Genomic DNA, 57,588 nt, shown 5'->3' with positions numbered 1-57,588 from the left:
CTCAATTTCTCCTTTACAATTTTCGTCGCTGAAAACATTGTAACCAGAAATTGATATGGCTCATTCTCTTTTTACACAATTATATGGACTTAATCCTTATTTGGGCTATTCTTATTAATAATTTCAAAATAAGCGGAATTTTTCCGTCTATTTCTCCGTTCGGGTGCTCACCGATACTAAACGAGGGATTCAGCATCTTTCCATCTCTGTCCAAGAATGAATGGATGACCTCATTTGACCAGTGACCAATAGCGGGTTAAAACTTACCTCTATCTATTTTCGCTAGAATTAAGTAATCCTTATATACAATTGGAAATATATGCTCATTAATTTGCTGCTTCCTTTTTATACCTCTGAACCGAACTACGGTTAATCCTTTTTTTCTGGCATTTTCCATAAAAAAGCAACGATAATAATAGTTGCAGCTAATAACAGGATCGTTTTTAATGAAAAGCCTTCAAAGATGATTTCTGCAAGGCTTGCTAATAAGACAATGACAAAAACAAGAGCTAAAACGACACGATTCATTTAGTTTCTTCCCACCTCAAAGTATACTTATTTTATTTTAGCGAAAGAAACTAAGCGTTGTCCATTAAAAAAGTGCTTGGAAATAATTCCCCATAGAAAATATGTAGGTGGACAGACAAAAACAACTCCCTTGTTACATAGGAATTATGTATAGGCAAAAGGCCGAAAAAGCGGGGGTGGAAAAATGTCTGGGATTTTAACAGCACTCGGGTTTTTAGTTAAGGAGATTGTCTTTCTTGTTTCTTATGTAAAGAATAATGCATTTCCTCAACCGTTATCATCTGCTGATGAAAAAAAATATTTGAAGTTAATGGCTGCTGGTGATTCACATGCCCGCAACAAGCTGATTGAACACAATTTGAGGTTGGTTGCGCATATCGTCAAGACAATATGAATATGAAGCAATGTCAAAACCACATTAATATATCCTATGTTATTAATGCATCCTTTGAACTGATTAGAAAGGGTAAATCTAAGTTTCTTGTTGTAAAGGACAAGCCTGTATTGTCATTAATATAATTTTTGTTTATGTAGAAGAGTTGTCTAAATTATCATCTAATAACCTTCAATAAAAATCATCCTATATTGTATATGTTTTCCAATCAGGGGTCATATTATATATATGATGACATTACGGTCAAGAAAGGAGAAAAATACATGGAAGAATTAGTTAAAGAAGATAGGTTTGGTCTGACCCCTAAATTACCAAAAACATTAGAAGAAATTGAAGATGGCTGTATTTTAACTCCTGAAGATTTGGCAAATTATATGGGCTTATCTGTAAGGCAAGTAAGAAGGTATTGTGAGCAAGGAAAAATTAGATCTCTTTGTTTCGGAAGGAAATATGTAGTATACGGTTCTGACTTCAAAGAATTTTTGAGAAAATCATTAATACGACCTTCTTCAATCAGGGAGTTGGCAAATTGAGAAAGAACAGTCTCAAATTAATAGTGCTTTCTTTTTTCAAAGAAAATGAGATTGATTATGTTTTTCATAAACATGATTTGATTTTTAGTTGTTTTCAGTGTAATAAAGAAGCCAACATGGATGTTGCTACATCCTATTGGCATTGCATCAATTGTCATTCAAAGGGAAACTTAAAGGAATTAATCGAGAACAAAGAACTTTTCAAACGGGGTATAAACTTATACAACCCTAAAAAAGAAAAAAACGAATTACTAGGAAAATTAAAACAGCTTATTAGTAAACAGGATGATGACAAGTTAAAAAAACAACTTGAATCTGTATATGAAAAAACATATACTTTAACAAATTATTTGCTAAACGAAAAAGAGTCAATCTAAATAATAACTGATTAGGTTGGAAAGAGGATAATGGAAAAGTTAAAACAAAAATCAAACAAAAAGGGCAGCTATTCCCGCAATTGTTCAAATACCGAAATTCTTTTCCCTTAACAAGCAAAAATATTTTTTTTATACCAGGTGATGTAAATAAGGATTCATGGCAAGAGGCAACGCTTCTGTAGCTTTATAAAAAAGATTGATTATTTATAATAAAGTTTGATTATAATCATCTCATCTCTATAAATTTCTAGAGGTGAGATGATTTTTTGTTGGATATTAATGTTACTTTCATTGTAAAGATTGTGAAGAAATATACTTAAACTAATGGCGCAGGTTAGTGGAAGAAGGATTTTCACTTTTGATAGAAAATTTATAAAAAAAGAGTGGCTATTGCTATGCAGCTAAAGGAGCAGAATAGTTGAAGAAGGAAAATTTGCTATGTATAACAATTTAAAGAATTTAACATTGGATTCATTTTCTAAAGAAGAATCCATTTTGAAAAACAATTATTCAAAATGGATTCTTTGACTCTTTTATATATTTTTTCTTGAGTGTTTATATATATTCATAGTAACCAGCCAGCTAATGACGATGATTCCCGCAAAAAGAAGTAGCATATTACTGTACAAATGAGTGGATGGATCAGCGTTTATAAGTAGTAATTTTCGATCTAGCAAACGTATCGATAATAACCCACCTACAATTGCAATACCCATTCCTTCTGATAAAAAGCTTGTGAAATTAAGCAAACTCATTCCAGCACCAGCTTCCTTTTGTTCCAAACTACTTGAAACAATTGTGGATATAACTGTTTTCGTAAAAGAAAGCCCCCCAAAAACAAAAATTAATATAATTGTCATGAGCCATGGTGTTGTCTCTATAAAAAGGGCAGCTACTAAAAAGCTGATAGAAAGAAATGCAACTCCAATTGTTAACACAAATAAAGAACCTTTCTTATCAACAAGCAATCCACCAATATAACCGAAAATAATAACACTCATTGCCCCAGGAAAAATAATCCCATTTCCAATTGCGACAGTACTTAATTGATACACATCTTTCATCATATAAGGGACCATAGAAATAAATCCTGCTACAGTTCCAAATATAAGTCCTCCACAAATGATTCCAATCATAAATGAGACATTTCTTCCTAGCGCAGGATCAACAAAAGGATTAGATACTTTCCTAATATGTTTAACAAACATCATAAAAAATATTATGCTAACGATTAGGAAGAAAATTATATAAGATGTCGTAAACATCATAAAAAATACAATACCTACAGACATGAATATTATTCCTACAGTATCAAAAGAGCCTTTTATTACATCTTCCTGTTTTAATAATTTTGCAAGGAATGGAACAGTGATAATCGTCACAACTGGCAAAAGCAATAAATAAGACCAATGGATATATTCGGCAATCACTCCGCCAATAGATGGTCCCACACCTTCTCCCATTGCTACAATGGACCCAATAAGGCCAAATGCTTTACCCCTATTTTCTTTTGGAATATAGCGCGCGACAACAACCATTACAAGTGCTGGAAATGCAGCTGCACCCGCACCCTGAATAAACCGAGCCAAAATAAGTACGGGAAAGAAAGAATGTCCAACAAACCCGATAACTGATCCGATGCAGTTCACTATAATCCCAAATAGGAGTAGCTTTTTGATGCCTAGCTGGTCCGATAGCTTACCATATACAGCTGTTCCTATGGAAAAAGTTAATATGAACGCTGTGTTTATCCAATTTATACTTGCTGGTTCCTTATCAAAATAACTGGCGATATCAGGTAATGAAACATTCAAAACCATTTCATTTAAAACGCTGAAAAAAGAAAGAACACAGAGCCATAATAAAATTTGATTATGGCGCAAATTTGACTGTGAATGAGATATATTCACATTTTACCCTCCAATAATGAGGGTCTACGTAGTTTATAGGGTTATTGATACGTTCTCCCTCTTTAAATGTACCCAATTATATTTATTGCACTTCATAAATAACTCCTCCTAAAATATGATTCATATATTTTATCACATATAGCATAGGATACAAAACTATTCCTCGTTCTTTGAGAAGCTGTGATTACAGCTTCTTTTTAATGATTGTAATGAAGCAACATTCCTGTTATGAAAAGAGATTTAGAAATATCATTTTTTATTACAAGCCATTAAGTTTGTGAAGAAATACACTTAAAGTAAAGGGTGCTTTTATCCCAGAAGGATTAAGGCACTTTTTTGTTGAAGTTATTAAACTAAAGGAGCAGGTTAGTTCAATAACAAAACTTGATTTTTCTATGTATAACAGTGAAAATATTGTAAGAAATCACGAGTAACAAAGAGGACTGATTTAACTTGAAAAGTAGATTCTCAATCGCAAAAGCAGAATGGTCGGATGAAAGAGAAAACCAATATAAAAAGGACTGTTTTAACATTGTTTTTAATTTTGGAGATAAGATAAAAGCTAACGATAATACCGTGTATCTAATAAAAAATGGAGAGGAAATAGAAATAGAAAAACCATTAAAACAAAAAACATTTTGGTATGAAACATGGTTGAAATTGAAGGATTTTTACCAGATGGATTGAACGCATCTTTTTCACTAACAGGTGCGTTAGTTTAATAGCGATATTCAATAATCGGGAGCTATTCTTCAATAAGGAGAATAGCTCTTTCTTATTGAAGTAAAGGTGCAGGACAGTTCAATAGAGGGGTGGATTTTTATAGTAAAATCTTAGAAGGAGGGGGGAGAGAAAATTGAGCAAAAAGAAAAAAGTGCTGTTTTGTATTTCAATAGGTTTAAACATATTATTTATCGCAATTGTAGCTTGGGGAATTATTAAGATGAATTTTGTTAAAGAACAAGTTCTTGTCACAGAGGTTCAGCATAATTTAGTGGAATTGGAAGGTTTGATTGCACATCAGATTAATAATAATTGGTCAGAACCGAATTTGGTGACAGCTGAATTAGGAGATGTATTAAATGGGATTTGGCTCGGCATGACTACTGGGGAACAATTAGGAACACTTTCTAAAAGGGATAAAAAAACTTTGGAGCATTTGTATTATAAATTAAGCCAATATCCAAATGATGAATTATATAGCTTTGTTGATTTGACAGAAGAGGATAAAAAGAATTTTGAAGACCTACGGGAAACACTTCGTAAGGTAGGATTAGGATTAAATATCACTATAAGTGCTTATAAAAACATTCACTAAATCCCCTCATTTCATTATTTATTTTTCCAAATCTCTAAGAAAAAATTCGTGGTAAAAGATGGATGTTTTTTTGTTATGTATAGATATAACAAGACATTTATATAAACGGACATATCGGACATAAAACATACTTTTATGTTGATATTTCGAAGTTTATATCGACAAAAAAGTATGAATAATGTCCCTTGTGTCTGAACATACTATATATAGAGGTGATAAGTATGGAAATTGATAAAGTTGGATTTAATCACAGATTAGTCTCAATGCTAAACGATCTCGGATTTCATACTGTCGAAGAATTGGTTGAATTGTTCAATAAGATGGGATATGAAGGAATAAACAAAGACCTTCCACTTCCTTCGACAGATGACCCCGATTATATGCACATCAAAAACAGAAGGAGAGACCGTTTAGCTAGCTTTAAAAAGCGGGTTGTCCCAAGGTTAATTGAATTAGGCTATATTGAGGATTTACCAAGCCCCGAGCAAATTGAACAAGAAACAGGCAGAAAATTACTTGGAATCGTTGATGCGGCAAAAATCATAAAATGCGATCCAGGTACCCTTGAACAAAATTACTTGGGGACTATTATTAAAGAAACTTCATATATTGTCGCTTATGAAGATTTTTTACCCCACAAGGTTCAGCAAAAATACCTCTTCTTTGAAGATGATTTAAAAGAAATTTCTTCAAGGTACGCATTTAATCTTACAGAAATCGCTAGTGAATTAAACATTAATTCTAAGAACCTGGCCCAAACATTAAAAAGAAAATTATCCGATGAAGAAATGAAATTTGCTCAGCTTAACATGAGACATTGGAACAAAGAATGGATTGTGAATAATATTGAGGAAATTATATCCAGGAAAAATAAGTCATATTTAGAAGGTGTAGATTATACGATTTACTTTAGTAATCAATTGAACAGTTTAATCGATTCTTATTTCAAGGATCGTTTAAAAGGCGTTGAAATTGAATTTGATGGAAAGACATATTTTCCTGAACCAATAAAAAAAGAGACAGCTGCTAAACGATATAGAGGTGCACTTGAGAGATACTTTTATAAAGTTCTTTGCGGAAGAGCAGGAATTGAAAATTATTGGGGAATGGTAACAAAAAATTCATTTAGGGAATTAATGCCAGAAGAAGAGGCTCGGATTCGTGAATTGAATTTTGACCTTTCACAATTTGAATCGAATGACCTCCTTTCAATTTATAAAGGGTTAAAATCGGATGGTTCTAAAAAGGCTTGTACCAATGTATTAAAGCCATTTCTCTATTATTATCTTATGAAAAGGGAAGAAGAATATTATGAAAAACTAGAAAGAAGTTATAATGAAAGCTTCGTATTTGACAGTAAAATGGAGCGTGACAAACTATTCTTAATGAAAAGGCGCTTTGATAAAGCCCTTAAAAACGAAACACCAACAAAAGCTTCTAAGCCACTTAATCCAAGAGTAAAGTTTTACGGTACTAGAAAAGACATAGTTGAATGTTTTAAGACTTTGCTTCGGAACGAAGTTGGTGCGATTAATGGAGGTTTACGGTTTCCGATTAAGAGTGCTGCTGTAATGTTAACTGGATTTTTAACAGGTATTCGTCCACTTGAAATGATTGAAATTGATATTGACAAGCATTTAGATATTGAAAAAGATCCAAATCACCCAGACTTTGGATTTCTAAAAAAGTATCTCTTTTCTGAAACTGAAAATGATTTTGTGCGAACAAACATTAATGACCCTGAAGGTTGGTCTAGACTTTGGATTGATGAGGAAATAAGTAAAGGGACATATTCTCCATCCCCTGAATATGGGACTATAATTGTTCCAAGACTTGCTGATTTCTTAAATTACTATCTACGTTGGTTGTATGGAAGACAATTAAGCAAATTCGATAAAGGAAAAGGTTACCTCTTCCGTTCCGATGAACGTATTCCAAGTATGCAGTACCGTAATCCGAATTCACTAACTACGTTCATTAGAAGATGGAGGCACGAATTTCCTTTTCTTGATCCAGAAGAGGTATCAAATTTTGCTTATTATGAAACACGTCATACAGTCAACAATTTAATTATCAACAAGACCTTGATTCGCGATCCCCAGATTAACGAATGGAAGGTAAGGGTAGCCGAGATTCATTGTCGTCACAGTATAGGAAATGATCAAGGATTTACTCACAGCCTAAGTTCAATAAACAAAGAGCACTATCAAGAAGCTGTCCCATTGAAAATTTATTATAGTGTTCTTAAAAATGCACTGGACTTTCCTTTCGAACATTCTAAATTAATAAAATGGGAAAAAGTGAATAATCCATTGGGTGTTGCCGAATATAAGGGGAAAGATTTATCAGATGGCGAGGTTATGAATGAGGTTCAAATCGAAACGGAAGAACCAATTCAAACTATAAATGAAGTTGATTTTGAAGCATTTGAAGCACTGAACTTAGAATTACAAAAGAACAAAGAAATGCTTCAAACACTTGGAATTCCGCGTCTCGCTAAGAAAGAATATGGTTTAGAGAAAAAAGATCGATTAAGCAAGATTGAGGAAGTTAAGAAGATTATCGCCAATTTAGAGAATGACATGGATAAATTAAAGGAGCGGTCATTAACATGATGAGTTACACCGATTTTATGGATTATTGTCAGAGGATGGGGTTAGACCCATTCTCTTACTTAATGCCAACCAATGTTTTTAAAAAAGTAGACGATAATGCTCAATATGAAACAAGTGACATTGCAGAGTATATGGAATTAAGCGATCGCCAAGTAAGACGCATTTTGTTAAAGGGTAAAGCTAAACTGATTCGCATGAAGCCTTTTACATGTACAGGGCTTGAGGTTAAACAGGCAGTTTTTCAAAATTATTATAAATACATAATGAATAATTTTCCGTTAAAAAAATGAAATTGATTAAAAAAACCACCAGACAGTATAGGTGGTCTACGAATTTGATAAATTCTCTCTATATGGTTTATATTCTATTGAAATGTGTGAATGTCATGAATGAGGAAATTTCGTTCAATTGAGCAGTTTGGCGTGTATAAAAATTCAAATGAAGAGAAGTTATTTTTGAATATTTTTCCTTTGGAAAAAGCCAACAAGCTTTTCTTTTTGATTGTCAATTTGGCATGCTCTTTCTCTTTGCCAAATAATTCAAGGCGAAACCATTTGATAGAAGGAGAATAAAAAATCGGTTTGGGATTTCCAATTCCAAAAGGTTCTAAAGCAGCTAAATCATCAAAAAGTGTGTCAGGAAATTGTTTAATATCCATTTGATCTGCGTAGTGAATGATTGATTCAATCTTTGCCCCATTTCCCGTTGTAAGCTGTATGTCTCTTCTAAATGCGTCTATTTTCTCTAAATCAATCGTTAGACCAGCTGCCCCTTGATGGCCTCCGTACCTTTTTAAGTGTACTGAGCAGTCATTAATCGGCTTTATAATAGAAAAATTTGAACCCTGTAAGGTTCTTGCGGAACCAATGCCTGATTCTGAAATCACAATTGCGGGTTTTTTGAAATTCTCCGTTATTCTTGCCGCGATAATCCCAATAATCCCATTGTGAAAATCTCCATCTATCACAATAATCCTATCTTGGTTCCATCCTTTCCTGATAATTTCTTGTTCCGCTTGCTTGTATTGCTCGCTCGTTAACGCTTGTCGCAAACGATTAATGGCGATTAAACTTTTCAGCTCTTGTTGGCTTGCAAAAGGATTCGTTAATAACTGAACAGCGATATTTGGATCATCAATACGACCAACAGCGTTAAAAATGGGGGCGATTTGAAATCCTATTTTGCTGCTGTCAATATGAGAAATATGCAACAAATCAAATAAATTTTCTAAAATTGGATTGGGATTATTATTCATCTTTTGAATCCCAAGCCAACAGATGGCTCTGTTTTCTCCATTAAGAGGCATTAAATCAGCAATGGTTCCAAGTGTTGCCCATTCAATGTAATCCCAACAATATTTTTCCCAAGAGAAATTGGATGTTGCTTGAAAGAGTGCTTGTACTAATTTGAAAGCAACTCCTGCTCCAGAAAGATTAGGGTAGGGGTATTTATTATCAAAGCGCTTTGGATTAATAAAGGCATAAGAGTTGGGAAACTCGCCTAGAATTTCATGGTGATCAGTGACAATCACGTCAATTCCTTTTTCTTTCGCCACTTTCATAGCGTCATACGCACTCGAACCATTATCAACGGTAATGATTAGCGAAACGCCCCGATGAGATATTTCCTCGATTGCTTTTGGAGAAATTCCATATCCCTCATGTCTAATCGGTAAACGAAAGGATACATTTGCTCCAAAGAATTTGAGACCTTTATAGAGTAATGTTGACGAACTAATGCCATCCACATCGTAATCTCCAAAAATCATGATGGGTTCCTTTTGCTTCAGAGCTTGTATAATTCGTATGACTGCTTTTTTCATATCATTTAATAAAAAAGGGTCATGTAAATCACGAATGGAGGGATATAAGAATTTCCAAATTTGGTCTTCGGTTTGGATTCCGTTCTTAACTAGCCCAAACATTAAGATTGGATTGATTGATGTTTGTCTTGCTAAATAATGAATCAAATCTTTTTTTGAATGAGTATCTAGCGATGGGATAAAGGGTTGCCAGATAGTATGATTACTAATCGTCACATGAACAACTCCAAAAATAATTGTTATCACAATTATTTCCAAAATTAGTCAACTTTATACCTTCAGTTTTGATTTTGGAAAAATATGAAATTTAATAAGATTCTTGCTATAATTATATTATACAAAGAATGGAAAGTAGGTTAACGATATTGGGGGATATTGCAACTAAAAAAACACTTACACTAGAAAATTTAGAAGTGGCATGTGACAAGTTTGATCCATACATAAAATCTATTAGAGAGTCTATACCAAAAGTTGGTGAGGACGATGTACATTTTGAACATGATTTGAATAAGAAAAAGTGGAAGAAGGCTTATGTCATTGCTAAAGAAGTGTTCAGCTGGAGATCACTCATTATCTTTCCTGTTACTGGTTTAATCTGGTGGTTTTTCAGCATAGATATTTTGTTTGGATTTATTATATTATCGTTTGTACTTACAGTTATTGTGCTTTTTTTAATAAATTATGTATTAAAAATAAAAACATTGTTTGATATGACTGATGAAAGTAAAAAGGATTTCTTCCATTTTCGTGCCTATGCAAATCACCGAAGAGAATATGATGTGTTTGCACATTTTTTAATTAATGGCAATGTATTTCGGTTCAAACAAGCGCTTGAGTTATTTAAAGATTGGGATAAAGAAATTGAAAAGAAAGACGAAATGATATTAAAATTTGAAAAAGATTTGAAAAAGATGGCGAATGATTCTGTAAGATTACCTGCTGAAGCAGAGCAAGAAATAGAATTTGTAAATTCCTTGTCTGAAAAATTATTAGAAAAGATTCGTCGAAAAACAGAAGGCGTATTGTCTTTTAGTACGATGGAATTAGTGGGGAAATATGCTATCTATCGATTAGAACAAGAGCAACTTATCATTGAGTATGCCTCTGTTGTAAGTAAAAGCATCCCTAAAACAGTGGATTTGGATGATAAAGAAATGAAAAATCGTTCATTCATTAAGATTTTAGAGTCAATCTATGATTGGGAAACGGACAATCATTCAACCATTTCGTTTGTTGTTGAATTGAATGGTGTAATTTATGTCTATACTGTAATTATTAATGAACGGAATAAGCATGCATTGAATCCTCAATCATCTTCAGGTAAAATGAATATAGATAGACTTGCGGATGTAGTTTCAACAGCCTTTAAGTTGTACGAGTATAACACTAGTAAAAAGAAAAGGGGCTGATTCGTATGGGTAATGTAATTGTTAAGGTTAGTGGACGCAAAAAACGATCAAGCAACGCTGGAAAAAATATCAGTGCTTTCGAAAGAATCAGACGGGAAAGACAAGAGGAAAATAAAAAATTACTAGAACAATACGATAAAGAAATCAGAAGAGTCGTAAATACTCGATAAATATAGCAAAGAAAAAGACGAAGGATTATGTTCTCCTTGCGTCTTTTTTTGTGTACTTATTATCGATGTATTCTATATGATTTTTTAATGCTTCCAAGTCTTTAAATAGGTTAGAAAACTCTTCATTAAGTTTAGCCATTTCTTGTTGTAGATATGAAGGTTCGTTATAATTGCCTCTTTTTTTTCTTAAGTGTAATGGGTAGACTTTCATCTTAAAACTCCCCTTCGATATTTCCATTTATATTTATATTTACCCTACTACCTAACATAATATGTTAGTTTTTGAAAATATCCTTCGCTTTCTGATTTAAAATCAATCCCCAAAAAACATTAAAATAGGGGGGCTGACACTATGGTAGTTAAATCATTTAAAATGAAGAAAAAATGAGATTGAAATTTTAGGGGGAGACGAGAGTGTTCACCGACTCATTATCGATATTTTTTGAAAGTAGTGGACTAGGAAGTTATTTGGAAAAATAGGAATTACCTTTCGGAGGTTTGAAATGGCACTGCTTCATTATGTTTTTTTTATTGACGTATAAAATTAATGAATTTGTGTTGATATAAGGAACCGATAAAAATCCAATCAGGACAATAGGAGTTATGAAAAGGAGCGCAAGCTCCTTTTTTTTAAAACTTCTAATCATAAAAACTTGCATTTTTGATTACAATTTAACAATTAAGGCAGCTTAAATTAAAGAATTCAGGCAATTCCCTATTATTAGCCGATATGTCATAATAGTAAAATAGACATAGGAATAATATGGCATTCTTTTATCGAGAAGAAAGGAGAATTTTTCCGTGAATGATGTGAAATTGGACAAGAAAATTGAAATGTGGAAATCACGACTTTTAGATTTCTCTAAAAGAAATCGATTAATAAATTTTAAAACTACTAAATCAACGATAAGAGTTGATGCTAAAACTTGCGAGGTATTTGATCTTTTAAATAATGAAAAAGAATTAATGGTGAATGCTCACATTGATTTAGAGAGAGAGGCAAGGAAACAAATCCAAGTCGCTAATAAAAAGGAACTCAGCAAAGAAGAAACAGACGAAATGGTTTATAAAAATATCATCAAATTAAAACAGAAACTTGAAAAACAATTAAATGAGATTCGATTAAAAGGAAAGTCATCAATTGATGAAAAAGGGGTCAACACGCTTTATTTGGCGTGCGGTTTTTTAAATTGGACAGAGGCTGAGCAAAGCAATATTATTCTAAAATCTCCCCTGTTCCTAGTTCCATTATCTTTATATCGAGATACGGCAAGAGAACCTTACTATATGTATAAAGCAGATGAAGTGATTTTTAATCCAGTTTTGGAACAAAAACTAAAAATCGATTTCGGAGTGAAGATAAGTTCCCTTGAAGATTTAGAATACGAATCATTTGATGATTTGTTAAAAATATATTCAGAGCAAGTAAAAATTGAAGATAATTGGATGGTTACATCGGAGAGCTATATCGGGTTATTTTCTTTCAATAAGTTAGTCATGTTTAAGGATTTTGAGCAATATGAAGATTATGTAAAGGGAAACACTTTTATACAGACCTTGGCTGGCATTAAGCAAGAAAAAGACATATGTGACCGCGAAAATATTGAGGATATCAAAATAGCTGACCATAAGGGAACATCGGAGCAATCATTTCAAATATTAGACGCAGATTCGAGTCAGCAGGAAGCTATTTTAGCGGCGAAAAACGGTGTTAGTTTTGTGATTCAAGGACCTCCAGGAACTGGAAAGAGCCAGACCATTACAAACATTATCGCTGAATCGTTAGCACAAGGAAAAAAAGTATTATTTGTCAGTGAGAAAAAAGCTGCATTAGAAGTGGTGAAAAAAAGAATCGATGAAAAAGGTCTTTCGGATTACTGTTTAGACTTGCACAGCCATAATGCCAACAAAAAAGCGGTTTTAGAGGAATTAAGAAAATCAATCGATCAAAAACAATCGCCTGATTATAAGTCTCCATCTTTCTCAGAATTTGACGAGATTAAGCATAAACTAAATCTATATGTGCGAGCACTGCATCAAACGGTCGATCCATTGAACGAAACAGTGCAAAAAATACATGGAAAATTATCAGCGTTGCATGATACACCTGTGGTGCTTTTTGATATTCCCGAAGTTCAAAAAATTAATAATGAACGATTAACGGAAATGAAAAAGACCTTAATCAGACTTGAAAAAATGAAAAGTTTAATCGGTAAAGAGGATGAACATTTATGGAAAGGAGCAATTCCAAAAGACTCAACATTTGATTTGGAATCCAATATTAAAGCAAATTTTATTATTTTAGCAAAAAATATCAGAGATTTATATGATGAGTTTAAAAAAACCGCGAATATGGTGTCTTTTGAAGGGGAACTCTCTCTAGGTGGTATTGACCATATCCTTGACTTAAATACAATGATTATCAATAAACCTGACGCACCGAGCAATTGGTTCGGTTCAAATGGAAGAGAATTATTAGAAAAAGCTAAGGATCAATTTGAACACTTTGAATCCTTATTTTCATCTATAAAGATTATAAAAGAAGAACTTTTTTTGAAATATAAAAATGATATTTTGAATATCGATCATCATAAAATTCACGATACTATTACTTCAAAATACAAAAAAGAAATTCTGAATTATACAGATGACTATGAAAATTTCATCGATAAATCATTTAAAAACGAGCAGAAAATCAAAAGTTCAATCGAAAAAATAATTCAGTTCTATTATGAAATAGACAAAATAAATAAGAAATTTCAAACTTTAACCAGGGTACATACGAAAAATATAAATGAGAAAGACATCTTTTTTTTGGAGAAACTTTATGATTTTATCAGAGATAATCCTCAGCCGACAAAAGAATGGTTTGAAATGGAGAAAAAAGATGAAATCAGAAAGATAATTAAAGAAAATATTCAATTATTCCAATCATTCCATGCAGAAAAGCAAAAGCTCGAAACAGATTTTGATTTAAAAATTTTAGAAGAGGATTTAGAAGGGATTTTAAATCGATATATCCAAGAATACTCTTCTTTTCTTCGCCATTTTAATAAGAATTTCAAAAGAGATAAAACATTAATTAAATCGTATTTGCTTGATAAAAAGAAACTGCAACATGAAAAAATAATTAAAGAACTTCGTTCATTAAACTCGTTAAAAGAAATGAAGAATCAAATTGCTGAGCAAAACAGCTACTTATCGGAGCTTTTCGGAAGAGGATTTAATAGCGAAAAAACAGATTGGGAAATGATTTCATCACATGTTGAAAAGATATTTTCGTTGAATACATTCTTAATGAACGAAGACAAAAAAGACATTTACTTATCATTTGTTCTGCAATTAGAAAATCAGACAATCATAGATTTTAAAGAAATTATCGATCAATTAAGGTCTCTATATCAAAGTTTTCATGAAGAAGTCCAAAACTTGCGAATAGAATTTATGCCAAAGCTATGGGAACTAGATGAAAATACAAATTTCTTAAACTTTGAAAGTGAGTTTCATGAAATAATTGTTTTTATCAATGAAATCATTAACGCTAAAAATGAAGTGGAGGCTTTGTTATTAAACAGTTCCGATATCCATTTGAAAAAAATTGAGGAATTGTTTTCTACGGTAAATGACATAAACCACATGGAAGGGGAAATAGAAAATCAGTCAGACACCCTTTCATTGCTCTACGGAAAGATGTTCAAAGGCTATGAAACAGATTGGTATTCGGTCAAAGAAGCGATCAATTGGACTGTGAACGCTGAAAAGAATTATCAGGGATGGTTTCCAATAGCTTTCGTTGAAGTAATTAATGACCCTGATAAATTTGCTTACTTCTCATCAAATTGTTCTCAGCTAGAAAGAAAGAGAGAATCATTGGAAAAGCAAATCAATTTTTATCAAAAAATATTTCCTTTCGATGAAAAGAAATTCAATGGACAGGCATTTTTTAATGCACAATTATCTCAGATGGCTTTTATTCTAGATTTGCTAGCGGAAAATGCAAATAAACTTCAAGAATGGATTACCTATCAGGAAGCTCGTAGCAATGTATATGAATTAGGGCTTAAAGATTTTATTAATAAAATGATCGAAGAAGATCAGTTAAATGCTTCATTTGAAAAGGTCTTTTTAAAACGGTTTTATCAATTATGGCTAGATAATGTGTATAGTGTATTGCCAGCGTTAAAACATTTTCGAATCGACCAGCATGAAAGATTGCTTAAGGAGTTCAAGGAATTTGATGTGTTGCAAATTGACATTAATAGTGCTAGGGTACATGAAATATTAACAGATCGAAAAGAAAATTACGTAGAAACTACTGCTCACCTAAGTTCCGAGTTCGCTATTTTAAAACGTGAAATTCAAAAGCAAAAAAGACATAAATCGATTCGGAACCTTTTTTCAACCATGCCAGACTTAATTATGGCACTTAAACCTTGTATGATGATGAGTCCGCTTTCTGTCTGTCAATTTATCGATCCATCAATATTGAACTTTGATGTGGTCATCTTTGATGAAGCCTCCCAAATCAGACCAGAGGACGCCATCGGAACAATCATGAGAGGAAAACAATTAATTGTTGCTGGGGACGATAAACAGCTTCCTCCGACATCCTTTTTTGCAAGCCAAATTGAAATGGATGATGAATTTATCGAAGAAGAAGACGAAGAGATTTATGAAAGTTTTGAGAGTATTTTGGATGAATGCTTGTTATTTATGCCTCAAATTTCATTGAAGTGGCATTACAGAAGCAAGCAGGAGTCATTAATAGCTTTTTCCAATAAAGAAATTTATAACAACGAATTGTACACTTTTCCAAATTCTATTCAAAGTGAACATGATGGCATATCAAATATTTATGTAGAGGATGGCGTTTATGACCGAGGAAAGTCAAAAAAGAATTTGAAAGAAGCAGAGAAAGTTGCGGAGCTTGTTTTTGAACATATTAAAAGATCAAAAGATCGTTCACTTGGAATTATCACATTTAGTGAACCCCAACAAATTGCTATACGGGACAAGATTGATGAATTTAGAAAGCAGCATCCTGAACATGAAGATTTCTTTAGCGAAAATCATCTTGAATCGTTTTTTGTCAAAAACATTGAAAATGTTCAAGGAGACGAAAGAGATACAATCATCATAAGTGTAGGATACGCAAAAGACGTTCATGGTCAAATGTATTATAACTTTGGACCGCTTAATCATGATGGGGGAGAAAGAAGGTTAAACGTAGCTGTCTCTCGGGCAAAAAAGGAAATCAAAGTTGTTTCAAGTATTCTTGATATCGACTTAGATGATGCTAAATTAAACAAACGGGGAACAAAGTTATTGAAGAGTTATTTAGCATATGCGAAAAGCAATGGGGAATTCAGCTATAATGCTGGAATCGAAGATGATGCTGATTTTGATAGTCCTTTTGAAGAAGATGTTTATCGAACACTACAAAGAAAAGGTTTAGAACTAAGAAAACAAGTCGGATGTTCTGGTTATCGCATTGATTTGGCGGTCGTTGATCCACAATTTCCAGGTCAATATATTTTAGGCATTGAATGCGATGGTGCAACCTACCACTCTTCAAAAACTGCCAGAGACCGTGATAGATTAAGACAATCCGTTTTAGAGTCTTTGGGTTGGAAAATCGAAAGAATTTGGTCACAAGATTGGGTGAAAAGGAAACAAGAGATAGCAGATTCGATTGCAAATAAAGTGAGAGATATAAACAGTGTAACTACTTAATTAGAAACACAAATTTATAAAGCAACCCAAAAAGAGATCACCATGAGATTCGATGAAAAACTTGGGATATATCGCCAAACTCTTTTTGTACTAAGACAAGTTGGTCACCTCATAGATTGTCTTAGAGGTGATTGGAGCTTGGGAAAACAACTTGAATTTGTCTATCACCCCAACCCAAGGAAAGTTGATGAGGAAATTGTCAGAGAGGTTCATTATATGCTAGCGCAGTTCCTCGTCAAAAAAGCCTTGAAGAAAGCCACTTAACCTTGTGTTAGGTGGCTTTTTTATATTAATTTACGGGTGAAGATTTGTGAAAGAAAGGATACTTTTGAAGTATATCCATGGTTTTACCAGAATCTTTTTTAAATGATATTGCGTTTGAGTAGCATGATGTGTGAGTGAGCGTATTTGCCTCATCTAATACCACCTCATCTGCGTAATCGAAATAAATACCACACTCAGGACAACGAATATCCAATTCTTTTTCCCTCCCTGAAATATTTCATACTTGCTTCGATAACTGTCATGTCGAATCCTGCCTTTCCAAACAATTGTCAAAAAGGTGTTGAAAACTGAAGTGGTAAGTTATTCCCTTGTCTTGTTTCGATTGCAAAAAACACCCTATACTTTTAATGAAAGAAGAATCTTTGAATATACATAGGTATATGTAAGGGATTTAACAGAAGAAGGTTTATGAAAAGGCACAGAACGATAAGAATAATGATATCAAGGTAAATGCGAGGAGATATATCAATGATAGGAATTTACTCTCGTGTAAGCACACAAAATCAAGCTGAGGAAGGTTATAGCTTAGAGACACAAGAAGAACTTTGTATGAAACGAGCCAAAGAACTGGGCTATTCAAAGTCTCAAATAAAAGTTTATCGAGAAGAAGGTCGAAGTGGGGAAGACATTGATCGTCCTAAGATGAATGAACTCAGAGAAGATACTGCGAATGGTATCATCCATAAAGTTATTATTACCGATCCAGACAGACTGACAAGAGATTTAACGGATAAATTGATTGTTTGCAAAGAATGGGACAGACAAGATGTAGAAATTATTTTTATCGATACGGAATACCAAAATACCCCAGAAGGACAAATGTTCTTTAATATGCGTTCTGTTTTTGCTCAATATGAATTGGCTCAAATTAGAAAGCGTACTATTCGTGGACGACTTCGTGCGGTTGAAAAAGATAAAAAGATTATGCCCATGCGTACACCTCCATACGGATACGATTATAAAGATGGAGAGCTTTATATTAATGAAAAGGAAGCTGTATTTGTAAACAGGATATACAAGTGGTATTTAGAGGGATTAACGCTTCGTGAAATAGGGGAGAAGTTGTTTAAAGAGGGTGCGGTACCAAAACGAGCTCAAAGTAACAATTTTGGTGCTACATCTATCCGAAGGATTTTAACTTCCGAAATCTATATCGGTAAATATATTTACAACAGACGTGAAACGAAAAAAGTCTGGGGAGAAAGAACAGCATCAGGAAAACAGAAAAAAACATATAAAATCCGTGATGAATCCGAATGGATTACGGTAGATGTTCCACCCATAATTGATAAAAAAATATATAATCTAGCTCAAAAACAAAAAGAAAAGAATATAAAAAAGCGTGGAAATGTGAGATTTAATTATTTATTTAAAGGGATGATACGCTGCAAGCACTGCGGACGCATGTGGGAATGTACTACCTATAATGGGCGCGTGGATAAAAAAACTGGTGAAAAGAAAAAATACGCCGTTTATAGATGCCCGAATCTAAATCCAAAGCGGTACGGTGATGGAATAGAAAAATGTGAATCCCAAACGATTAGAGTTGATTTGCTTGACAAATATATTATGAACTTGATTTATGATACGTTAGGCAATCGTGAAATGTTTGAAGAAGCTGCGAAAGACCTTTTGATAAAAAAAGATGACGGATTAGATAATGAGTTGATGGAATTAGAGAAACAGCTGAAGCAAAAAGCAGATGAAAGAGACCGTGTGAAACGCATGTATGTGGTGGCTCAAGTGATTACAGAAGATGAGATGCTAAAGGATATGAAGAAAATCAATCAAGAGATAACGAAAATTACTAATGAGATTGATGTATTAAATAGGAAGAAAGAAAGCCAAGAAAGCTGTGTAATGACGAATGAACAAGTAGATATGATACTTAATACAATAGAGAACATGTTTGAGAAAGATGAAATGACATTCGAGGATAAGCGTGAATTAATGGAATTGCTAATTGAAGAAATAACGATTGATGCCAAGAGTGAAAAGGTTGGAATCGCAGTTAAAGGGCTCTTAGATGACATTGCTTCATGGTCACATCGTCAAAAAATTTGAAAATACAGGTGAGGATGCGGAAGATCTCATCTCCATCGGTACGATAGGGTTAATTAAGGCAATTGAGAGCTATTCAGAAGGAAAAGGGACGAAGCTAGCAACTTATGCGGCTCGTTGTATCGAAAATGAAATTCTTATGCATTTAAGAGCCTTAAAAAAGACGAAAAAAGACGTCTCCCTTCATGATCCGATTGGCCAAGATAAGGAAGGGAATGAAATATCCTTAATCGATGTTCTCAAATCAGATTCAGAGGATGTCATCAATACGATTCAATTAAATATGGAGCTAGAAAAAGTAAAAGAATACATTGGTGTGCTTGATGACAGGGAAAAGGAAGTCATTGTCGGCAGATTTGGTCTTGATTTGAAAAAGGAAAAAACGCAAAGAGAAATTGCCAAAGAGCTTGGTATATCCAGAAGCTATGTATCGAGGATTGAAAAGCGGGCGTTGATGAAGATGTTCCATGAATTTTATCGGGCGGAGAAGGAAAAGCGCAAAAATAGCTAAGGTAAGTAAATTGATTGGCGCTGAAAATCAATTACTATAAAAATAATGAATCAAACAATATAAATCTTGGGCATATCGATTGCCTGAGATTTTTTTTGTGCCAAAATACCTTCTGGTTTTTCACAAAATTCGTTGATTCATAGACATTGTTTAATTAAGTCATTTATTTTTTCCAATCTGACAAAGAATTTATTATTGCAAGATATAATATCTGAAGTTGAAGATATTATTGTTTTCTTTGAACACTATCTTTATGTAGTTGGAAATTTGTTGAAGAAAAGAAAAGTCTTAAAACAGAAAGTTATTAGTGTGTTAAATGGACTCCTGTGTTAGGTATAGTAAAGCTTAAACAGATAACCTCCATAGGAGAATGATATATCCTTAATGGATGTCTTGATGGCTGGGAAATTTTTTGGGGCGCTTCAGTCTTGACTTAAAGAAGGAAAAAAGGAAAAGCAATTAATACATTTAATTGGGGATGAGTGGGATTATATTCCATGAATTGTTGACAGTAATTTAGACAATGTTTATATTTGAGTTGAACTATTTTTATATTTCAGATAATTTTATTTGTGATTAACTATAAGCACTAATCCTTGGACAGGGTATCGTTGTACTTAATTACTTTAAAGAAATAATATTAATCTTGTTTAAATAAAAAATAATAAGTGTAGGTGCCTTTTAAATCTTATGTAACGAGGATAAAAATGACAACAAATATAATTAGATATATTATTAGTCTGATATTATTACTGATTTTGGCTGTTATACCATTGGGTATGGAGAATGTTGATGGAGTCTTTAATATTGATTTAGTGTCAATGTTTAGTAATATAAACTCTTTCATAAATGGCCTCTTTACAGGGGACTCTTGGTACTATAAACAAGGTGACAGAGTCCGTTCCATAACTAATGACTTAATTTCATTTTTTATATCTTCATACTTATATTTAACCATTTCAGCACTAATTGTAGTTTCTCTTTCAATGATATTAGGGATATTTTTTTGGAAAAGATCGAGTAAATGGATAGATGTTAGTATCGGATTTATAGGAATAATACCTGATTTTCTCTTAGTTCTTATGCTGCAGTTATTAATCGTTTATCTCAACAAAAATTGGGGGTTAAAAACTGTTAAAGTTGCCTCTTCCTCTATTAGCGAACCAGCGCTTTTTCTTCCATTATTTACGTTAGTTTTGATACCTATTGTATATTTAGTCAAAAGTCTATCAGAAATAACGTTTGATATAACAACTGAAAACTATATTCTTACAGCAAAGTCAAAAGGGCTAAAAAAAATATACATATATGTATATCATATTGCAACAAATGTTATACCTTATTTGAAAGCAGACTTGCACAAAGTACTCAGTATTATGATGGGAAATTTATTTATTGTGGAGTATCTATATAATACTCGTGGTTTAACTACAATATTGTTTCAATACCAGGTACATTTTGGTTATCAGTATAATTTAGTTGCTTTATGTCTTATATCTTTTTTTATATTATATTTAGCATGTTATTACTCTTTAAGGCTATTTATAGCATCTATAGAAAGGTGTATCTCTAAATGAAAAATGAAGTTAATATACAATTAATCATTGGAATATTGTTATTCACCTTTTTCATTGTAATAGCTTTAATAGGGCCTTTTTTAGCTCCTTATGATTTAGAGCACTCAAAAAAAATCGATTACATTATTAATAGTAATGGCGAAGGGCAGTTACGAGCATCACCTTTTCCACCGTCTAAAGAACATATATTTGGAACTGACAAATGGGGATATGATGTATTAACATTAATGCTTTATGGAGCAAAATATACTATATTTACAGTTTTGTTAGTAGCATTTGTTAGAGTAATGATAGGAACTACTTTAGGAATATTCAGAGGACTGAAAAGTCAGCAATCGACATATAAAAGACCGAAACGTATTTCTCTCTTTAGTGGAATCCCTGTATTTATCATTATTTATTTTATAATGGTAGGAATTAACATCGAACCAGTACTATCCCCAACTTCATTAGTAATCATACAGGCTACCTTTATGATTCTTTTGGGTATTCCTGGAGTTTTTAATGTTATATTTAGTAAAACACTAGAAATTAAAAAAAAAGCTTTTGTTGAAGCTGCAAGAACATTAGGTGGAAGTAAATTACATATTTCATTGAAGCATATATTTCCCGCTCTAAAAGTAAATTTATTGACAATTTTTTTTAGTGAGTGTATACAAGTACTACATATTATAGGGCAGTTAGGTATTTTTAATCTTTTTTTAGGAGGGACAGAAAAACAGTATCTTCCTACAATTTATCTTTCTATCACTAATGAATGGGCTGGATTGATCGGTCAATCCCGATCATTTTTGTATAATGCGCAGTGGGTTGTTATTTTTCCCTTACTAGCCTATCTGCTATTTCTTTTTTCTTTGTATGCTATTTCTTCAGGAATAGGAAAAAATATGAAGAATGATAGGAGAAGAACAAATTATATATAATAGCAGAAGTATTGAATTAATATTACTATCCTTTATTATTAAGTACTGAATGTTAATTGCTGTACCTCAATCCAGAAAAGGAAATACTTATAAAGTTAAAAGTTGACATTGAAAATCATTATCAATTACTATAGAAGTATTATAAGTGATTGGAGATGATTTCATGTTTGTCCAAATGAAAAAAATTGTTGTCACTGAGGGAAATGCCGATCAGGTTGTTAACCGGTTTGGAGGTCAGGGGATTATTGAGAAGCAAGAAGGCTTCATTGATTCTACAGTAATGGTGAAAAAAAGCCGTCGTGGAGATGAAGAAGTGATTGTGATGATTCGTTGGGAATCGGAAGAGTTCTGGAAAAAGTGGGAGAAGAGTGAAGAGCATATTGCTGGACATAAAGCAAAGCTTGGCCAGCCAAAGCCAGACTATATTGTTAGCTCTGAAGGCGGACTATATGAAGTGAAAGCGGTAAAAGATGCTGTTCAAAAGCAAATATAAAAAAGTCTCAGGCTAATCATTTGGCCTGAGATTTTTCTTTATTCAATTTTTCCATTCTTTAAAACTAATTTCCAATTTTCCCCGCCATCCTTTGATTCATACACATCATTTAAATAGGTCGAAAAGGCAATGGTATCTTCTTCTTTATGATTTACAGCAATAAATGTAACGGGGTTATCAAAATTCAAGAAAGGAATATCTAATTCCACGGCTTCCTTTGTTTGTAAATCCATACGATAAAAAAGTACTTTATCACCTATTACACCTGAATAAAAGAGGCTTTCTTCAGAGAATGCTAGAGCGGTTGTCATGACTGATTCAGTCACTTTCTCTATATTCTCCCCGTTATCGCTAGACATAAATATTCCACTTCTAGTTGACATCGCCATTAAAGCAGGATTGGATGGGTGTGCGGCAATCATTCCTAACGTATCTGCATCAAAACCATTTAATGTAACTGGTGTCCATGATTTTCCTCCATCCTCTGAAAAATAGACGCCAAGTTCAAGCTCAGAGTTTTCTTCTTGATTAATTAGATAAATTGTATTTGTGCCATAGCCTTTTGATAAAAATGGGAAAATACTTTCTCCGTAAAAAGCGACTTCTTCGGTTGTTGCCCCTTTGTCTTTGCTTTTCACAATACCAAGCGGTGATTTTAATTTAGCCCCTTCTTCTGGCTCCCCACTCGTGAAAAATCCGTCTTGACTTGCCTGAAAGCCAAAATATTCATGTTTTTGCGAAGTGCCTTCTAGCCAGCCTTCTTCAGTGTAATTTTTGATCCCCTCATCTGAAGCGATGTATAGTCCTTCATCATTCCCTGGGTAGCCTAACCCATTAATACGCTCAAGACGCTGAGGAGAGGCCTTTTTTATTTCAAATGCAATTTCTTGAGTAGGTTCATTGATTTTATCTGGCTTCTTCGTTTCTGTTTGATCCTCATCCGAACAGCCAGTCATTAGTAGGGATGTTCCAATCATAAATGGCAAAACGATCTTTTTTACTATGCTCATTTTTTTCACTCCAACTGCTAATTAGTAAACACTATCTTCCCAATAGTAACGGAAAACAATTGCTAGAAGCAAAGGATTCATCCTAAAAAATCCTTAAAAATACACATAAGCCTATACAGGAAGCCATTGTTACACATATTTTACTTATAAATGTGTGTTCAAAAAGGAGGACAAAAAGAAAAAGAGCCGAGAAGTTCAAGGAAGTGCCGCTTAGAGCACCGGAGCGTACGTTTTTGGTATGTGAGGAGCGGATAAGCAAACTGACGCAGAAATTAAGGCAGCTATTTTTCCCGGACTTTTTGAACATCCTCTATTAAGAAGGGAGGCAAAAAGCAGATGCCATATGGATACACATACAGTTGTCCGCCACCCCCATGTCCTGCTCCGTACTATGGTGGAGGAGGAGGAGGTTTCTGGTTAGCTCTCGCAGTTGTGCTCTTAATTTTACTACTCGTTTTTGGAGGTTTTTTTTACTATAGCGAGAAATGTTAATAAAAGCTTATGCGCTTTGTGCATAAGCTTTTAATTATAAAAAGGCATATATAAATAGAGATTTCTGAAAAGTTGCATTATAATAAAGCTGTAATTACAATTGTAGAAACATTAGAAGGAGGATTTGCATGACAGCAACCACATATTCACCCGTTTGGAATTTAGATGTCTTTTTTAAAGGTGGGAGTTCTTCTGAGGCATTTGTGACACATTTAAAAGAAACAAGGGAAGAAATAAAAGAATTCGAAACAAGTGTACATAATTGGGAAGTAATGAATGCACTTACTGATCAGGAGGAAATTGCTCATTTATTAGAGAAATTCCAAGCTGTTACGAAAAAGATTCGTGAGGCTGGCGCATTTGTTAGCTGTCTGCAAGCACAGGATACAAACGATAAGAAAGCGGCAGAACATCGCGCAACGATTACACAATTAAGTGCAGCATTCATGTCTGTTCTTACCTTATTTGATGAAAAGCTTACTAGTTTTGATTCTGAAATATGGGCAGAATTAATGGAAACGTCAGGCTTAAAAGAATTGGCATTTGTCCTAACGGAGCGACGTAAAAATGCTTCTGAAAAGCTATCTAAAGAAGAAGAAAGCTTGATCAATGCACTCGGCGTGGATGGGTACCATAGCTGGAGTCAGCTCTATGATTTAGTTGTTGGAAATATTAAAATTCCTTTCATAGAGAACGGGGAAGAAAAGAACTTATCTGTCGGTCAAGCGGCTAATAAATTTTCAAGCCCAGACAGAAGCGTTCGAAAAGAAATGTTTGCTAAATGGGAGAAGGCTTGGAATGGTCAATCAGATTATTTAGCGAAGGCACTTAACCACTTAGCAGGTTTTAGACTGAATGTGTATAAGAAGCGGGGCTGGGAAGAAGTATTAAAGGAGCCACTGGATATTAATCGCATGTCAAAGGAAACGCTCGAAACGATGTGGGATGTCATTTCAAAAAATAAAGCACCACTCGTTAAGTTTTTAAATCGAAAGGCAGAGCTTCTCGGACTTGAAAAGCTAAGCTGGTATGATTTAGACGCACCCATTGATCAATCTGAATCAAAAGTTTCTTATCAAGAAGGGGCAGAATTTATTTTAGAGCAATTTTCACATTTTGGCGATGAAATGACATCTTTTGCTAAGATGGCGTTTGAAGAAAAATGGATTGAGGCGGAAGATCGACCAGGAAAATCACCTGGAGGTTTTCATACGTACTTCCCTGAAAGCAGCCAATCGAGAATTTTTATGACTTACTCTGGTACTCCGTCTAATATTTCGACATTAGCTCATGAGCTTGGACATGGCTTCCACACATATGCAATGAGAGATCTTCATTTATTAAATCGCAATTATGCAATGAATGTAGCGGAGACTGCTTCAACATTAGCAGAAATGATTGTGGCTGATGCGTCAGTAAAAAATGCAAAAACAAAGGAAGAAAAAATTACGCTACTTGAAGATAAAGTGCAACGATCTGTTGCGTTGTTAATGAACATTCATGCTCGTTTCTTGTTTGAAACGCAATTTTATGAAGAGAGAAAAAATGGAACGGTAAGTACGAAAAGGTTAAATGAACTAATGGAGGAAGCCCAGAAAGAAGCCTATGGAAATGCACTTGATGAATATCATCCATCATTTTGGGGTTCAAAAATGCATTTCTATATTACTGGTGTTCCTTTTTATAACTTCCCATATACGTTCGGTTATCTTTTCTCACTTGGCATTTATGCGAAAGCATTAGAAGAAGGCAAAGACTATGAAGAAAAGTATATTGCTTTATTAAAGGATACAGCATCAATGACAGTTGAAGATCTTGCAATGAAGCACTTACAAGTTGATTTAACAAAGCCAGATTTCTGGGAAAAAGCAGTGCAGCTATGTATGGATGATGTAGTTGAATTTTTAGAGCTAACAGATAAAGAATAATTAAAAGCCGTACCTATGTGATCAAAGTGGGTGCGGCTTTTAACATTTATACTTTCCTTAGCTTAAATGGACTTACCATTAATATGGAGAGAATAATCATTATGAATAAGAACAATGGAGAAGGTACGTAAGGAATTGCAAGATAAATGAGGGTCGCTAGACATCCTGCAGCAGTAATAGGAAGACCTGTAAAAAAGCCGTTGTTTTCGCTAATATTGAATCGAGCAAGTCGGAAAGCCCCGCAGCCAATATAAAAAATTGTAATAAATGCGCCAGGATCACCAAACTCAAATAAAATTCCTTGATATATTAATAGTGCAGGGGCTACACCAAATGATATAATATCACTCATGGAATCTAATTGCTTTCCTAATGCTGATTCAATATTAAGTTTTCTTGCAACAATGCCGTCGAAGCGATCAATAAGTGCTGCCACAAAAATAAGCAGCAAACTTAAATTGAATTCACCTTTGAACGTATAAATGATTGCAAAACCGCCTAATGATAAATTTGTCAAAGTTAAGGCATTGGCTAATTGTGCTTTTATTTTCTTAAACGTTTGATCAAGTACATCCGATAAAAACATTCTTCATACACCTCATTTGTCGGAAAGTGCACATACTTATTATTTAATCATATTAAATTATAATGTATTTATGACTACACATAAAGAGTATTTTTACACTTTAAGGAGTGAGAGTTTTGATACAATCGATTTATCGATTAATGATTGAACTGACGAATGGAAGATGGACTTCGGGGATTTTAAAGAGATTTGCCCTTTCAAAAAAGAGCCGATATTTTATCCCGTCTTTCGCCAAGGTATATCAAATTAATGAAAGTGAGATGGAAAAAAGCATTGGAGAATATACTTCTCTCCATGACTTTTTTACGAGAAAGCTGAAAGTAGGAGCGAGAATATCAGATGAGAGTGATCAAGCAATCATCAGTCCAGTTGATGCAGTGATTGAGGATATTGGACGAATAGAGCCTGGTCATACAATTACAGTAAAAGAGAAGAATTATTCAATTAAAGAGATGCTAGGCAATGATGAAAAACTAGAAAAGTATGTGGGTGGTCAATACATTATTTTTTACCTTAGTCCCAGTCATTATCATCGGATACATAGTCCATTATCAGGAAAAGTAGTTGATCAGTGGACATTAGGCAGCAAATCATACCCAGTAAATAAACTAGGATTGAAATATGGAAAGCATCCGTTATCGAAAAATTACCGGACAATTACAGAAGTCTTGCATAACGGTGGGGGTTTTGTATCAATTGTGAAGGTCGGAGCCATGTTTGTTAATTCTATCGAAGTCATCCATGAAGGGGAAGAACTGGTGAAGGGAAATGAAATGGCCTATTTTTCTTTTGGATCAACGGTCGTACTCCTATTTGAAAAAGATCGGTTCCAACCATCATCTTCAATTAAAGTCCCATTTGATATAAAAATGGGTGAGAAGATTGGGGATCTTTTATAAAGACTCATATTAAAAAAATATTGTTTTATAATCAAATGTTAGAATGACTGGTTTATCAAATAGGTCGGTTGATTGGAGTGGAAGGTGCGAGATCCTCGAAAATGCTGTCGCATTTCCTTCGTGCGGTGTGAATCCTATGAAGCCTACTCAATGTCCTGCTTAGATGCGTAGGACAGTTGAGACTTACGCAGGAGCGGATGCTCCGAGGAGGCTCAAGCGGACTACCCCGTGGAAAGGGAGCACACGTACGCGGAAATCAACCTTTACCAAAATTGTGTGTAAAATAGCAACAATGTTTGCGAAAACAGCCTTTATAAAAAAGAAAAAAGCCCCATTCAGGGCTTGTACAATTTAAGAAGAAACTTTAATTATATTTGATAATGAGCGACGGTGAATTTCCTTTTCGATAAGGCGGATGAAATCGGGACTTAGTTTCAGCTTTCTTGCTTTGTAATAGGATTCAATTAACAATTCGTCTGATAGCTTGCGCATGTCCATTCACCTCCATTAGAGTATAGATTGCTATTCTGTTCTATTCATACAACATCGTTCATATAATATAGTTTTGATGTTGTATACTAACTCTAGCAAAAAAAGGTTGTTAGAACAACCGTTCTGTTATCCACAGCTTTAAGTGGATAACCTGTGGTTAAGTTGTTTATAAAATTTAGAAAAGTATATAAATAAGTTGAATTCATGTGCATAAAGTTATCCACAGTTTTGAAGATAAAGAATATTGTCGAAAAATTTTTCCATTAAAAAGGATATACTACTAAGAAATGTTGCTGTTGTCATTTAATTGTCTTGCTGCACAGAGAATAGTTAAGAAGAGATTTACATTGAAGGAGTATAAGGCGATTATTATAGGGGTAGCGCTCAAACTAAGGTGCTTCCGCTTTTCGATAGTCTAGCGGCAACGCATAGGGGGCTCGAGTCATAAGCCAATTGGTCCAGTAGGTTAAAGACCAACCTTCTAGCCGACTCGTCTTATGCTTGTCGCCCCTGAGCAATGCCATCCGCTTTTCGTATTGATAGAAAGCTTTATATTCGTTATGATTGGTTAGAAAAATGGGCAATTGACTATAATTTTGAAGGTAACTGAGGTGTAAATATAGTGTTAAAACAGTTTTTGCCGGATCAGCATGTAAAAAGCATTTTTGAAATAACCCCTGAAGTTTTAAAAGAAAAAGGCATTAAAGGGATCATTACGGATCTTGATAATACATTAGTTGAATGGGATCGCCCAAATGCAACACCAAGATTAATTAGCTGGTTTGAGGAAATGAAGCATAGCAATGTGAAGATTACAATTGTTTCAAATAATAATGAGGATCGTGTAAGGTCTTTTTCAGACCCGTTGCATATTCCATTTATTCCTGCAGCTAGGAAGCCTTTAGGACGAGCATTTAATCGTGCACTGAAGGAAATGGGGCTTGAAAAGGAAGAGACGGTTGTTATTGGCGATCAGTTATTAACGGACGTGCTCGGTGGGAATCGTAGTGGATTCAAGACGATTCTAGTTGTGCCTGTTGCACAAACAGACGGATTGATCACCCGTTTTAATCGAAAGATAGAACGACAAATATTAAACTGGTTCCGTAAAAAAGGAATGATCCAATGGGAGGATTAATTAGTGAGTGAACAATATTCGTGTATCGGATGCGGTGTGAAGATTCAAACAGAAGACCGGGAAGCAATCGGCTATGCACCGACATCTGCACTTGAAAAAGAAGATATTATTTGCCAGCGCTGCTTCCGCTTAAAGCATTATAATGAAGTACAGGATGTACATTTAACCGATGACGACTTTCTGAAAATATTAAATGAAATCGGGAAAATGGATGCATTAATCGTTAAAATTGTGGATATTTTTGATTTTAACGGCAGTTGGCTTCCAGGACTGCATCGATTTGTCGGAAACAATAAAATTTTGCTTGTTGGAAATAAAGTAGATTTGCTGCCGAAATCAGTAAAAACGAATAAACTTATCAATTGGATGAAGCAGGAAGCAAAAGAGCTCGGATTACGGCCAGAGGAAGTCTTTCTAGTAAGTGCAGCGAAAGGACAGTTAATCAAAGAAGTTGCTGCAGCGATCGATGAATATCGTGAAGGAAAAGACGTATATGTGGTCGGTTGTACAAATGTAGGGAAATCAACATTTATCAACCGCATTTTAAAAGAAGTGACAGGTGAAGGCGATGTGATTACGACATCTCATTTCCCAGGCACGACGTTAGATATTATTGAAATTCCATTATCTGATGGAAAAGCACTTGTAGATACACCTGGAATTATTAATCATCACCAGATGGCCCATTACGTTGATAAACGTGATTTAAAGGTGATTACGCCGAAGAAGGAAATTAAGCCAAAGGTATACCAGCTCAATGAAGGTCAAACGCTTTTCTTTGGCGGTCTTGCAAGGTTTGATTATGTGGCAGGTGGGCGCAGTTCTTTCATTTGTCATTTTTCAAATGAAATCAATATTCACCGGACGAAATTAGAAAAAGCAGATGAGTTATATAAAAATCATGCCGGCGAATTACTGACTCCACCGAGAATGGAAGATATGGAGACTTTCCCTGAATTAGTTAAGCATGAATTTACTATTAAAGAAGGGAAAACAGATATTGTATTCTCTGGTCTTGGCTGGATTACAATTACTGACCCAGGGGCTAAAGTGGCCGCTTATGTACCAAAAGGCGTTCATGCACTTGTTAGAAAATCATTAATCTAAAATTTATTAATTTGCAGAATGACGACTCATTACATTGGGGGACATGAGCATGAAGAAGTTATTTGCTGTAATAGGAGATCCAATCGCCCATTCGATATCACCTGCTATGCATAATAATTTATTTCAAACATATGAAATAGATGCACATTATCAGCCCCTGCAGGTGAAAAGAGAAAGCTTGAAGGAAGCTGTTATCGGTTTAAAAGCCATCGGAATAGCGGGATTTAATATTACTGTTCCGCATAAAGAGACGATCATCCCTCTTCTAGACAAACTTGACCCACTGGCTGAAGCGATTGGAGCAGTGAATACCGTTGTGAATGTAAATGGGGAGTTGGTTGGCTATAATACTGATGGAAGCGGCTATTTACAAGGTTTATTAACAGAGCTTCCAAAGTTAAAAGAAAAAAATATATTGATTATCGGAGCTGGCGGTGCAGCTAGGGCAATCTATTTTACATTGGCCGAATCTGGAGTACAGCGATTAGACATATGCAATCGAACGACGCAAAAGGCAGAAGCGCTCATTTATGATTGCCCGTTTTCTGTTCATTCAGATGCGATTGGAATAGAAGAAGCAGAGAAAAATCTGGCAGATTACCAGCTGCTCATCCAAACAACCCCTATAGGGATGAATCCAAATATTGAAAGGATTCCGCTTTCATTACATAATCTAAACACTGATGCATTTGTTAGTGATATAATATATAATCCGCTTGAAACGAAGATTTTGCGGGAAGCTAAAAATAAAGGCGCAAAAATCCAAAATGGATTAGATATGTTTGTTAATCAAGGAGCACTTGCTTTTGAAAAATGGACAGGTATTTTTCCAAATACTGAAAATATGAAAAATCTAGTTCATACACAACTGGGAGGAAAAACAAAATGTTAACTGGAAAACAGAAGCGTTTTTTACGCTCAATGGCTCATAACCTGAATCCGATTTTTCAAGTCGGCAAAGGTGGAGTAAACGAAAATATGATTAAGCAAATAAAGGATGCATTAGAGGCTCGTGAATTAATGAAAATTAGCATCCTGCAAAATTGTGATGAGGACAAACATACAGTTGCTGAACAATTAGCAAAAGGGGCAAGAGCAGAGCTTGTCCAAATCATCGGGAATATCATTGTCCTTTATAAGGAATCAAGAGAAAATAAAAAAATTAGCTTACCGAAGAACAACTAGCCAATAATAGGAGGCGTGCACCCTGGAAAGAATCGGTATTCTTGGAGGTACCTTTGATCCTCCGCATCTTGGTCATTTAATTATTGCGAATGAAGTACTGCATGCACATGAATTAGATGAAATTTGGTTTATGCCGAATCAAGAACCTCCACACAAAAAAAAGACGAATGTCGTAAAAGATGGGGATCGTGTAAATATGCTTACTTGCGCAATTGAAGGGCATCCTCACTTTAAAATCGAATCAATTGAGCTAGAAAGAAAAGGTCCATCCTATACGTATGAGACGATGAAAATCCTTAAGGAAAATCATCGGGATAAGCAATTTTACTTTATAATTGGTGCAGATATGATTGAATATTTGCCAAAGTGGAGAAATATTGCTGAATTAGTGGAGATTGTTCAATTTATTGGAGTGAAAAGACCTTTATACCGTACGGAAAGCCCTTATCCTATTCTATATTCAGATGTACCAGAAATGGCTATTTCCTCCAGTCTCATCCGGGATCGCATAAAGGAAAATAAAACGATACGATATCTAGTTCCAGATTCGGTTAGGCATTATATTAAGGAGAATCATCTATATGGATCGTAATCTGGCCTTATTAAAAGTAAAGGGGCAGTTGACAGAACATCGATATACACATACGATTGGTGTCATGGAAACGGCAATTGTGCTCGCAAACAGGTATGGTGCAGATGAAAAAAAGGCAGAACTTGCTGCTATTTTTCATGATTATGCAAAGTTTCGCCCGAAAGAGGAAATGAAACAGATCATTGTTGATGAAAGAATGGACGATAGACTTCTTCAGTTCAATAGTGAGCTTTGGCATGCGCCAGTAGGGGCTTTCCTTGTACAGAAGGAAGTGCAAATAAATGATGCAGAAATTTTAAATGCGATTCGATATCATACTTCTGGAAGAGTCGGCATGACATTATTGGAAAAAATCATTTATTTGGCTGACTATATTGAACCAGGCAGGCATTTTCCAGGAGTGGAAGAAGTGCGGGATCTGGCAGATAAAAGCTTAGAGCAAGCATTAATTAAATCTATACAGAATACCATTTTATTTTTATTAAAAAAGGATCAACTCGTATTTCCAGATACCGTTCATACGTATAATGATCTAATGATAAATCGGAGGATTGATTGAATGAGTGATAAAAATTTATTATTAACCGCTGTGAAGGCAGCAGATGATAAAAGAGCAGAAAATATTATTGCATTGAATATGAAGGGAATTTCATTAATAGCGGATTATTTCCTTATTTGTCACGGAAATTCTGACAAGCAGGTACAGGCCATCGCAAAGGAAATGAAAGAAAAAGCGCATGAACTAGGCTATGAAGTGAAACGAATGGAAGGCTTTGATGAAGCGCGCTGGATCCTTGTTGATCTAGGCGATGTTGTGGCACATATTTTCCATCGAGATGAAAGAAGCTATTATAATTTAGAGCGACTATGGGGAGATGCTCCAATTGAAAATATTCAGGAGCAGGCTTAATCAATGGCTTATGAGAAATTTGCCTATTTGTATGATGAATTAATGAGGGATGTCCCTTATGATAAATGGGTGGAGCTTGTTCAAAGAAAGGCTGAAAAATATGTAGTGCAAGGCAGCAAAATGCTAGATTTAGCCTGTGGGACAGGAAAACTATCTATAAAGCTTGCTGAAGTGGGCTTTGAAATGACGGGTGTCGATCTTTCAGATGATATGCTGATGGTAGCGCAATCAAAAGCAGCTGAAAAAGGATTGCCAATGCAATTTTATCAGCAAAATATGGCTGAGCTTGACGGGCTTGGCCAATATAACCTCATTGGTATTTTTTGTGACTCTTTAAATTATTTACAGACAGAAGCTGAGGTTAAAGAGACGTTTCTTCATGTATATGAGCACTTGGATGATAATGGCCTGTTTATTTTTGACGTCCATTCGATATATAAAATGATGCAAATTTTCATGAATCAAACATTTGCCATAAATGAAGAGGAGATTAGTTATATTTGGTACAGCTATCAAGGTGAGCATCCGAATAGTGTGGAGCATGATTTAAGTTTTTTTGTTCTTGACCAAAATACAGGGAAATATGATCGTTATGATGAACTTCATTTTCAGCGAACATTTCCTATTGATCAATATGAAAAATGGCTTCAACAGAGCGGTTTTGAAGTTCTTGAAGTAACAGCAGACTTTGAAGATGTGTCACCACAAACCCACTCAGAACGAATTTTCTTTATATGTCGAAAAGCATAAAAAATGTAGGGTTGATTTACACCCTACATTTTTTTTTGAATAAATGAAGAAAAAGGAAGGATTTTCTCCTTTTTTGTTGAATGATTATGCTTGAATAGGATAATATTTTTTTAACTGTACAAGATCTTCAGCGAATTTAGTGTGTGTAGCCTGAAATACCTGTTCAAATACATTCTCCAATTCGTTTTCAAGCACCTTAATCCCCTCACCAGTTATTCCACCTTTTACACAAACCTTTTCTTGCAATGTAGGCAAAGTATAATGACCTTGTTTTAATAATTCACCCATTCCAATTAACATCTCTTCAGCAAGAATAGTAGCTGTCTCCTGATCAATTTCAGTCTCCTTTACAGCGGCAAGGATAAATCGCTGTGTTAAATAGCTGAAAAACGCTGGCCCACAGCTAACAATGTCAGAAGCTACACGTGTAATATTGTCTTCGATTTCAACTGGCTTTGATATTCTTTCAAACAATCCGCGAATGATTCTTTTCCAGTCTTCTTGACAGCCCTCACCAAATGACAGCAATGATACACCAGTCAATGCCCTGTTTGTGATACTTGGAATCACTCTTGCAACAGAGCATGCTACAAGTGACTCTAATTGTTTCACGCTAATTGGACTTGTAATGGAAACAATACATTTCTCCTTTGTTAAGCAAGGTGCAATCTCACTTATCACCTTATGAACATCATGTGGCTTTACACAAACAAAGATGAGCGACGATCGGTCCGCAACATCTTTCCCGCTTTCACCTATATGAATATCGTTGTATTTATTCTTGATTGCCAATGCTTTTGATCGTGTACGGTTTGTAATCGACATGGAAGAAGGGGTAACAGACTTTCCATCAAGCAAAGCTTCTGCCAGGATTCTCCCCATATTACCTGTACCAATTATTCCAATATTCAATTGCTCATCCCCCCTTTGCAAGCAATCTTTCTCCTATACGATATGAGTTTCTAAGGTGGAATATGCTAAAAAATGTTTTTCGATTAGTACGTACAAGAAAGGAAGGTTCATATGATTGACTGGATAAAGACGTATAAGCTGTATGTAATAATTGGCATTGTGATTATTTTTGCAGCCATTTATTTTCTTTTTAAACCAGGAGAATTACAAGGTAATTTACTTGAGGAGGAAGATTGGTTTGTGGGAGAGGAAATCATTGAAACGAGTGAAAGCATAACTGAGGAAGTAGTAGAAACAGTCGTTATTGTTGATGTGAAAGGCGCAGTAAATCGCCCAGGCGTCTATGAGGCAGAGACGGATGAGCGGGTCATTGACATGATTAATAAGGCTGGAGGATTGAATGATTCGGCAGATGAGGCGAAAATTAATTTTGCAATAAGAGTAGAGGATGAGATGGTCATCTATGTGCCAGAAATAGGTGAATCGCTTGACGAAGGGGATGGTTTTATTCTAGCTTCTGGAGAATCTAGTCAAAAGGATGGAAAGGTAAATATAAATTCAGCAGATGAAGCAGAGCTTCAAACATTGCCTGGAATCGGCCCTTCAAAAGCAAAGGCAATTATCGATTTTCGTGATAAGAATGGCCCTTTTAAAGCAATTGAGGATTTAAAATTAATTAGTGGAATTGGTGATAAAAGCTATGAAAAATTACAGGAGTTTATAAAGGTCAAATAAAAGAATGGATTGACCGATTTTTATTATTGAGGAAGTTATATAATCGCTCATTGTGTATAAAATGTGAATCTTTTGTTTCACGTCCAGCTTCATTAGGAATACTTCGGCAGCATATGCATCGCACGAGTATAAGTGCTTTCCTTATAGGAGGAGCGCCTATCGCCTATCAAACTTCAGTACTGCTCCGCAACGATTGCGTCAACATCGGTTCGCTCACTCACCGTGTTTCCTTTATCGAGAGGGGCAGTCCTTCCAGTTTGTACGGCGATGATCAAGGCGCTTGCGCTTTTGTTAGTAGGAGCTTACACTTATTTAAAGAGATCTTGTCGAAAAAGGGGAGAAGGATGATGGAAAGAATTTCTTGGGATCAGTATTTTATTGCTCAAAGTCATTTACTTGCATTAAGGAGCACTTGCACGAGATTATCTGTTGGGGCAACGATTGTCAGAGATAAGAGGATTATTGCTGGCGGGTATAATGGCTCGATTGCTGGTGGAGAGCATTGCATAGATGATGGCTGTTATGTCATTGATAATCACTGTGTTAGAACCATCCACGCAGAAATGAATGCGATCCTTCAATGTGCGAAATTTGGAGTACCTACGAGTGGAGCTGATCTATATGTTACGCATTTCCCTTGCCTGCAATGCTGCAAAGCGATTATCCAGGCAGGAATTAAAACGGTCTATTATTCGAAGAACTATAAAAACCATCCATATGCAATTACCCTTTTTGAAATGGCAGGTGTAAAGGTCGAGCAAGTGGAAGGGGAGGAAATATCAATTAATTTCCATACAAGCACGCCTTAATATACTAGTCTGTAATAAGTGAGGATAGATTGTATGCTCACTTATTACATGATCAAAGGAGTAACGTCTGAAGTGAAGGGGAAATGGATTTATTTTACTTTTGCTGGATTAATCGGTATTTTAGCTGCTTTTAACTTTTTATTGGTCTTTTTGTTCTTTTTTGGTTTCTATCTTCTTTTTTTAGCAAAAGGGAAAGGCTTTTCGAAAAAATTCCTCACGATTAGCAGCTGTGTTTTTCTACTGTTTTTTCTTCGAACTGAGTTATTGGAAAAAGGCAATCAAACGAAACTATCAGAACAAGATACGCAATTTTATATTGAAATTTCAGATGAAATCAAAGTGGATGGGAATCGATTTTCAGCAATGGGAAGAGAGCTTTTGCATAAGGAAAAAATCGTTCTATCCTATCAAATAAAAACGGAAAAAGAAAAAGCATATCTTTCCGATAAATTAACAACCTCTCTTGCTTGTAAAGTGAAAGGGAAATTGTCAGAACCGAATACTTCCACGAATGTAAATGCGTTTAATTATCAACAATATTTAAAAGGCAAGCAAATTCATTGGATTCTCCAAATAGAGGAATTCACTCCTTTAAACTGCACCACTCAAAAGAAAACCCTCCTTTCTTTCTTCCGAACGCTAAGAGAAAACGGCATACAATATGTACAAACTCATTTTCCAGAGGAAATGGCTCCATTATCAACTGCTTTATTATTTGGTGAACGTGGATACATAGACAACGATGTATTGGCATCATATGAAAAACTAGGAATTGTCCATTTGCTAGCTATTTCAGGGCTACATGTTGGTTTATTAGCGGGGATGCTGTTTTTTGCGGGAATTCGTTTAGGAATCGCTAGAGAGACAATGACTTCTATATTATTATTGTTTCTACCTTGCTATGCTTTACTTACGGGTGCGGCCCCGTCTGTCATCCGTGCAGTCTTTATGATGGTTCTCTATTTAGCATTGCATAAGTGGTTAGTATGGTCATTGAGTAAAATTGATATTATCAGTATCGTTTTTATTGTCTATTCGTTATTCACTCCTTATGTTATTTTTGATGTCGGATTTCAGCTATCATTTAGTGTCAGCTTTGTGCTTATATTATCTGCGGCTTTTCTTTTACAAAGATTTACGAATCCAATCATTCTATTATTTTGTACATCCTTTATATGCCAATTAGCATCCATTCCGATCATGCTTTATTATTTTTATGAAGTATCCCTCCTTTCTATTTTTGCAAATGCGATATTTATTCCTTTATTTTCAATTGTCATATTACCCGCGATCATTCTTGTTTTTCTATTGCATCTATTATTCGGAACAAAGATTGCTTTTCTTATTCTCCCATTACATATACTTATTGTTTTGATGGATAAACTTGCTATTCAACTATCTTTGTTACCTTTTGCTATTTTTACTCTCGGTCGTCCTTCTGCGTGGGTTCTACTTCTTTATTTATGCTGTATTCCTTATTTTTTCGTACTATGGGAACGAGGAAAAGGCAAAAAGCATTTCTTGAAGATAATCATCCTCCCACTTAGCTTATTCCTCTTTCATGGATACGGAAACAATCTATCCCCATATGGAGAAATTACCTTTATTGATGTCGGTCAAGGTGACAGCATATTCATTCAAATGCCATTCGGAAAAGGGAATATTTTAATTGATGCGGGAGGCACCATTGATTTCGATACAGAGGAATGGAAGAAAAGACAGAAACAATATGAGGTTGGAAAGGATGTTGTCGTCCCATTTTTAAAGAGCAAAGGGGTAAGAGTCATCGATAAGCTCATTATCACACACGGTGACGCAGATCATATGGGCGGTGCCTTCGAAGTGATGGATCAATTAAAGGTAAAAGAACTAGTACTACCGAAACGTGCGTCTCTTTCTGAATTGGAAGTAGATTTGCTTCAATTAGCGAAAAGCAATCAAGTCCCATGGAAATTTACAATAGCAGGAGATAGATGGAAGACAGGTGATTCGGTCTTTCATGTACTCGCCCCGTTAGCTGGAATGGAGGAAAGTGAAAGAAATGATGGCTCGATTGTTCTATTAACAAAAATAGGCGGAGCAAGCTGGCTTTTCACAGGTGATCTGGAGAAAGAGGGAGAAGAGCGTTTGTTAACACAGTATAAAAACCTCAAAACTCATGTGCTTAAAGCCGGCCATCATGGCAGCAAAACATCAACAACTCCAGCATTTCTTAATCGAATTGAACCAAAGGTGGCCATCATTTCAGCTGGAAGAAATAATCGATACGGCCACCCAAATCAGGAAGTGATCGACGAGCTGACTGAACGAAGGATCAAAATTCTACGGACAGATTTACATGGTGCGATTACCTATTTTTTTAAAGGGGATAGTGGAACCTTTTCTACCCAGCTCCCATAGGATATAGTAAATCACTTACGAGTCTAGAGGAATTCTTCAATAATTAGAAAAGGCTCTTTTCTAAAAGATTGTTGTTTTTAAATCAAATGTAGAATGAATGGTTTACCAAATAGGTCGGTTGATTGGAGCAACCTGCAGCGGAAATCAACCTTTACCAATTATGTGTAATATAGCAATAATGTTTACGATAACAGCCTTAGAAAAAGAGGCTGCAAAAATGCAGCCTCCTTGTAACTTTCTTCTTATGTAGTCATTAAGATCCGATAATTTTAATGACTGTTCCTATAATAAATACAGTTGCGAAGAAACCGAATGATACGATGAATCCAATTCCAGAGTCAATGGCATCATTCTGTTTATATTGGACGTCCTTTTCAAATTCGTTCACAGTCTTCCCCTCCTATTTCCTATATAGTATAAGGCATTGAAATAAAAAAATCTAGCGTTCCTCTAGTGCTTTTCACTTTGTGACAATAGTTGTCACAAATAAGTTAAAGATGTGAGGAAAGAATAAAAGTAACTTGGTGCACCGTCGTCATATAAGTTTCCTAGGCCTTATGTGACGACGTTCTATATAGATGGGGAATTGACAGGATTTTGTCAATTCCTTTTAGTGTTTTGTAGTGAAAATCATGTCCTTCGCTTTTTTCCATTTCTAGCGACTAAAAAATGCCTTTCTTACTTGTCAAACTGTCTGCGCTTCTTTAGGATTAAGTTGGATACTTTATTGTGATCGGAGCGAAAGAAAGTGATGTTTGATTTATGGAAACAAATAAAAGCCGGCAAATTTCAATCATTATATTTATTATACGGACCAGAGTCATTTCTTATTAATGAAACAAAGCAAATGTTAATTCATCATGTATTAAATGAAGAGGAAATAGACTTTAACCTATCCTCGTATGATTTAGAGGAAACACCTATTGATGTAGCACTTGAAGATGCAGAGACACTCCCATTTATGGGGGAGAGAAGATTAATTATTTTACAAAATCCTGTATTTCTAACTGCTGCGAAAACAAAGGAAAAAGTGGAACATAATGTAGCGAAACTAGAGGCATATATAAAAGAACCGTCCCCATATGCCACTCTTGTTTTTACAGCTCCATATGAAAAATTAGATGAGCGGAAAAAAATAACGAAAGAATTGAAACGAAACGCAGCGGTCCTTGAGGCAAAAAAACTAAATGAAGCGGAACTTAAGGGATGGATTAAAGAGCGTGCTGCATATAATAAAGTAGAAATAACTGAGTCGGCCATTGATTTATTGCTTACACTTGCTGGCACAAATTTATTTACGCTTACTAGTGAGCTAGACAAGCTAGCCCTTTATGTTGGTCAAGGGGAGAGACTGGATGAGAAAACGGTTGATATGCTTGTTGCTCGGTCATTAGAGCAAAATATTTTCTCGTTGATTGATAAAATTGTTCAAAGGCAAATTGAAGAAGCTTTAAGAATCTATTATGATTTGCTTAAGCAAAACGAAGAACCGATTAAAATTCTATCCATTATTACGGGACAATTCAGGCTTATTTATCAGGTGAAGGAGCTTGCAAGAAGAGGATATGGGCAGCAGCAAATTGCAGGACATTTGAAAGTCCATCCATTTCGAATCAAGCTTGCCGCAGGACAGGCGAGACAATTTTCAGATGAGGAGCTTGCTAATATTATGAAACAATTGGCTAATGCCGATTATCAAATGAAAACAGGCGGCATGAATAAAGTATTGCTTGTTGAATTGTTTTTATTCCGCTTAAGTGATCATACATATAAAAAATAGGCTGCCAATGATGGCAGCCTTTTCTTAATTAGAGAATGCAACTACTATGTTCTGAATAAAAATAAAAGGCTATCAAAAAAGATAGCCGTTATTCTTTAAACTTAAGCATTTAAAGAGTTCATTTTTTTCATTAAGCGAGATTTTTTACGAGCAGCAGCATTTTTGTGGATAAGACCCTTTGCAGCAGCTTTATCTAATTGACGAGCAGCGTCAGCAAAAGTTTCATTTGCAGCAGCAGCATCAGTAGAAACGATTGCAGCTTCTACTTTTTTAACAGCTGTACGCATTGAAGACTTTACAGTTGTGTTATGTGCATTACGAGCTTCGTTCGTTTTAACACGCTTGATAGCAGATTTAATGTTTGGCATTCCATTCACCTCCTACAAAAAGCATCGAGATATTTATACTCGACTTTCACATCATCATTCATTAACAAACAAATATTAAGAACAAGTGATATTTTATCAAACCATCAAGCCTTTTGCAATACTCTGTTCCTAAATAGATGATATGAACTTCTACGAACATGAATGTTTTACCAGCCAAAAGGCAAAGATAGGAGAAAGACTATCAGCGTCCTAACAAATGAATGATTTGCGATAAATATAGGAAGATTGCGAGGGGAATGACATGGAAGAATTAGATTTAAGTAAATTTGAGGTTAGAACCGATCTTGCCATCGAGGCAAGGGAAATGGTAATAGCTGATCGAGAGCAGCAACATATTCACAAAGAAGAAAATGTTTCACAAATTGAAGGCGTAATTATTAAAGAAAAGGAAGAAGAAGATATAAAGATATCCTTTGTCGAAGTAACGAAGGAAGGGGCAACTGCCTTAGGAAAAAAAGAAGGAAGATATTTAACACTTGAAGCAGTAGGCATTAGACAGCAAGATACAGAAATGCAAAAAAAGGTAGCGGATATATTTGCTACTGAGTTTTCGCAATTTCTAAAACAAATCGGCATTGCTGAGGATGCTTCATGCCTTGTAGTTGGTTTAGGAAACTGGAATGTCACACCAGATGCATTAGGCCCACAGGTTTGTGAAAATCTGCTAGTGACACGTCATCTCTATCAATTACAGCCAGAAAGTGTTGACGATGGATACCGTCCAGTAAGTGCGCTTGCGCCAGGCGTTATGGGGCTTACAGGCATTGAAACGAGTGATATTATTTTTGGTATTGTCGAAAAAACAAAACCGGATTTTGTGATTGCGATTGATGCGTTAGCCGCAAGATCGATTGAAAGAGTTAATTCAACGATTCAAATTTCTGATACAGGCATCCACCCAGGCTCTGGAGTTGGGAATAAGAGGAAGGAAATAAGCAAAGAGTCATTAGGCATTCCTGTTGTAGCGATAGGTGTACCTACAGTTGTAGATGCTGTTTCGATTACAAGTGATACGATTGATTTTATCTTAAAGCACTTTGGAAAAGAGCTTAAAGAAGGGGACAGACCATCAAGAGCATTGGCCCCAGCTGGGATGACCTTTGGCAAAAGAAAAAAACTAACAGAGGAAGATTTGCCAGAGGAACAGCATCGAAAAACATTTCTTGGTATGATCGGTACACTGCCTGAGGAAGAAAAGCGGAAACTAATCTATGAAGTGTTATCACCAATCGGTCATAATCTAATGGTTACACCAAAAGAAGTAGATGTTTTCATCGAGGATATGGCCAACCTAATTGCAAATGGCTTAAATGCCGCATTGCATAGCAACGTGAGAAAAGAAAATGCTGGATTTTATACACGCTAACAGAGCATAAATCGGCCACTTGGTTAAAAGGATTTGCAAGAATAGGACAGACCAAATAATTTTTTTATGTTCTATCTTCTCTAGCAAAGTCATATGAATTACTAGACTTGCTTAAAAGAGAGGTGGAACAATGAAACCTTCAAAGACAAATCGATCTTTTGTTTTTGTACAAGGGACGAGCCTGTTGAAAATCTGTGGAGGCTTTCTTTTATTTTTGCTTTTAATATTTACAATTAGCGGCGTTTTAACATCATTGAAGCCAGAATTTAGATTTAGCTCTACTTCGGTAAATACAGCAACAAATAAAGTGACAGGAGAAATGCTCTATCATTTTCTTGGCTGGGAAAATCATCATTTACTCCAAGGGTTAGGAGAACATGCAGAAAAGCCAACATTGATGAATATCGTGTTTAAACTATCGACTAATATTAATCTTGATGACCCGAGAAGCTTATTAGGAAGAGAGTTGCCATCTTTTTCGCTGTATGATAGTAAGATTGTTGTTGCTAGCGAAGGAACGGACTATACGAATATGCCAATGGAGTCCTCTCCGCCATTAGAAGTGCTTAGGGCTGAGCAAGAAGCGACCTTGCAGAATACGGAAACGATTGATCAACCGGGAGGAGAAGAAAAAGTTCCCGAAAATGGGTTGACGACAGAAGGACGTAAAGTAGTTCATCTCTATTTTTCACATACGACAGAATCGTATTTGCCTTATTTAGAAGGTGTGACTAACCCAAACCATGCATATCACTCTCAATTAAATGTTACAAAAGTAGGAGAAAAGCTAAAGGAAGAGCTTGAAAGCAGAGGGATCGGTACATCGATTGATAAAACCGATATTAATGCGATTTTAAATCAAAAGAAATTAAAGCATAATGCATCCTATCGGGAATCAAGACCGATTGTTCAAGCAGCAATGGCTGGAAACAAAGATATACAGTATATCATTGATATTCATCGAGACGCCCAGAGAAAAGAACATACGACACTCACGATTAATGGGAAGGACTATGCGAAGTTAGCCTTTGTTGTTGGGGTGGATCATCCAAATTATGAGAAAAATCTAAAGCTAGCAACAGAGATGCATAACTTAATAAATGAAAAATACCCAGGGTTAAGCAGAGCTGTCATCCAAAGTGGAGGACAAGGAACAAACGGAAAGTTCAATCAGGATCTTTCAGAAAAAGCAATGCTCGTTGAATTCGGTGGTGTAGATAATACGTTTGAAGAACTGTATCTCTCTGCAGGTGCACTTGCAGATGTATTCAGTGAATTCTATTGGCAGGCGGAAAAAGTCAGTCAACCTGTCCAGGATCCGGCAGATAAAAAATAAAATCATAAGGTGATTTGTTATGAAATGGTTTATGGTGAAAGGGATTTTCCTTATCTCATTGATGTTTTTGGCAGTGTTATTTGGTATGCAGCTGGCAAATGAAGGAATTCATAATATGAAAGGCTATGATGATGTGAATTTCAAGGATGCCTTTACTGTAAATGAAAATGAAAGTGGAAACCTACAGGCATCTATACTAGGAAATGATATTTCCAGCCATGACTTGCAGCAAAAAAAGGAGAAGCTTGAGGAAATGAAAGCATATAATTTTTTTTCATCCTTAGGCAAGTCACTGTCAGAAGGCATTTCAGAGGCAACGGAAAAAGCGATTAGCCATATAACTGATCGAATAAATGGAGAGTGAGCGGCTGTTTAAGCAGTCGCTTTTCTATTCTCATTACACAAATCACAATAACCGCCTTTGAACTTTCTCCTGTAGTTAGCATTGAATCTTCATAAACGTACTGCTATAATCAAAAAATAGTGCATGTTCGATTAAATAGAAAGAATAGCCTTTTTGAAGTTAGACGGAGGTCTAGCTCTAGGTGATCGATGTAGAACCTAGTGCTTTTCTTAGTAGGAGTGAAATGAAAAACAATGAACAGTGAAGAGAGATTAACGAGACAAGAAAAAATACGGAATTTTTCCATCATTGCACATATCGATCATGGAAAATCAACATTAGCTGACCGTATTCTTGAAAAAACGAATGCATTAGCATCACGTGAAATGAAAGCTCAGCTACTAGATTCCATGGATTTAGAAAGAGAACGCGGAATTACGATAAAGTTAAATTCTGTACAATTAAAATACAAAGCCAAAGATGGGGAAACATATATTTTCCATCTTATCGATACTCCAGGGCATGTCGACTTTACATATGAAGTATCTCGTAGCTTAGCAGCCTGTGAAGGAGCAATCCTTGTCGTTGATGCGGCACAGGGAATTGAAGCACAGACATTAGCGAATGTTTACTTGGCACTTGATAATGATTTAGAAATTTTGCCGATTATTAATAAAATTGATCTACCAAGTGCAGATCCTGAACGAGTTAGAAATGAAATTGAAGAAGTGATCGGGCTGGATGCTTCTGAAGCTGTCCTTGCTTCAGCGAAGGCAGGAATTGGAATAGAGGAAATATTGGAGCAAGTAGTTGAAAAAGTACCAGCTCCAACGGGTGATCCGGATGCACCATTGAAAGCACTAATTTTTGATTCTTTATTTGATGCTTATCGAGGGGTCGTTGCTTATATTCGGGTAGTAGATGGTACCGTTAAGGCTGGGGATAAAATTAAAATGATGGCAACAGGCAAGGAGTTTGAAGTTGTTGAAGTTGGTGTGTTTTCACCAAAAGCACAAGTTCAAGACGAATTGACGGTTGGTGATGTAGGCTTCTTAACGGCCTCTATTAAAAATGTTGGGGATACCCGAGTCGGAGATACAATTACAAGTGCGAAAAATGGGGCTACAGAAGCTTTGCCTGGTTATCGGAAATTAAATCCGATGGTTTATTGCGGACTGTATCCGATTGATAGTGCGAAATTTAATGACTTACGTGAAGCCCTTGAAAAGCTGGAATTAAATGACTCAGCCTTGCAGTTTGAGCCAGAAACGTCTCAAGCTTTAGGCTTTGGCTTTCGCTGTGGATTCCTCGGATTGCTTCATATGGAAATTATTCAAGAGCGGATCGAACGTGAATTCAAAATCGATTTAATTACGACAGCTCCAAGTGTTATTTATGATGTTATTTTGACTGATGGCTCTAGATTGAAGGTCGACAATCCTTCGAACATGCCAGAGCCGCAAAAGATTGACCGGGTAGAAGAGCCATATGTAAAAGCAACAATGATGGCTCCGAATGACTATGTCGGTGCAATTATGGAACTTTGTCAGGCAAAACGAGGCATCTTTATTGATATGCAATATATGGATGAAACACGTGTAAATATTACCTATGAAATTCCATTGTCTGAAATTGTCTATGATTTCTTTGACCAGCTGAAATCAAATACAAAAGGATACGCATCTTTTGATTATGAGTTAATTGGTTATAAGCCATCCAGGCTTGTGAAGATGGATATTCTCTTAAATGCTGAAAAAGTGGATGCGTTAAGCTTTATTGTGCATAAGGACTTCTCCTACGAGCGAGGGAAAATTATTGTTGATAAATTAAAAGGGCTCATCCCACGTCAGCAATTCGAGGTTCCGATTCAAGCAGCAATCGGTCAAAAAATTGTTGCGCGTTCAACGATCAAATCGATGGGGAAAAACGTACTTGCTAAATGTTATGGCGGTGACATTTCACGTAAAAGAAAGCTCTTAGAAAAGCAAAAAGAAGGAAAAAAACGAATGAAGCAAGTTGGGTCTGTTGAGGTGCCACAGGAAGCATTTATGGCTGTCTTAAAGATGGATGACAACGGTCCTAAGAAATAAATCATAATGCTTAGTAAAGGGAGGTTGGACATGCTTTTTAATAAAAGCAGCTCTAGCCTCTTTTTAATTGATTAGGTTGGTCAATACGCTTAATTTTCTTCACACAATCGATCAGCGATTAATAATTTTTAGTTAAAGGTAGTGAAAATGAATGAAAGCAGCATATATTCACATCCCATTTTGTGAGCATATTTGCCATTATTGTGATTTCAATAAAGTCTTTTTAAAAGGACAGCCAGTTGATGCCTATTTGGATTCACTAGCGAAGGAAATGGAAATGACAATGACAATGAAACAAACACCGACCAATTATTTGGAAACAATTTTCATTGGCGGAGGTACACCGACAGCATTGAATGAAAGCCAGCTTGAGAAGCTATGTCAAATGATTAAGGATCATCTTCCGTACAATAATAAGACGGAATTTACTTTTGAGGCGAATCCTGGGGATCTTTCAGCAGAAAAGCTGCGAATCCTATTTCAAGCAGGTGTGAATAGAATTAGTTTTGGGGTTCAGACTTTTAATGAAGAGTTATTGAAAAGAATTGGTAGAGTGCATCGTGCAAAAGATGTCTATCAATCGATTGATTTAGCAAAAAATACAGGATTTGAAAATATAAGCATCGACCTTATGTATAGCTTGCCTGGGCAAACATTAGCAGATTTTAAAGAAACACTGCATACTTCCTTTAGCTTAGATATCAAGCATTATTCAGGCTATTCTCTAATTATCGAGCCGAAGACGATCTTCTATAACTTAATGCAAAAAGGAAAGCTCCCTTCACCAGGTGAAGATGTTGAGGCAGAAATGTATGATACTTTAATGGAAGAAATGGATAAGCATGGGTTTAAGCAATATGAAATTAGTAACTTTTCGAAGCCGGGCTATGAAAGTCAGCATAATTTAACCTATTGGAATAATGAATGGTATTACGGCTTTGGAGCGGGTGCTCATGGATATGTCAATGGCTATCGAATGGCTAACCATGGCCCATTGAAGAAATACATGGATGCGATAAAGATGGAGCAATTGCCTGTTTTAGAGAAACATCAGGTCTCACGTAAGGAGCAAATAGAAGAAGAGATGTTTTTGGGGCTCCGTAAAACAGCAGGTGTGAATATGATGCATTTTCAGAATAAGTATGAGGAAGACTTGATGGATTTATTTAAAGACGAGATCCATGACCTTAGCAATCGGGAGTTAATTGTGATTGCAAATGATCACATCCAATTAACAAAAAAAGGGCGTTTTCTCGGAAATGAAGTTTTTCAATCTTTTCTGCGATGATGATAAAACAGCTCTTAATTTGACAGAAAGCGAAGATTAAATTTTTTCATAAATGAGTAAGGATTGAGCATGGCACTTGAGCATTTATTCTTGACACTCTTCCTTTCATTTGTTAATTTATTAGTAGAATTAGCACTCGCTATTCAAGAGTGCTAACAGAGGTGATGCATATGTTGACTGATAGGCAATTATTGATACTTCAGGTTATTGTAAATGAGTTTATTCATTCTGCTCAGCCAGTTGGATCTAGGAGTTTATCAAAGAAAGAAGAAATTTCTTTTAGTTCAGCAACCATCCGTAATGAAATGTCTGATTTAGAGGAACTAGGCTTTATTGAAAAGACGCATACTTCTTCTGGGAGAATTCCTTCGGATAAAGGCTATCGTTATTATGTGGATCATTTGTTATCACCACAAAAATTAAATAAACAGGATGTTCATAGAGTGAAGTCGATCTATGCAGAGCAAATTTATGAACTGGAGAAGATCGTTCAGAATTCGGCGAAAATCCTATCTGAATTAACAAACTATACGGCCATTGCACTAGGACCTGCTGTAAGAGAAAATAAGCTGAAAAAAATTCAAATCATCCCGCTTAATAAACAAGCAGCGGTGGCCATTATTGTTACAGATTCGGGCTATGTTCAAAATCGGATGTTTCAGTTGCCGGAAACAGCAGATGCTAGTGATTTAGAGAAGCTTGCTAATATTTTGAATGACCGTTTAATCGGTGTTTCAATTGAGAGCTTGAATGATCGGATTTATAAAGAAGTTGCCGTTCTCTTAAGGCAGCATATTAAAAATTATGATTTCATGCTTCATTCAATTGCCGATACATTGCTTATTCCGACTCATGAAAAGCTGTTTTTTGGCGGGAAAGCGAATATGCTAAATCAGCCAGAATTTCATGATTTTGAAAAGATAAGAAGTCTAATGACTATGATCGAACAGGAAGACAGTATTTACGAACTTGTTCGTGAAAATCGTTCCGGAATCAACATAAAAATTGGCCGGGAAAATAATAATTCGGCGATGGATAATTGCAGTTTAATTACTGCCACCTATTCAATCGGTACAGAACAGCTAGGGTCCATTTCGATTTTAGGTCCGACTCGAATGGAATATTCAAGGGTGATTAGTTTGCTTGACTATATTAGCAATGACTTAACGACAGTCCTTACGAAGCTGTATCAAAGTGAATAGCCATGGAAATATTGATAATGGATGGAGATGAATGCGATATTCAGCTCCACCTTGCCAACATTCACAAATTAATTCAATCATTTAGGGGAGGTGAGTAAGTTGGCAGAAGAAAAAAATAGCATTCATGAAGAACTAATTGATGAAACAGTTGCAACTGAAACCGTTGAAGGTGAAGCTGTAGAAGCATCTGAAATAGAAGGCGAAGAAACGATTTCTCTTGAAGAGCAGCTCAAGATTGCCGAAGCGCAAACAAAAGAATTAGAAGCAAAGCTTGAGGAAGCAGAGAATCGTTATTATCGTATTCAGGCAGATTATGAAAATAGCAGACGCCGTGCAAGATTGGATCTTGAAGCGTCTGAAAAATATAGAGCACAAAGTTTAATTTCAAATTTATTGCCAGCAATGGACAATTTTGAAAGAGCACTTCAAATGGAAGTGGATGGTGAACAGGCTGCATCAATCCTACAAGGAATGGAAATGGTGTACCGCGGTTTATTAGAAGCCTTGAAAAATGAAGGTGCTGAACAAATTGAAGCTGTAGGGAAAGAATTTGATCCTAATTTCCATCAAGCCGTAATGCAAGTGGATGTTGAAGGATTTGATTCCAATCATGTTGTAGAAGAGTTTCAAAAAGGGTATATCCTTAAGGACAGAGTGATCCGTCCGGCTATGGTTAAAGTAAATCAGTAATTACATATATTTTGGGAGGAAATGATTATGAGCAAAATCATTGGAATCGATTTAGGTACGACAAACTCATGTGTCTCTGTTTTAGAAGGTGGAGAAGCGAAGGTAATTCCAAATCCAGAGGGCAATCGTACAACGCCTTCTGTCGTAGCATTTAAAAATGGAGAACGTCAAGTTGGGGAAGTGGCTAAGCGCCAATCCATTACAAATCCAAATACGATTATGTCTGTAAAGCGTCATATGGGTACAGATTATAAGGTTGAAGTTGAAGGAAAAGAGTATTCACCTCAAGAGGTTTCTGCAATCATCCTTCAGTATTTAAAATCATATGCTGAAGAATACCTTGGCGAACAAGTAACAAAAGCAGTAGTGACTGTTCCTGCTTACTTCAATGATGCAGAGCGTCAAGCAACAAAAGATGCAGGGAAAATTGCAGGTCTTGAAGTGGAACGTATCATTAATGAGCCGACAGCTGCTGCATTAGCCTATGGAATGGATAAAACAGATGAAGATCAAACGGTTCTAGTGTATGACCTTGGTGGTGGTACATTTGACGTATCGATTCTTGAATTAGGCGATGGTGTATTTGAAGTAAAATCAACTGCTGGTGATAATCGCCTTGGCGGAGATGACTTTGACCAAGTGATTATCGATTATTTAGTAGAACAATTCAGAAAAGACAATGGCATTGATCTTTCTAAAGATAAAATGGCTGTACAACGCTTAAAGGATGCAGCTGAAAAAGCGAAAAAGGATCTTTCTGGCGTCACTTCGACTCAAATTTCCTTGCCTTTCATTACAGCTGGCGAAGCAGGTCCATTACACCTTGAAGTGACATTATCAAGAGCGAAATTTGATGAACTTTCTTCAGATTTAGTTGAACGTACGATGGGACCAACTCGTCAAGCATTAAGCGATGCTGGCCTATCAGCTTCTGAAATTGATCGTGTTATTCTTGTTGGTGGATCTACTCGTATTCCTGCTGTACAAGAAGCAATCAAAAAAGCAACAGGTAAAGAGCCACATAAAGGGGTTAACCCAGATGAAGTCGTTGCAATGGGTGCAGCTATTCAAGGTGGAGTAATTACTGGAGATGTGAAAGATGTTGTTCTTCTAGACGTAACACCACTTTCACTTGGAATCGAAACAATGGGTGGCGTATTTACGAAGCTAATCGATCGTAATACAACGATTCCAACATCTAAATCTCAAGTATTCTCAACAGCTGCTGATAACCAATCGGCTGTAGATATTCACGTGCTTCAAGGAGAACGTCCAATGTCTGCTGATAATAAGACTCTAGGCCGATTCCAACTAGGAGATATTCCTCCTGCACCAAGAGGAATTCCGCAAATTGAAGTATCTTTTGATATCGATAAAAACGGAATTGTAAACGTACGTGCAAAAGATCTTGGAACAAATAAAGAGCAAGCTATCACAATCAAATCTTCAACTGGTTTATCAGACGAAGAGATCGATAAGATGGTAAGAGAAGCTGAAGAAAATGCTGAAGCAGATAAAAAGCGTAAAGAAGAAGTTGAGCTTCGCAATGAAGCAGATCAGCTTGTCTTTACAACTGAAAAAACATTGAAAGATCTTGAAGGCAAAGTAGACGAAGCTGAGGTTGCAAAAGCAAACGAAGCGAAGGATGCTTTAAAAGCAGCAATTGAGAAGAATGATTTAGAAGAAATCAAAGCAAAGAAAGATGCTTTACAAGAAATCGTTCAAGCTTTAACAATGAAGCTATATGAAGAAGCTGCACAGCAAGCTCAAGCTGCCGGGGGAGCCGATGGCCAACCAGAAAAAAGCAATGATGACAACGTAGTTGACGCAGAATTCGAAGAGGTTAATGACGATAAATAATCAGTAACCTAATATATAGAACGATCCAGTTACAGTGCTGGGGCAAAAGATATAAGCTGATTCAGCAGAATAACCATTCTGCTGGCATAGCTTATATTCATTCATTGCCTTTAGATAGCACTACTGCTTTTTTAAAGTCAAAGTCAGGATTTCTTGGCTTTGACTTTTCTGATTTATATAACTTAAAGAGAGGCTTGCATATGAGGAAGCTTCGTAAATAAAGTTTGGAAATTGCAAAAAAAGAGTCAAATTCGCAAAAAAAAGTTGGCAAATCGCAAATAAGAATGAAATTCGCAAAAAAAGTTAGCAAATCGCAAATAAAGAATGAAATTCGCAAAAAAAGTTGGCAAATCGCAAATAAAGAATGAAATTCGCAAAAAAAGGTTGGCAAATTGCAAATAAAGAATGAAATTCGCAAAAAAAGTTGGCAAATCGCAAATAAAGAATGAAATTCGCAAAAAAAGTTGGAAAATCGCAAATAAAGAATGGAATTCGCAAATAAAAGTAGGCAAATCGCAATAAAGCAGGAATTCCTCCAGAAAAATCTCAACTTAACTATTTATTTTTTAATAATGGCAAAGAAGTATGACAACATACAACTTTTGTTGCACAATTAAGATAGACAATGATAGAATAATCTTTATGTGAAATGAATCGGGGAGTGTAAATCTCATGGATAAAAGGGATTATTATGAAGTCCTTGGTGTCAGCAAAGGCGCGACCAAGGATGAAATAAAAAAGGCTTATCGAAAGTTATCTAAAATGTATCATCCAGATATTAATAAAGAGCCAGATGCTGATGTGAAATTTAAAGAAGTAAAAGAAGCATATGAAGTGTTAAGTGATGATCAGAAAAAGGCACATTATGACCAGTTTGGTCACACAGATCCAAATCAAGGCTTTGGTGGCGGTGGCTTTGAAGGCTTTGGCGGTTTTGAGGACATATTCAGTTCGTTCTTCGGTGGCGGAGGCGGCTCTAGACGTCGTGATCCAAATGCACCAAGGCAAGGGGCTGACCTGCAATATACAATGACCCTATCCTTTGAGGATGCTGTTTTCGGGAAAGAAACGGAAATTGAAATTCCTCGTGAAGAAACATGTGAAACATGTAATGGATCAGGGGCTAAATCTGGTACGAAGCCTGAAACTTGTAATCAATGTCATGGCTCAGGTCAGCTAAATGTTGAGCAAAACACCCCATTTGGTAAAATTGTTAATCGCCGTGTTTGTCATAACTGTAATGGAACTGGGAAACAAATTAAGCATAAGTGTTCTACATGTAGCGGTGCTGGCAAAGTGAAAAAACGTAAAAAAATACAAGTGAAGATCCCAGCTGGAATCGATGATGGACAGCAGCTTCGAGTATCTGCTCAAGGTGAACCAGGAATTAATGGCGGACCATCTGGTGATTTATATGTTGTTTTCCATGTTCGTTCACATGAGTTTTTTGAGCGTGATGGGGATGATGTATATTGTGAAATGCCGATCACTTTCGTGCAAGCAGCATTAGGTGATGAAGTCGAGGTACCAACCCTTTACGGCAAAGTGAAATTAAAAGTCCCAGCAGGTACACAAACAGGGACAAAATTCCGTCTTAAAGAAAAGGGAATTCCGAATGTTAGAGGGTATGGAAAGGGCGATCAGCATATTATCGTTCGTATTATTACCCCAACAAAGCTATCAGAAAAACAAAGACAGTTGCTTCATGATTTTGCTGAAGTGAGTGGGCAAGTCCCTCAAGGTGAACAGGAAGAAAGCTTTTTTGCAAAAGTGAAACGTGCATTTAAGGGTGATTAAAACGAATGGAGTTGGTACGTGTGAAATGGTCAGAAATCAGTATTCATACAACAAATGAGGCGGTTGAACCGATTTCAAATATTTTACATGAGGCCGGAGCCAGTGGGGTAGTCATTGAGGATCCCTTTGAGCTAGTAAAGGAAAGAAAAGATCAATTCGGTGAAATTTACGAGCTCAATCCTAATGACTTTCCAGATGAAGGAGTTATAATCAAAGCTTATTTGCCTGAAAATAGCTTTCTTGCTGAAACGGTCGATGAAATGAAAGAATCGATTAATAATCTCGTTCAATATAATATTGATATTGGTAAAAATGCAGTCAGTATTAACGAAGTCAATGAGGAAGAATGGGCAACCGCCTGGAAGAAGTATTATCATCCAGTGAAAATATCTGAACGGTTTACAATTGTTCCGACATGGGAAGAATATACACCTGTATCAAGTGATGAGCTTATTATTGAACTTGATCCTGGAATGGCATTTGGAACAGGGACACATCCGACGACTGTAATGTGTATCCAAGCATTAGAACGTACCGTCCAACAAGGTGACAATGTGGTTGATGTTGGTACAGGTTCAGGTGTTTTAAGTATTGCTGCAGCTATGCTAGGTGCAGAAAAAGTTATGGCTCTTGATCTTGATGAAGTTGCAGTTCAATCGGCTAAACAAAATATCGAGCTAAACAATGTGAATCAAATTGTTAATGTTTCACAAAATAACTTACTTGATGGAGTCGAAACGGGTGCGGATATAGTTGTTGCTAATATTTTGGCAGAAGTCATTCTCCGTTTTACAGATGATGTAGCGTCAGTTGTTAAACAAGGTGGCTATTTCATCGCTTCTGGAATTATTGAACCGAAAAAAGAAGAAGTAAAAGAAGCAATAATTCAAGCAGGTTTCGAAATTGAAGAAATTCTCCATATGGAAGACTGGATTGCGATTATTGGAAAGAAAAAGTAGCGATTAAGAAATGGAGGACTGAGATGATGTCCTCCTTTTTATCGCCATTATATATGATTTTTTAAAGGCTGTTTTCTAAAAAATTGTTGCTTTTGAATCAAGTGTATAAATTAATTAATATAGTTGGCCAACTTTGTTGGTTGATTGGAGCGGAAGGTGCGAGATCCTCGAAAATGCTGTTGCATTTCCTTCGTGCGGTGTCAATTCAGGAAGATTATTCAATGTCCTGCTTAGATGCGTAGGACAGCTGAGACTTACGCAGGAGCGGATGCTCCGAGGAGGCTCAAGCGGAATACCCCGCGGAAAGGGAGCACACGTGCGTGGAAATCAACCATTTACCAACCTTTTCTTAATAAGCAACAATGTATGCAAAAAGAGCCTTTTAAAAACATCTTTCCGTTTGACTAATAAATCGAACGAGCATTATTGACATTGTGTTAGAAAGAAGGTGCCATTACGTGCAGCGCTATTTCGTTAATCAGCCTTCCATTGATAATCGGTTTACGATTACGAATGAGGATGTTCACCATATTATTCGTGTGATGCGAATGAAAGAAGGAGATCAAATCATTTGTGTTGATTCGTCTAATCAAAGTGCGATTTGCCGAATTGCAGAAATTACCGATGAACAAGTAATTGCAGAAGTTGTACAATGGATGGAGGCGTCATCTGAATTACCAGTAGGTATTACAATTGTGAGTGGACTGCCTAAAGGGGATAAGCTAGAGTTGATTATCCAAAAAGGGACTGAGCTAGGCGCTTTTCAGTTTATCCCTTTTATTTCAGCGCGCTCAGTAGTAAAATGGGATGAGAAAAAGGCAGCAAAAAAAATAGAACGATGGCAAAAAATTGCAAAAGAAGCAGCTGAGCAAAGTCATCGAACAATTATTCCTAAAGTCTCTTCTCCTCTTAATATAAAGTCGTTAATTCAAAAAAGTGAAAGCTTTGATTATAAATTAATTGCGTATGAGGATGAAGCAAAGCAAGGAGAAGCATCAGTCCTAACGCAAACCTTAGCTGAAATGAAAAATGGCCAATCCTTACTATTTGTTTTCGGACCTGAAGGCGGTCTAACAGAGCAAGAAGTTTCTAGTTTAAAAGAAAATGGGTTTAAAGCATGTGGATTAGGTCCAAGGATTTTAAGGACTGAAACAGCTCCACTATATGTGTTATCAGCAGCTTCTTATCATTTTGAATTATTGGAGTGAATATATATGCCAACAGTTGCATTTCATACACTTGGTTGTAAAGTAAACCATTACGAAACAGAAGCCATCTGGCAGCTTTTTAAAGAAGAAGGCTATGACCGTGTCGATTTCGAATCGATGTCAGATGTTTATATTATTAATACTTGTACGGTCACAAATACAGGTGACAAAAAAAGCCGCCAAGTCATTCGCAGAGCGATTAGGAAAAATCCGAATGCGGTTATTTGTGTAACAGGCTGTTATGCACAAACTTCTCCAGCAGAAATTATGGCTATTCCTGGTGTAGATATCGTTGTCGGTACGCAGGATCGAGTGAAGATGCTCGATTATATTAAGCAATACAATGAAGAGCGTCAACCAATTAACGGTGTTGGCAATATTATGAAAAACCGTGTGTATGAAGAATTAGACGTTCCTGCTTTCACAGATCGTACACGTGCCTCATTGAAAATTCAAGAAGGCTGTAATAATTTCTGTACGTTCTGTATTATTCCATGGGCACGTGGCTTAATGAGATCTAGAGATCCGAAAGAAGTAATTCGCCAGGCACAGCAATTAGTTGATGCTGGGTATAAAGAAATCGTTTTAACAGGGATTCATACAGGCGGATATGGGGAAGACATGAAGGATTACAATCTTGCTATGCTTCTAAAAGATATGGAGGCTCAAGTGAAGGGACTAAAAAGAATTCGTATCTCTTCGATTGAGGCAAGTCAAATTACCGATGAAGTCATTGCAGTCATCAAGGAATCAAAGATGATAGTTAGACATCTTCATATACCTATTCAATCTGGTTCTAATACAGTTCTAAAAAGAATGCGCCGTAAATACACGATGGAATTTTTCGCAGAGCGTTTGGAGCGCTTAAAAGAAGTACTTCCAGGATTAGCCGTTACCTCAGATGTAATTGTTGGATTCCCTGGAGAAACAGAAGAAGAATTTATGGAAACATACAACTTTATTAAAAAACATAAATTTTCAGAGCTGCATGTTTTCCCTTATTCAAAACGTACGGGTACACCGGCAGCAAGAATGGAAGATCAAGTCGATGAGGAAGTAAAGAATGAACGTGTTCATCGATTAATAACCTTATCTGATCAACTAGCAAAAGAGTATGCTTCTCAATTTGAAGGGGAAGTACTTGAAGTGATTCCAGAGGAAGAATTCAAGGATGTTCCAAATAGCGGATTATATATCGGTTACACGGATAACTATTTAAAGCTCATATTCCCAGCAACAGAAGCAATGGTTGGCCAAATTGTAAAGGTAAAGCTTGCAAAAGCAGGCTATCCATACAATGAGGGTGAATTTATACGAGTTCTTGAAGAGCTTGAGCAGGAAGAAGCGGCTGTATAGATTTGTGAAAGGAATTGCCTATTGGGTAATTCCTTTTTTGAAGAATTGCCAAAATCAAAACGGGATAGAATAAGAATAATGATGATAAGACGATCATAGTGCTCGATATTTTTAATAGGACATGGTATGATATCAGAGGTACGTACAACTCGTTTGAATTGAAGGGAGTTTATAAAAGAAATGACTAATAATGTAGCAAAAATGATCGACCATACATTACTAAAGGCAGATGCAACGAAAGAGCAAATCGAGAAAATTTGTGTAGAAGCGAAAGAATACAATTTTGCATCTGTTTGTGTGAATCCAACTTGGGTAAAATTATCAGCTGAAATGCTTTACGGAACTGAAGTTAAAGTCTGCACAGTAATTGGCTTTCCATTAGGAGCTAGTACATCAGAAACAAAAGCATTTGAAACAAAAAATGCGATTGAACATGGGGCAACAGAAGTTGATATGGTAATTAATATTGGTGCACTAAAAAGTGGACAGTATGATGTAGTTGAAAGTGACATTCGTGCAGTTGTTGACGCAGCAAAAGGAAAAGCACTTACAAAAGTAATCATTGAAACTTGCCTGCTAACAGAAGAAGAAAAAGTAAAAGCATGTGAGCTATCAGTTCAAGCTGGTGCAGATTATGTGAAAACTTCTACTGGTTTCTCTACTGGAGGAGCAACAGCAGCAGATATCGCTCTTATGAGAAAAACAGTTGGTCCTGATATCGGCGTGAAAGCATCTGGCGGAGTTAGAAGTGCAGAAGATGCGGATAATATGATTAAAGCGGGTGCAACAAGAATCGGAGCAAGCTCGGGTGCTGCGATTGTAAATGGCTTAACAAGTGATTCTGATTATTAAAAGAAAGTAAATGCCGGATTTTCCGGCATTTATTTTTTTTATTTTTAGGAAACTATAAAATCGCGCATTGTGTATAACTTTATGAGTAGTTTAGTCTACGTCCAGCTTCGGCGCCTATCGCTATCAAACTTCAATACTGCTCCGCAATGATTGCGTCAAGTACGGTATCGCTAGCGCATACCGTGTTTCCTTTATCGAGAGGGGCAGTTAGCCATTTGTACGGCGAGATAATCAAGGTGCCTACGCATTTGTTCGTTAATCAGAGGTCTAACGATCATGTAGCCGGATAATGAACTTGCCAAACAATGAAGCAAACGGAAGGACAAGAAGGGAAGAAAGTACATTAAAAATAACACTAATATGGGCAAGCTGAACGTCTGCTTCAGATGCTAATTGAATGCCAAAAGCTGCAAGCATGCCTATAAATGGATAGAAGATAATCACACCTATAATATTTAACCAAATATG

Annotated in this window: 52 protein-coding genes and 2 pseudogenes (1 of these 54 cut by a window edge); 42 read left to right on the top strand and 12 right to left on the bottom strand. The window is 35.8% G+C overall.

What is annotated here, in order from left to right:
* Positions 1-369: 369 nt before the first annotated feature.
* Positions 370-528: a hypothetical protein gene (locus J2Z40_RS11305; protein WP_157087837.1), complete on the bottom strand. Its 159-nt coding sequence runs from the start codon at positions 526-528 to the stop codon at positions 370-372.
* Positions 529-712: 184 nt separating this feature from the next.
* Here J2Z40_RS11305 and J2Z40_RS11300 point away from each other — a divergent pair.
* The 3 genes and pseudogenes from J2Z40_RS11300 to J2Z40_RS11290 form a co-directional block, all read left to right on the top strand.
* Positions 713-913 (top strand): annotated as a pseudogene (locus J2Z40_RS11300) (RNA polymerase subunit sigma-70); the annotation flags it as partial.
* A 272-nt stretch (positions 914-1,185) separates the two neighbouring features.
* Positions 1,186-1,455 (top strand): helix-turn-helix domain-containing protein, encoded by a 270-nt coding sequence (locus tag J2Z40_RS11295; protein WP_066396186.1) that lies wholly within the window; start codon positions 1,186-1,188, stop codon positions 1,453-1,455.
* Complete coding sequence (locus J2Z40_RS11290; protein WP_066396183.1) at positions 1,452-1,832, top strand: hypothetical protein; 381 nt, start codon at positions 1,452-1,454, stop codon at positions 1,830-1,832. The genes J2Z40_RS11295 and J2Z40_RS11290 overlap by 4 nt, the downstream gene beginning before the upstream one ends.
* Before the next feature lie 533 nt (positions 1,833-2,365).
* Here J2Z40_RS11290 and tet read toward each other — a convergent pair.
* Positions 2,366-3,742 (bottom strand): Tet(L)/Tet(K)/Tet(45) family tetracycline efflux MFS transporter, encoded by a 1,377-nt coding sequence (gene tet, locus J2Z40_RS11285; RefSeq protein ID WP_066396181.1) that lies wholly within the window; start codon positions 3,740-3,742, stop codon positions 2,366-2,368.
* A 33-nt stretch (positions 3,743-3,775) separates the two neighbouring features.
* The gene (locus tag J2Z40_RS20160; RefSeq protein ID WP_157087879.1) at positions 3,776-3,838 is read right to left on the bottom strand and encodes a tetracycline resistance efflux system leader peptide; all 63 of its coding nucleotides are present in this window, start codon (positions 3,836-3,838) and stop codon (positions 3,776-3,778) included.
* A gap of 357 nt (positions 3,839-4,195) precedes the next feature.
* Between J2Z40_RS20160 and J2Z40_RS11275 the strand changes: the two genes are divergently transcribed.
* From J2Z40_RS11275 to J2Z40_RS11260, 4 genes are all read left to right on the top strand, one after another.
* Entirely contained in the window at positions 4,196-4,429 is a 234-nt protein-coding gene (locus J2Z40_RS11275; protein ID WP_066396180.1) for a hypothetical protein, read from the top strand.
* A 169-nt stretch (positions 4,430-4,598) separates the two neighbouring features.
* Positions 4,599-5,060 carry a hypothetical protein gene (locus J2Z40_RS11270; protein WP_066396171.1) on the top strand — a complete coding sequence of 154 codons (462 nt, stop codon included), beginning with the start codon at positions 4,599-4,601 and terminating at the stop codon, positions 5,058-5,060.
* A gap of 221 nt (positions 5,061-5,281) precedes the next feature.
* Positions 5,282-7,675 carry a hypothetical protein gene (locus tag J2Z40_RS11265; protein ID WP_066396167.1) on the top strand — a complete coding sequence of 798 codons (2,394 nt, stop codon included), beginning with the start codon at positions 5,282-5,284 and terminating at the stop codon, positions 7,673-7,675.
* Positions 7,672-7,965: a hypothetical protein gene (locus J2Z40_RS11260; protein ID WP_066396164.1), complete on the top strand. Its 294-nt coding sequence runs from the start codon at positions 7,672-7,674 to the stop codon at positions 7,963-7,965. The genes J2Z40_RS11265 and J2Z40_RS11260 overlap by 4 nt, the downstream gene beginning before the upstream one ends.
* Positions 7,966-8,039: 74 nt before the next feature.
* On the opposite strand, the gene recJ is transcribed toward J2Z40_RS11260, so the two are convergent.
* On the bottom strand, positions 8,040-9,713 hold the full coding sequence (recJ, locus tag J2Z40_RS11255) for a single-stranded-DNA-specific exonuclease RecJ (protein ID WP_342590335.1): 1,674 nt from the start codon (positions 9,711-9,713) through the stop codon (positions 8,040-8,042).
* 149 nt (positions 9,714-9,862) lie between these two features.
* Here recJ and J2Z40_RS11250 point away from each other — a divergent pair, with 149 nt between their 5' ends.
* Complete coding sequence (locus J2Z40_RS11250; protein ID WP_066396161.1) at positions 9,863-10,906, top strand: hypothetical protein; 1,044 nt, start codon at positions 9,863-9,865, stop codon at positions 10,904-10,906.
* A 5-nt stretch (positions 10,907-10,911) separates the two neighbouring features.
* Entirely contained in the window at positions 10,912-11,076 is a 165-nt protein-coding gene (locus J2Z40_RS11245) for a hypothetical protein (protein ID WP_157087836.1), read from the top strand.
* Positions 11,077-11,101: 25 nt separating this feature from the next.
* Here the strand turns inward: J2Z40_RS11245 and J2Z40_RS11240 are convergent, their stop codons facing one another.
* A complete protein-coding gene (locus J2Z40_RS11240) occupies positions 11,102-11,287 on the bottom strand; it encodes a hypothetical protein (protein ID WP_066396158.1) in 186 nt (61 codons plus the stop codon).
* Between the two features lie 590 nt (positions 11,288-11,877).
* Here J2Z40_RS11240 and J2Z40_RS11235 point away from each other — a divergent pair.
* From J2Z40_RS11235 to J2Z40_RS11210, 6 genes and pseudogenes are all read left to right on the top strand, one after another.
* Positions 11,878-16,809: a DUF4011 domain-containing protein gene (locus J2Z40_RS11235; RefSeq protein WP_066396156.1), complete on the top strand. Its 4,932-nt coding sequence runs from the start codon at positions 11,878-11,880 to the stop codon at positions 16,807-16,809.
* A gap of 735 nt (positions 16,810-17,544) precedes the next feature.
* Positions 17,545-19,158: a recombinase family protein gene (locus J2Z40_RS11230; RefSeq protein ID WP_389219267.1), complete on the top strand. Its 1,614-nt coding sequence runs from the start codon at positions 17,545-17,547 to the stop codon at positions 19,156-19,158.
* Positions 19,130-19,666: pseudogene (sigK, locus tag J2Z40_RS11225) on the top strand (RNA polymerase sporulation sigma factor SigK); the annotation flags it as partial. The gene J2Z40_RS11230 and the pseudogene sigK, both read left to right, overlap by 29 nt.
* A gap of 707 nt (positions 19,667-20,373) precedes the next feature.
* Positions 20,374-21,243, top strand: a complete 870-nt coding sequence (locus J2Z40_RS11220; protein WP_066396146.1) for an ABC transporter permease subunit — start codon at positions 20,374-20,376, stop codon at positions 21,241-21,243.
* Positions 21,240-22,166: an ABC transporter permease gene (locus J2Z40_RS11215; protein WP_066396144.1), complete on the top strand. Its 927-nt coding sequence runs from the start codon at positions 21,240-21,242 to the stop codon at positions 22,164-22,166. Before J2Z40_RS11220 ends, J2Z40_RS11215 begins: the two co-directional genes overlap by 4 nt.
* 163 nt (positions 22,167-22,329) lie before the next feature.
* A complete protein-coding gene (locus J2Z40_RS11210) occupies positions 22,330-22,659 on the top strand; it encodes an antibiotic biosynthesis monooxygenase family protein (protein WP_066396141.1) in 330 nt (109 codons plus the stop codon).
* A gap of 38 nt (positions 22,660-22,697) precedes the next feature.
* Here J2Z40_RS11210 and J2Z40_RS11205 read toward each other — a convergent pair whose 3' ends face one another.
* Positions 22,698-23,669, bottom strand: a complete 972-nt coding sequence (locus J2Z40_RS11205; RefSeq protein ID WP_157087835.1) for a F510_1955 family glycosylhydrolase — start codon at positions 23,667-23,669, stop codon at positions 22,698-22,700.
* 620 nt (positions 23,670-24,289) lie between these two features.
* On the opposite strand from J2Z40_RS11205, the gene J2Z40_RS11200 reads away from it, so the two are divergent.
* Positions 24,290-26,089 (top strand): M3 family oligoendopeptidase, encoded by a 1,800-nt coding sequence (locus J2Z40_RS11200; RefSeq protein ID WP_066396138.1) that lies wholly within the window; start codon positions 24,290-24,292, stop codon positions 26,087-26,089.
* A 46-nt stretch (positions 26,090-26,135) separates the two neighbouring features.
* Here the strand turns inward: J2Z40_RS11200 and pssA are convergent, their stop codons facing one another.
* Positions 26,136-26,675 carry a CDP-diacylglycerol--serine O-phosphatidyltransferase gene (gene pssA / locus J2Z40_RS11195; protein ID WP_066396136.1) on the bottom strand — a complete coding sequence of 180 codons (540 nt, stop codon included), beginning with the start codon at positions 26,673-26,675 and terminating at the stop codon, positions 26,136-26,138.
* Between the two features lie 116 nt (positions 26,676-26,791).
* Between pssA and J2Z40_RS11190 the strand changes: the two genes are divergently transcribed.
* Positions 26,792-27,574 (top strand): phosphatidylserine decarboxylase, encoded by a 783-nt coding sequence (locus J2Z40_RS11190; RefSeq protein WP_066396135.1) that lies wholly within the window; start codon positions 26,792-26,794, stop codon positions 27,572-27,574.
* Positions 27,575-27,925: 351 nt separating this feature from the next.
* Here J2Z40_RS11190 and J2Z40_RS11185 read toward each other — a convergent pair whose 3' ends face one another.
* A complete protein-coding gene (locus tag J2Z40_RS11185) occupies positions 27,926-28,066 on the bottom strand; it encodes a sporulation histidine kinase inhibitor Sda (RefSeq protein ID WP_066396134.1) in 141 nt (46 codons plus the stop codon).
* A gap of 622 nt (positions 28,067-28,688) precedes the next feature.
* Here J2Z40_RS11185 and J2Z40_RS11180 point away from each other — a divergent pair.
* The 8 genes from J2Z40_RS11180 to J2Z40_RS11145 are packed head-to-tail and all read left to right on the top strand — an operon-like array spanning position 28,689 to position 33,748.
* Positions 28,689-29,204, top strand: a complete 516-nt coding sequence (locus tag J2Z40_RS11180; RefSeq protein WP_066396133.1) for a YqeG family HAD IIIA-type phosphatase — start codon at positions 28,689-28,691, stop codon at positions 29,202-29,204.
* Between the two features lie 3 nt (positions 29,205-29,207).
* The gene (yqeH, locus tag J2Z40_RS11175; RefSeq protein ID WP_066396131.1) at positions 29,208-30,311 is read left to right on the top strand and encodes a ribosome biogenesis GTPase YqeH; all 1,104 of its coding nucleotides are present in this window, start codon (positions 29,208-29,210) and stop codon (positions 30,309-30,311) included.
* A gap of 49 nt (positions 30,312-30,360) precedes the next feature.
* Complete coding sequence (gene aroE, locus J2Z40_RS11170; RefSeq protein ID WP_066396130.1) at positions 30,361-31,203, top strand: shikimate dehydrogenase; 843 nt, start codon at positions 30,361-30,363, stop codon at positions 31,201-31,203.
* The gene (gene yhbY, locus J2Z40_RS11165) at positions 31,197-31,496 is read left to right on the top strand and encodes a ribosome assembly RNA-binding protein YhbY (RefSeq protein ID WP_066396129.1); all 300 of its coding nucleotides are present in this window, start codon (positions 31,197-31,199) and stop codon (positions 31,494-31,496) included. The genes aroE and yhbY overlap by 7 nt, the downstream gene beginning before the upstream one ends.
* A 22-nt stretch (positions 31,497-31,518) precedes the next feature.
* A complete protein-coding gene (locus J2Z40_RS11160; protein ID WP_066396128.1) occupies positions 31,519-32,088 on the top strand; it encodes a nicotinate-nucleotide adenylyltransferase in 570 nt (189 codons plus the stop codon).
* Positions 32,078-32,647 carry a bis(5'-nucleosyl)-tetraphosphatase (symmetrical) YqeK gene (yqeK, locus tag J2Z40_RS11155; RefSeq protein WP_066396126.1) on the top strand — a complete coding sequence of 190 codons (570 nt, stop codon included), beginning with the start codon at positions 32,078-32,080 and terminating at the stop codon, positions 32,645-32,647. The genes J2Z40_RS11160 and yqeK overlap by 11 nt, the downstream gene beginning before the upstream one ends.
* Entirely contained in the window at positions 32,648-32,998 is a 351-nt protein-coding gene (rsfS, locus tag J2Z40_RS11150) for a ribosome silencing factor (protein ID WP_066396120.1), read from the top strand.
* A gap of 3 nt (positions 32,999-33,001) precedes the next feature.
* A complete protein-coding gene (locus J2Z40_RS11145; RefSeq protein ID WP_066396118.1) occupies positions 33,002-33,748 on the top strand; it encodes a class I SAM-dependent DNA methyltransferase in 747 nt (248 codons plus the stop codon).
* A gap of 84 nt (positions 33,749-33,832) precedes the next feature.
* Here the strand turns inward: J2Z40_RS11145 and comER are convergent, their stop codons facing one another.
* Positions 33,833-34,660 (bottom strand): late competence protein ComER, encoded by an 828-nt coding sequence (comER, locus tag J2Z40_RS11140; protein ID WP_066399428.1) that lies wholly within the window; start codon positions 34,658-34,660, stop codon positions 33,833-33,835.
* Positions 34,661-34,771: 111 nt separating this feature from the next.
* On the opposite strand from comER, the gene J2Z40_RS11135 reads away from it, so the two are divergent.
* The 3 genes from J2Z40_RS11135 (at position 34,772) to J2Z40_RS11125 (ending at position 38,604) form a co-directional block, all read left to right on the top strand.
* The gene (locus tag J2Z40_RS11135; protein ID WP_066396115.1) at positions 34,772-35,395 is read left to right on the top strand and encodes a helix-hairpin-helix domain-containing protein; all 624 of its coding nucleotides are present in this window, start codon (positions 34,772-34,774) and stop codon (positions 35,393-35,395) included.
* 347 nt (positions 35,396-35,742) lie between these two features.
* Complete coding sequence (locus J2Z40_RS11130) at positions 35,743-36,204, top strand: ComE operon protein 2 (protein WP_066396111.1); 462 nt, start codon at positions 35,743-35,745, stop codon at positions 36,202-36,204.
* 72 nt (positions 36,205-36,276) lie between these two features.
* Complete coding sequence (locus J2Z40_RS11125) at positions 36,277-38,604, top strand: DNA internalization-related competence protein ComEC/Rec2 (protein WP_066399425.1); 2,328 nt, start codon at positions 36,277-36,279, stop codon at positions 38,602-38,604.
* 253 nt (positions 38,605-38,857) lie between these two features.
* On the opposite strand, the gene J2Z40_RS11120 is transcribed toward J2Z40_RS11125, so the two are convergent.
* Positions 38,858-38,992 (bottom strand): YqzM family protein, encoded by a 135-nt coding sequence (locus J2Z40_RS11120; RefSeq protein ID WP_066396109.1) that lies wholly within the window; start codon positions 38,990-38,992, stop codon positions 38,858-38,860.
* 363 nt (positions 38,993-39,355) lie between these two features.
* On the opposite strand from J2Z40_RS11120, the gene holA reads away from it, so the two are divergent.
* Positions 39,356-40,384: a DNA polymerase III subunit delta gene (gene holA, locus J2Z40_RS11115; protein ID WP_245350065.1), complete on the top strand. Its 1,029-nt coding sequence runs from the start codon at positions 39,356-39,358 to the stop codon at positions 40,382-40,384.
* 101 nt (positions 40,385-40,485) lie between these two features.
* On the opposite strand, the gene rpsT is transcribed toward holA, so the two are convergent.
* A complete protein-coding gene (gene rpsT, locus J2Z40_RS11110) occupies positions 40,486-40,752 on the bottom strand; it encodes a 30S ribosomal protein S20 (RefSeq protein ID WP_066396104.1) in 267 nt (88 codons plus the stop codon).
* A gap of 262 nt (positions 40,753-41,014) precedes the next feature.
* Between rpsT and gpr the strand changes: the two genes are divergently transcribed.
* From gpr to deoC, 13 genes are all read left to right on the top strand, one after another.
* Entirely contained in the window at positions 41,015-42,139 is a 1,125-nt protein-coding gene (gene gpr / locus J2Z40_RS11105; protein WP_066396101.1) for a GPR endopeptidase, read from the top strand.
* A 130-nt stretch (positions 42,140-42,269) separates the two neighbouring features.
* Complete coding sequence (gene spoIIP / locus J2Z40_RS11100) at positions 42,270-43,475, top strand: stage II sporulation protein P (RefSeq protein WP_066396098.1); 1,206 nt, start codon at positions 42,270-42,272, stop codon at positions 43,473-43,475.
* A gap of 19 nt (positions 43,476-43,494) precedes the next feature.
* On the top strand, positions 43,495-43,839 hold the full coding sequence (locus J2Z40_RS11095; protein ID WP_066396095.1) for a YqxA family protein: 345 nt from the start codon (positions 43,495-43,497) through the stop codon (positions 43,837-43,839).
* A gap of 233 nt (positions 43,840-44,072) precedes the next feature.
* Entirely contained in the window at positions 44,073-45,908 is a 1,836-nt protein-coding gene (gene lepA, locus J2Z40_RS11090) for a translation elongation factor 4 (protein ID WP_066396092.1), read from the top strand.
* A 151-nt stretch (positions 45,909-46,059) separates the two neighbouring features.
* On the top strand, positions 46,060-47,196 hold the full coding sequence (hemW, locus tag J2Z40_RS11085; RefSeq protein WP_066396089.1) for a radical SAM family heme chaperone HemW: 1,137 nt from the start codon (positions 46,060-46,062) through the stop codon (positions 47,194-47,196).
* A gap of 170 nt (positions 47,197-47,366) precedes the next feature.
* Positions 47,367-48,398 (top strand): heat-inducible transcriptional repressor HrcA, encoded by a 1,032-nt coding sequence (gene hrcA / locus J2Z40_RS11080; RefSeq protein WP_066396086.1) that lies wholly within the window; start codon positions 47,367-47,369, stop codon positions 48,396-48,398.
* 99 nt (positions 48,399-48,497) lie between these two features.
* A complete protein-coding gene (gene grpE / locus J2Z40_RS11075; RefSeq protein ID WP_066396083.1) occupies positions 48,498-49,088 on the top strand; it encodes a nucleotide exchange factor GrpE in 591 nt (196 codons plus the stop codon).
* A 27-nt stretch (positions 49,089-49,115) separates the two neighbouring features.
* The gene (gene dnaK, locus J2Z40_RS11070) at positions 49,116-50,948 is read left to right on the top strand and encodes a molecular chaperone DnaK (protein WP_066396081.1); all 1,833 of its coding nucleotides are present in this window, start codon (positions 49,116-49,118) and stop codon (positions 50,946-50,948) included.
* Between the two features lie 672 nt (positions 50,949-51,620).
* Positions 51,621-52,745, top strand: a complete 1,125-nt coding sequence (gene dnaJ, locus J2Z40_RS11065; RefSeq protein ID WP_066396079.1) for a molecular chaperone DnaJ — start codon at positions 51,621-51,623, stop codon at positions 52,743-52,745.
* Positions 52,746-52,765: 20 nt separating this feature from the next.
* On the top strand, positions 52,766-53,704 hold the full coding sequence (gene prmA, locus J2Z40_RS11060) for a 50S ribosomal protein L11 methyltransferase (protein WP_066399422.1): 939 nt from the start codon (positions 52,766-52,768) through the stop codon (positions 53,702-53,704).
* A gap of 458 nt (positions 53,705-54,162) precedes the next feature.
* Positions 54,163-54,912 (top strand): 16S rRNA (uracil(1498)-N(3))-methyltransferase, encoded by a 750-nt coding sequence (locus J2Z40_RS11055; RefSeq protein ID WP_066396078.1) that lies wholly within the window; start codon positions 54,163-54,165, stop codon positions 54,910-54,912.
* A 6-nt stretch (positions 54,913-54,918) separates the two neighbouring features.
* The gene (mtaB, locus tag J2Z40_RS11050; RefSeq protein WP_066396076.1) at positions 54,919-56,268 is read left to right on the top strand and encodes a tRNA (N(6)-L-threonylcarbamoyladenosine(37)-C(2))-methylthiotransferase MtaB; all 1,350 of its coding nucleotides are present in this window, start codon (positions 54,919-54,921) and stop codon (positions 56,266-56,268) included.
* A gap of 180 nt (positions 56,269-56,448) precedes the next feature.
* Complete coding sequence (gene deoC, locus J2Z40_RS11045; protein WP_066396074.1) at positions 56,449-57,120, top strand: deoxyribose-phosphate aldolase; 672 nt, start codon at positions 56,449-56,451, stop codon at positions 57,118-57,120.
* Between the two features lie 267 nt (positions 57,121-57,387).
* Here the strand turns inward: deoC and J2Z40_RS11040 are convergent, their stop codons facing one another.
* Positions 57,388-57,588, bottom strand: the 3' portion of a protein-coding gene (locus J2Z40_RS11040) for a Na/Pi symporter (protein WP_066396073.1). Its footprint extends 720 nt past the window's final position; 201 of the gene's 921 nt are visible here — the last part of the coding sequence; its start codon lies off the right edge, out of view; its stop codon occupies positions 57,388-57,390.

Source organism: Cytobacillus eiseniae (assembly GCF_017874625.1).
GTDB classification, from domain to species: domain Bacteria; phylum Bacillota; class Bacilli; order Bacillales; family Cytobacillaceae; genus Cytobacillus; species Cytobacillus eiseniae.
This window is presented reverse-complemented; position numbering and strand designations above follow the sequence as displayed.

What these genes read in the sequence shown, in the direction of transcription:
- J2Z40_RS11135 (WP_066396115.1), top strand. Translation starts at nt 34,772, where the DNA reads ATGATTGACTGGATAAAGACGTATAAGCTGTATGTAATAATTGGCATT.
- yhbY (WP_066396129.1), top strand. Translation starts at nt 31,197, where the DNA reads ATGTTAACTGGAAAACAGAAGCGTTTTTTACGCTCAATGGCTCATAAC.
- lepA (WP_066396092.1), top strand. Translation starts at nt 44,073, where the DNA reads ATGAACAGTGAAGAGAGATTAACGAGACAAGAAAAAATACGGAATTTT.
- J2Z40_RS11215 (WP_066396144.1), top strand. Translation starts at nt 21,240, where the DNA reads ATGAAAAATGAAGTTAATATACAATTAATCATTGGAATATTGTTATTC.
- J2Z40_RS11130 (WP_066396111.1), top strand. Translation starts at nt 35,743, where the DNA reads ATGGAAAGAATTTCTTGGGATCAGTATTTTATTGCTCAAAGTCATTTA.
- dnaJ (WP_066396079.1), top strand. Translation starts at nt 51,621, where the DNA reads ATGGATAAAAGGGATTATTATGAAGTCCTTGGTGTCAGCAAAGGCGCG.
- rsfS (WP_066396120.1), top strand. Translation starts at nt 32,648, where the DNA reads ATGAGTGATAAAAATTTATTATTAACCGCTGTGAAGGCAGCAGATGAT.
- J2Z40_RS11210 (WP_066396141.1), top strand. Translation starts at nt 22,330, where the DNA reads ATGTTTGTCCAAATGAAAAAAATTGTTGTCACTGAGGGAAATGCCGAT.
- J2Z40_RS11265 (WP_066396167.1), top strand. Translation starts at nt 5,282, where the DNA reads ATGGAAATTGATAAAGTTGGATTTAATCACAGATTAGTCTCAATGCTA.
- J2Z40_RS11200 (WP_066396138.1), top strand. Translation starts at nt 24,290, where the DNA reads ATGACAGCAACCACATATTCACCCGTTTGGAATTTAGATGTCTTTTTT.
- J2Z40_RS11220 (WP_066396146.1), top strand. Translation starts at nt 20,374, where the DNA reads ATGACAACAAATATAATTAGATATATTATTAGTCTGATATTATTACTG.
- J2Z40_RS11260 (WP_066396164.1), top strand. Translation starts at nt 7,672, where the DNA reads ATGATGAGTTACACCGATTTTATGGATTATTGTCAGAGGATGGGGTTA.
- deoC (WP_066396074.1), top strand. Translation starts at nt 56,449, where the DNA reads ATGACTAATAATGTAGCAAAAATGATCGACCATACATTACTAAAGGCA.
- J2Z40_RS11240 (WP_066396158.1), bottom strand. Translation starts at nt 11,287, where the DNA reads ATGAAAGTCTACCCATTACACTTAAGAAAAAAAAGAGGCAATTATAAC.
- pssA (WP_066396136.1), bottom strand. Translation starts at nt 26,675, where the DNA reads ATGTTTTTATCGGATGTACTTGATCAAACGTTTAAGAAAATAAAAGCA.
- J2Z40_RS11305 (WP_157087837.1), bottom strand. Translation starts at nt 528, where the DNA reads ATGAATCGTGTCGTTTTAGCTCTTGTTTTTGTCATTGTCTTATTAGCA.
- J2Z40_RS11245 (WP_157087836.1), top strand. Translation starts at nt 10,912, where the DNA reads ATGGGTAATGTAATTGTTAAGGTTAGTGGACGCAAAAAACGATCAAGC.
- yqeK (WP_066396126.1), top strand. Translation starts at nt 32,078, where the DNA reads ATGGATCGTAATCTGGCCTTATTAAAAGTAAAGGGGCAGTTGACAGAA.
- J2Z40_RS11205 (WP_157087835.1), bottom strand. Translation starts at nt 23,669, where the DNA reads ATGAGCATAGTAAAAAAGATCGTTTTGCCATTTATGATTGGAACATCC.
- hrcA (WP_066396086.1), top strand. Translation starts at nt 47,367, where the DNA reads ATGTTGACTGATAGGCAATTATTGATACTTCAGGTTATTGTAAATGAG.
- hemW (WP_066396089.1), top strand. Translation starts at nt 46,060, where the DNA reads ATGAAAGCAGCATATATTCACATCCCATTTTGTGAGCATATTTGCCAT.
- dnaK (WP_066396081.1), top strand. Translation starts at nt 49,116, where the DNA reads ATGAGCAAAATCATTGGAATCGATTTAGGTACGACAAACTCATGTGTC.
- holA (WP_245350065.1), top strand. Translation starts at nt 39,356, where the DNA reads ATGTTTGATTTATGGAAACAAATAAAAGCCGGCAAATTTCAATCATTA.
- J2Z40_RS11185 (WP_066396134.1), bottom strand. Translation starts at nt 28,066, where the DNA reads ATGCGCAAGCTATCAGACGAATTGTTAATTGAATCCTATTACAAAGCA.
- mtaB (WP_066396076.1), top strand. Translation starts at nt 54,919, where the DNA reads ATGCCAACAGTTGCATTTCATACACTTGGTTGTAAAGTAAACCATTAC.
- gpr (WP_066396101.1), top strand. Translation starts at nt 41,015, where the DNA reads ATGGAAGAATTAGATTTAAGTAAATTTGAGGTTAGAACCGATCTTGCC.
- J2Z40_RS11295 (WP_066396186.1), top strand. Translation starts at nt 1,186, where the DNA reads ATGGAAGAATTAGTTAAAGAAGATAGGTTTGGTCTGACCCCTAAATTA.
- rpsT (WP_066396104.1), bottom strand. Translation starts at nt 40,752, where the DNA reads ATGCCAAACATTAAATCTGCTATCAAGCGTGTTAAAACGAACGAAGCT.
- J2Z40_RS11145 (WP_066396118.1), top strand. Translation starts at nt 33,002, where the DNA reads ATGGCTTATGAGAAATTTGCCTATTTGTATGATGAATTAATGAGGGAT.
- J2Z40_RS11095 (WP_066396095.1), top strand. Translation starts at nt 43,495, where the DNA reads ATGAAATGGTTTATGGTGAAAGGGATTTTCCTTATCTCATTGATGTTT.
- J2Z40_RS11230 (WP_389219267.1), top strand. Translation starts at nt 17,545, where the DNA reads ATGCGAGGAGATATATCAATGATAGGAATTTACTCTCGTGTAAGCACA.
- spoIIP (WP_066396098.1), top strand. Translation starts at nt 42,270, where the DNA reads ATGAAACCTTCAAAGACAAATCGATCTTTTGTTTTTGTACAAGGGACG.
- aroE (WP_066396130.1), top strand. Translation starts at nt 30,361, where the DNA reads ATGAAGAAGTTATTTGCTGTAATAGGAGATCCAATCGCCCATTCGATA.